This window comes from Paenibacillus sp. sgz302190 (assembly GCF_059820445.1).
Genome location: NZ_JBZYAO010000053.1, coordinates 1 through 44,901, shown reverse-complemented (window position 1 = coordinate 44,901; position 44,901 = coordinate 1). Strand labels below are relative to the sequence as shown.

The window sequence follows — 44,901 nt, the reverse complement described above, 5'->3', positions numbered from 1 at the left end:
AAGACTCGTTATTGGTGATGTGGCTAACACCTTTCCAAGCAGGGTTCCCACCTGCTACCTCACTCGACCTATGCTTGGTCGCTCCACTTTTGCAGGCTTTCTCCGCTTTGCCAAGTAGTTGCCCTTTCCTCACGCCAACAAAAAGCACGCCCCCTCCCTCCGGCTTCCCGGTTTGGCGAGGCGTGCTTTTAGCGCTTCAGCATGCTCTTTGCTCCTTGCCTTTTGCTTCAGAGTGCTCTTTGCTTCTGGCCTTTTGCTTCAGGCATGCGCTTTCTGCTTCTGCCGTTCCGGCTCGGGCTCCGGCTCCGGTTCGGCTCCTGCCTTCGATGCCGACTTCGGGCGGATTGCGAGAAGCGCGAGTACCGCCGCTGCCAGGCAAGTTCCGGAAATCGTGTAGAACATCACATTCGGCGATATTTTGATCAGCAGCGAAGCGGCCGGCGGGCCGGCGGCGACGCCGATGAAGCGCATCGAGCTGTAGATCGAAGTGATCGTCCCCCGTTCTTTTTTCTCGATGCCTTCGGTAATCATCGCATCCAGGCAGGGCAGCGCCGAGCCGATTCCGATGCCCGCCAGGCTGAGCAGGATGAGCAGCATACTGATGTGGTGCATCGTTCCGCACAGCCACACGCTTACGGATAAAAGCGCAATGCCCGAGAATGTAACCCATTTCATGCGCAGTTTATTTTGCCCGATCCATCTGCCTGCCGCAAAAGACGCTATGCAGAGCGCCGCCAGCGGGATCGCCAGCACGCAGCCTTTTAAGACTCCCAGCAAATGAAATTGTTCTTCGAGCAGTTCCGATAAGTAGAAAAGCGTGCCAAAAACAACGAACATGCAGATGCCGCCGATCGCAAAAATCGCATAAAGCCATCTTCCCTTTTGGCGGAAAGTCGACTTCACGGAGCTCCAAAAGCTGGAGAAGCCGGTTTTTTCGGCGTTGTCCTGATCCGAGTTTTTGGGCGTTTTAACCAAAAATCCGACGAGCAGCACGGAGATCAGGCAAAACACCGGGATGGCCAAAAATGGCAAGTACCATACAAGCACGGCGAGCGCCGAGCCTAGAATCGGACTCAATACTTTGCCAAGCGTGTTGGACGTTTCGATCATTCCCAGCCCGCTGCTTACATCGCTTTCTTTTTTAAACAGATCGCCTACCAGCGGAAACACGATCGGCGCAGCGCCGGCCGCGCCCACTCCCTGCATAAACCGTCCGATCAAAATCAGAAGATACGGCTGCTGCATCCACATTGCCGCCAGCCCGGATACCAATCCTCCGATGCCCGTTATGATCAAGCTCGGAATGATTACTTTTTTCCTACCGATTTTATCGGAAATATAGCCGGCAATCGGGATGAGAACAATCGCAATCGCCGAGTAAACGGTAATCATCAGGCTTACCTGCAGCGAAGTCACTCCAAGCTTGGCGCGTATAGCCGGAAGTACGGGGATCAGCATGGAATTCCCCAGCGTCATAATTAGCGGAATGGATGCAATCGAGATCAGGTCCCATTTTTTTCCTTCCTCCAAGAGCGCACACCCGTTCTGTTCCAATGTTGCTGCCCTAAGCCTCTCCGGCAGTCCGGTCGATTGGTCAGCATACCTACTATTCCCTTCGTTCAGGCAGGTCATTCCCGATCATCGGTCAGCGCTCAAACTGCTTGAAGTACAAGATTCGTTCGAGTATAGTCGGATGGGAGCCGCGGAACCACTGCACGAGCGGAGGCTGCGTAACCGGACTCAGGTTCTCTTTGGCGATTTTCTGAAAAGCGCGCACCGCGGCGGCGCCGGCGCCGGTCATCTTCATCGAGTACATGTCCGCCCTGTGTTCGATGACGCGCGAGAACGCATTTTGCGCCGGAGCCGATGCGAAATTCATAAAGGTTGCTATCAAAAGCAAAATCGGCAGCGCGGCAAGGTCGCGTTCTTCGCGGATTCCCCAAAGCGGGCCCCAGCGGCGGACCGCGAACCGAAAAGCATGAAAGGCGAGCCAAAACCCGATAAAGCTCAAAACGACGCCAAACAGAATGCCCCAATAAATGTGCTTCTCCGCATAATGCCCCATTTCATGAGCCATGACGGTCAAAATCTCGTCTTTTTGCAGTTTTTGCAAAATCGTATCCCACAGCACGATTCTTGCGTTGCCGCCGATGCCGTTCACATAAGCGTTGATCGCATTCGTGCGCTCCGACATGTTCACTTGATAAACTTGATGGGCCGGAATATCCGATTTGGCTGCCAGGTCCAAAATATCGCGCCTCAGTTCCTGATTTTGCAGCGGCTGAAAATCGTTGTACAGCGGGTCCAGCACAACGGGCTGGATAAAGGTCACAAACAGAATAAGCGGAATCGAAGCGAGCCAAAACCACAGCCACCAACGGTTCGGGCTGCGTCTTATGACCCAGCGGAACAGTCCGACGATGACGAGCGTGCCGAAAGTGTTAATAACAAAATCTTTGGCGTGGTCGCCCCAAAACATGCCGATCGTTTCGTTGGATATGCCGTACGCTTGGTCAACTTTGAGCAAGTAGTAATCGACCGGCACAAACAGCACGTCCATCAGCAGCAAGAACAGTGTCACATAGACGATCGTCTGCCAAAAAGGCTTGCGGAACCACCGCTCGGCCGCATTGCGAAAACGCACGGATACGCCCAGCAGCGCGAGCAGCAGCCCCATTTGCAGCGGAGAGGTTAAAAAATACGCCAGCGAATGGATGCGCGACAGCGATTCCGCTTTTGCGATCTCCTGCGCGGTCATAAACGTATGCGGGTCCGCTTCCGTAGCTGCGAGCCCGTTCGGAATGCCGAACAAGTCGCCTTTCAACAAATAGAGGCTTACCGCTAAAGCGTATACTCCGAAAACGATCACAAGCAGCGTGTACATGCGTTTCATAACAGTCCTCCTCCACAAACCGCTAATACTGCTAGTACTGCCTTTATACCGGTACGATTACCGGGCTTAGCACGGTCTCGCCCAGTTCAAGAATCCGCAGGTCCCCGGAGCCGGCCATTTTCCGGGACCATTCTTTCTCCAGCCGCTCCAACGCTTCTTTTGGCGTATCGTCAGCCAGCTTGAACGTTCCGTAATGCATAGGGATGAATACTTTGGCCTGCACATCGCAAAAAGCTTGTACGGCCTCCTCGGGCGTCATATGAGACACTTGCATGAACCATACGGGATCATATGCCCCGATAGGCATAATAGCGGTATGTATCCGATATCTGGAGCCAATTTCTTTAAAACCGCGGAAATAACCGCTGTCTCCGGCAAAATAAACGGCTTCTTCGCCTGCGCCTTCCTTCTTGATCACCCACCCTCCCCAATGGGAAGAGTTGGTATCCCAAAGCGTTCTGCGCGTCCAATGCTGCGCGGGAACGAAGTGAAACTCCAGGCTCCCGACCTGGGCAAATCCCCACCACGGCAGCTCTAACACCTGTTGGAAGCCTTTGCGTCTGATCATCGGACCGAGGCCCTCGGGTACGAGTACAGTCGGATTGCCCCTTAACGAGCGGAGAGATGGAATGTCCAAATGATCGTAGTGGGCGTGCGAAATCAGAATTACATCCGCCTGCGGCATATCCTGAACGGATAATCCGGGCTCGGTCAACCGTCTGGCGGCTCCCATTCTTTTTGCCCATACGGGGTCCGTGACGATGTTCATGCCTTCTTTTTGAATAAGAAACGTCGAATGTCCGATCCACGTAATCGTTTCTTCCGTACGGTTTTCCTGCAAAAAGCGGGGACTTTTATTCCGGTGCTGCGGAACCTGGTAATCGACGTTCTTCTTCGGCCTGTTCCGCATCCACTTCATCACATCGCGGAAAGAATGATCATTGCTTATATTGTCCATATTTGAAAATTTTCCAGCCATCCGGTTTTGCCTCCCTCTAAGGATATGCTTCTCCCGCCTACCCTAAGTACAACCAGTTTAGCACCATATTCTGCAAGCAGCAAAAAAACCCCCGGCATCGTAGGCGGAGGCCTTTACTTTTTTTCCGCCAGCTGCCGCAGGCGGTTTCGGATTTCAGCCGGAATGGCGGGGCTTTCGAGCTGATTGACTGCGCCGGGATCCGCTCCATGGATATCCAAATAGCGCCAGAGCCGCTCCGCCTTCAACGGGCGGTTCATCAGCTCGTAGGCGACGGCCCAAACTTCCGGCGAGCCGACGGCAATCCCTTTCCAGCGATGCGAAGCGACGGTCGGAATGCGGACGACGCCGTCTTTGGCGTGAATTTTGAAGCTGCCGATAATTTCGATCGCCTTGCCCTGCCTCTCCACTCTAATCAAATAATCGCTGGCGAAAGGAAAATCGCCGACACGCTGCGGCGCCGCCTTGAACGCCGTCAAGCTCGCGAGCACCTTATCCATGGGAGCGTCCGTCGTCAAGTCCCAGTCGTTCACGATTTCCGTCAAACCGAGACTATGCATCATCCCGCTCCCGCCTAACGCACAGTCGATCCCTGCGGACTCCAGGGCCGCCGTCACTTGCTTCAGTTCCTCCAATTCGCTTCAACCTTCCGTTTCATATAAATTAATGAGCAGCCAATCCGGGGTAAAATCCCGCGAAAGCAGCCACACTTCCGTAAAATGCCCACGGGGCAGCTTAAGCTTCTCTTTCCTGCGCAGCACGTCGGACATGCCGAAAAACAACGATAAATTGCGGATCAGCAGTGCGCACGGATAATCGTGCGAATAGTCCGCAAACTTCTCAACTTTGCTGCGCACTCTATCGTTGATCGATTGAATAAACCGGTCCGGCACTTCCGTTCCGGGAAGCGTAAGCTCCGAGCGCGCCATCATAAGCCTTGCTTCTTCGGTGTCATAAAAAAGATGCGTCACTTCGAGCCCCTTTTTGTTCAGGCTGGCGTCCTCCAGCAGTGCGTCTGGCTTTTCCTGCTGCTGCAGCAGCCTGAACGGAAGCCGATGATTGAGATTGTACAACTCCACAAATATGTCGATGGCCGTCCGCTCGAGCGCCTTCTTTTCTTCTTCGTGTTTGTTCATAGCTCTCCCTAAAGTTTTCAGGCTTCGTTCCCCGATTGCAGCTTTCCCTTTCTATATTCTATGTTACCACATCCGGTTTCCCCGGAAAATCCAAAGAAGTCCGCCGCTGCGCGAGCAGCTTCAGACTCCCACTTTATTTTTGCTTAAAAATCCGACCAAATCCCCGGCTGCAAGCGGTCTGCTTATATAATAGCCTTGAATCTCGTCGCATCCAAGCCCAGACAACATATCCCATTGGCCCTGCTCCTCTACGCCTTCGGCCACGACCCGCTTCCCGAGACTGTGCGACATCGCAATAATCGCGTTGATGATGGCGCGGTCATGTTCGCTTTCCAGCATATCTTTCACAAAGGAGCGGTCGATTTTGATGGAATGGACGGATAGCCGTTTGAGCAGCGATAAGGAAGAATATCCCGTGCCAAAGTCGTCAATGGACAGCTTCACGCCCAAATTCATAATCTCGCTGCAAATGTTCGTCACATTTTCGCTGTCGCTCATTGCCGTGTTCTCGGTAATCTCCAGGCAGAGCAGGCTCGGATCAATGCCCGTTCGATGCAGCGTATCCGTCAGCCGGCGCGAAAAGTTCGGGTCGAGGAACTGCCTGGCCGACAAATTGATGGACATCGAAAACGGCGCAATCCCCGCTTCCAGCCAGCGCTGAAGCTGAAGACATGCGGTATCGAGCACCCAATACCCGATCTCCACAATAATGCCCGACTCTTCGGCTAGCGGAATAAAATCGCCGGGCGGAACAAAACCGATGCCGGGACGATTCCAGCGGATCAGCGCCTCGACCCCCATAACCGCGCCTGTCCGCACGTCGATTTGGGGCTGGTAATGAAGCGAGAACTCGCCTTCCTCCAAACCTTGCCGCACCCCCGAATTGATCAAATATCGCCCCTGTTCCTCGTCATGCAGCTGCGGCTCGTACATCACGAACTGGTTTCTGCCCTGCCGTTTCGCCTGATACATCGCGATATCGGCGAATTGCAGCAGCTCGTCCGGATTCACGCCATGCTCAGGGGACCAGCAAATGCCCATGCTGGACGTAACGTAGAACGCTTTATCCTGATAAGCAAAAGGCATTTTGAAGCCTGCGAGTATTTGATTCGCCCAGCCGTGGATCTGCTCCTTGTCCTTCAATCCGGGAATAATGAGCGCAAATTCGTCCCCGCCCAATCGGAAGATCGTCGCCTGCGGAGGCGCGAGCAGCGACAACTGGTCGGCCACTTTTTTCAACAAATGATCCCCGACAACGTGCCCTTGAGTATCGTTAATTTGCTTAAATCCGTCCAAGTCCAGCAGCATAATGGCAATGGAAGAACGACTGCCCTCGGATAAATGCGATTCCAGCTCGTTGTTGAAATAAGCGCGGTTCATAAGGCCTGTCAGCGTATCGTGGTAAGCGAGATACACGGCCTGCTCTTCGGCCGCCTTGGCTTTCGTAACGTCGAGCAGCACCACATACTGCAGCAGATCGCCCTGCGCCTCAAAATATTTGCTCTCGGCCTTAACGTACTTTTTCGCCCCTTTGCGCGTGACGACGATATAGTCCCCCTGGATCGTTTCTTCCCCGAAACCCGGCTGGTCGAACGAACGCGAGGACTTGTGGGACTGGGGAAAAATGAACTCCTGCGCATGGCGAAGAAGCAATTCCTTCTGCGTGCATTCAAAAAGCAGCGCCGCTTGCGGATTCGCCTCTTTAATAATTCCGTCCTGGTCCGTAATGATCATCGTTAACGGCGACATTTCGTACAGAGCCTGATACTTCCGTTCCAGGGAAGGCAGGAAATCATATTTGATCATGGCATATCTGAGGAAAAAAGTGAAGATAATGAGCGCGAAACTGCTTAATGCCGGAAAATTGACGCCGCTTGGCATAACAGCCGGCATTTTAAAGAATATAAACGCTATCGCCCAAACAAACGAAAAAAGGAGGCCAAGCAAAACCGTGCGCATCTGCTTTCGCTTCAAGTTCAAATCGTATTGATTTACGAACCTGAACCCTGCGGTCACGATGACGATGCAAACAACGGCCGTATACAGCGTGCTGCCCAGCATCAATGCTGTTAGGCCTGCACCGGGTTCCTGGTATTTCCAAATGCCGTTCTGGACGAAATGAACCGTTATCCATGGAGGCGGAAAAAACACCAGCGAGGCCGGAACCAACGGGCTGTAGCAGATCGCCGTCATAACCGGCCGCGGAGTCGATTGAAATCCCTCCGTCAGCCTGAAGCAAAAATGCATCGTCAGACACATGATGATGCAAGCCGGAAAATAAAACAGCAGCAGCGCGATTCGGCCCGCGTATTGGATCGGGGCGATGCTGAACAGCAAATTCCCGATGAAAAACAGCATGGTGGCAAGGAAAAAACAGGCCGCGATTTTATTCAGCCCGTTGTACCGGTTTCGCTGATAAATTTCGATCATCATGTAGAGCAACAAGAGAATTGGTACTATGTACAGGAGTATGGACACTAAATAAGCGATCATGAAGCACACCTCATTATCTTGTTAGTCCGTCATAAACGACCAAAAAAAAAGAAACCTTGCTTTAAGGTTCCTTCTCAGCGGCCTAAAGCGGAAACTGGCTGGCATACGATGTGAATCCTTTTCGTGTAGCCCCTATAGCTTTGCGTCCTTGGCTTTCGCCAAGTTTGCCTTTATCTCTTTAAGAAATATTTAAATTGGTGAATGATAGGTCTAAGTTCCTAGTTATTTTATATCACGTATCACCAAATTTCGTCAATAAAATCCTTAATTATGAAATATCTGGTGCTATCGGCTCCTCGGATGGCTGCTTACTTTTCGGCCCCCCCGCCGACAATCCGCCAAAATCCGACAACGGAGGAGCTATGAACGCCCCCTTTTCGTTAAAGGAAAAAGAGGCCTTCCTTAGCCTATTGTCACAAGCTAATCAGAACCTCTTCTTCAAAGCGCCCTCGGCGCTGCAAGCCGGCAGTCAGACCCAGTCAGGCCTCTATTTTGCCGAATGGTCAGGCTTGCAGCTCGGCGGCGGGAACGGCTTCGGCCTCTTTTTTCGATAGCACTTCCTTCTTCAGAAACCAGCAGATAACAAAAGCCGCGATCATAAAGCCCAAAGCGATGATAAAAATGCTCTGGAACGAATTCACAAATACCGCTTGAATCTTCGTTACCAGATCGGCGGATATCCCCGCGGGAATTCCCCCTGTCGCGATATGATCCGCCATGCCCGGAGGAAGCTCGCCGGCCAACCCGGCAACGCCGGTTTTGATTTTGTTAGCGAGCAGGCTGCCGAAGACGCTTAATCCGATTGTCGCTCCAAGCGACTGGAACAGCTGAACGGTTCCGAGCGCTACGCCGCTGTTCTCCTTGGCGACGGATTCCTGAACGATCAGGTTATCTCCTCCGAATAAAGCCCCGATACCGAGTCCTAACAGGACAAAGGTAACAATGATGTACAGCGGCGTTGTCGCAGCATGAACCTGAGACAGCAAACCGACGCCGACGATCGGCAGCAAGAAGCAGACGATAAACAAGTTCCGGTACGGAATCCGGGTAATCAGAAATCCGTTCAGGATACTCGAAGGAATCGCCCCGGCCATAAACGCCAGCGTCAAATATCCGGCAGCGGTTGGACTTAGGCCCATCACGTTCTGAGAGAAAAACGGGAACGCCGCTATTCCGCCCATCAATCCAAGCATTACGATAAACACAAGCAGCGACAATACGACCACATTGCGGTTGCGGAACAACGACAGCGGTATAATCGGTTCCGCCGCTCTGGATTCAATCCTTATAAAGAGGGCGATAAACAGGGCCGAAAGCGCAAGCAGCCCTATGATCAGCGGAGATGACCAGGACAAGCCCCGATTGTCGATCAGCACCGGCGCAAGCAGAAGGGAAAGCAGCGCCAGCACGAGCGCAGACGCCCCCATCCAGTCGATGGACCGCTTCTCCTCCCCTTTGGATTCGCGCATTCCTATGAATATTACCGACGCTGCAAGTATCCCGACCGGGATGTTGATCAGGAACACCCAATGCCAATTAAGATGATCCACGAAATAACCGCCCAGCGTCGGTCCCAGCAGCTGTGGAATGATCATCATCGGCCCGAACAGGCTCTGAATTTTGGCGCGCTGCTCAAGCGGGTACGTATCGCCTATAATCACCAATGCCAACGGCATCAGCCCGCCGGCGCCTATTCCTTGGATTCCCCTGCCGATCAGCAGAACGGTCATGCTGTCCGCAAATCCGCAAATGATGGAACCGAGAGAAAACAAAGCCATGCAGCTTAAATAAACGCGTTTGCGCCCGTACAAATCCGCCAGCTTTCCTAAAATGGGCATAAATATGGTCACGGCAAGCATGTATACCCCCGCCACCCAGCCGTAAAGCGACAATCCTTGCAGCTCGCGGATGATCGTCGGCATAGCCGTCGATACGACCGTTTCGTCCAGCTCGGCAAAAATAAGCCCGAGAAGCAGGCCGATCAGCACGAGTGATCTGTTATTTTCCTTCATTGTTCAATACCTCTCTTCTATTCCTTAACTATTGCCATCATAAGCGCTTTTCAAGCTTGCTGAAACCGGCCGCGGATGCATCGCCGCCTCCATCCCGAGGCGGATTTACGGATAAAAAAACCGTGCTGCAGCCAACGGCGCGTGGATGCGCCGTGGACTGTAACACGGTTTGTATAGAATGCGGGCTTTCGTCAAAGCGGATCGACCTGCACCGCCGCCTGCTTGCCGCTGAGCTGGATGCCCGTCCGCGGGCGCCCGAGCGCTCGCAAATCTTGAAGCAGCGTTTCCAGCAGCGCTTTCGCAGCCGCTCCTTCCTTGCCCTGGATGCGCACGACGAACTGAACGGCATCGCCGGCCCCGAGAATGCGCTCCGCCTGCCGTTTTTTCGTCTCCAGGTCGTGATCCTCGATCTGCGGCGTGAGCCGGATTTCCTTCACCTTCGCCCCCTGCTCCTGTTTGCGCGCCTGCTGCTTTTCCCGCAGCACCTCCTGTTTCGCCTGGCCCGCTCCGGCCAGCTTGCACGGCGGAGGGCTGCTCATCAGCGACGTGCAGATCAGATCGACCTTCAGCTTCCTGGCCAGCGCGAGCGCTTCCGTTGTAGGGACCACACCCAGATCCTCTCCGTTAACGCCGGTGAGCCACACCTCGGAAGCTTTAATTTTTTCATTTTTGATCATTGTGAATGCCCCTGTTCTTTCGCTATAATGAACCCAGCTAACGTAAAAATCCAAGCCTATGCAAAAACTCTAAGGAGATGTCCAACCGCTATGAGCCAAAAAGAACTCGAACAACAAATTATCCGCAATTATCAGCGCGATGAGCAGATGATGATTCTCGTATTCGCCCAATGGTGTGTCAACCGCGGCCTTGACCCAGCCGAATTGTACCGTCAGGCCTACCCCGATCAAACGGACAACGTCCTGCTGCAGCAAGCTCTTGAGCTGACCGTCCCCAAGGAAGAAGCCGGCGAAGTGCCTGACGAAACGCTGCTCGGCGTGCTCTCGCTGTTCGGCAACGAAGAACTCGCCTTTGTCGTAACCGGCGAGATCGCCAAAAGGCCAAAAAAAGGCGGCCGCTAGGACAGTGCCCGACGAAACGCTCCTCGGCGTGCTCTCGCTGTTCGGCAACGAAGAACTCGCTTTTGTCGTAACCGGCGAGATCACCAAAAGGCCCAAAGAAGCAGCCGTTAGGACGGTGCCTGACGAAACGCTGCTCAGCGTGCTTATGCGAAATGACGGATTCTGTGCAGCTTGAGCGGCTATATGCAGTCATTATTCATTGAGTTTGCACAAAAGCAACTCCTTCGGACAAACTCCTGAGACTGACTCCCGAGACTGGACGCGGCATCGGCGCTCAGACCAACTGGAACGCTCTCGCCAGCAGCTCGCAAGTACGCAGCCTCGTTTCAAAGTGAAACCCTGCCGCCACGACCATCACTTCGTCCACCTGGTAGTCTGCCGCCAAAGCGAGCAGCCGATCCCGCACTTGCGCGGGGTTGCCGATGATCATGCGCTTGCGGTTGTCCCGAATCCGTGTCTGATCCCACTCGGAATACGGAAAAGCGGTCGCTTCCTCCGGCGTCGGGACGCCGTGGAACTGGCCCTTCTCCACGCGCAGTATTTGCAGGTTCAGCGACCGCGCCAGCCACTGCGCCTCCGCTTCCGTCTCGGCGCATACGACGTAGACGCCGACCATCGCCTGCGGCACAACATTCAGCGAGGACGGCCGGAATGCGCTGCGGTAGCTGCGCGTCACCTTCTGTCCGCCCGCTCCGTTGATGAAATGCGCAAAGCAGAACGCCGCGCCTGTCTGCGCCGCATAGATCCCGCTCTGCCCGCTGGAGCCGAGCAGCCACACCTGGGGCATCCGATCCACCAAAGGGGTGGCGCGGATGCCCTCAAAAGGATGCCCCGGTTCCACCGAATCGGTGAGGAACCGGACCAAATCCGCGACTTGACCCGGGAACCGGTCAAGTCCCTCGAACAGATTCGCGCTGCCGCCCCGCAGCGCGCTGGCCGTATGCGGCGTGCCTCCCGGCGCACGCCCGATCCCTAAGTCGATGCGTCCCGGATAAAGCGCCTCGAGCAAGCGAAAATTCTCAGCGACCTTGTAGGCGCTGTAGTGCGGCAGCAAAACGCCTCCGGAGCCAAGCCGGATGCGGTTCGTACGGGCAGCGAGCGTGGAGATGAACACTTCCGGCGAGGAGCCTGCCAGCCCTTGCGAATTATGGTGCTCCGACACCCAGAACCGGGTGTAGCCCAGCCGGTCGGCAGCCTCGGCAAGCCGAATCGTCTGGCGGATCGCTTCACTATGCGTAGTCCCCGTCGCAACCGGAGAGTGGTCCAATACACTAAGCTTGAGCATCTTGTACCCCCTACTTTTCCCATCGCCCCAAGGCGATACCTCGATTATACCAGCCGCACCCGCAAAAAGTTGCGCCCCTCCCTCACACGGAACGATGAAAGTGGCCGACCGACCGCCGTCATGCAGCGCAGCACCGCGCGCAAACTCATAAAAGGGTCTGCAGCAACAAAAGTTTCTGGCCCCCGCCGTTGTGCCTTCACAGCTGGCACTCCACCGCTGAGCCTCCATCGTTATTTGCATGGAAACCTCGTCTTCCAACGTTCCGACAAGCAGATTTCGTTCTGTAAGCCACGGTTACATGATGCTACCATAAGTTTAACTGCGGGCTAGTCGCCCGTTGGGTACTCCCTAAGACGACGCAGCGATCTGAGCAGCAGTGGTGCTGCCCCTTCCTTCATGGCGGTCCCCCTTCCAACTCCAAAACCTGCAAAAGTGCAGGCTTTTTCACCGGAAACGGGGCGTTTAGAGGAAAAACCTGCAATTGTGCAGGAATTTCCCATCAAACCAGGGCCAATCTCGATAATTAGCGAAAAAAACTGCAGATTTGCAGGAATTATTCCCAGCCAGAGCATCAACGAGCAAAAAGATGCACTTTTGCAGGTTTTCGGCGCGTGGCCGGTGATTTTTAGCGAGTAAGCTGTTCGGCGGTCAGCGGCAAGCAACGCCACGGCGGGCAGTTGTCGTCGACCACCGGACCGTACCGCCACGGCGGGCAGTTGTCGTCGACCACCGGACCGTACCGCCACGGCGGGCAGCTGTCGTCGACCACCGGACCGCAACGCCACGACGGGCAGCTGACGAAGTCCAGCGGCACGCAGCGCTACGACGGACAGTTAGCGACGACCACTGAGCCGCACCATCACGGACGGGCAGCTGTCGTCGACCACCATCCCGAACCGCCACGGCGCCTCCGCACCGCTTCCGCCGCTTCGGGGCGCCTTCAGCGCCGCAAAAAAAGACGCCTCATCCCCACTTGCATCGTGGTGTTGGAGGCGTCTTGTCGCATCGTCCGGGACCGGCTCACTTGCTGATACCTTTATGGAAACAGCCCGATAGGTCCCCCCGCTCTTATTTCAATTCGGTAATAAGCCGATCCACTTCGCCTGTCGGCGTGTCGATCGATTCATATACTTTGACACTGACATTGTTTTCATTTTGATCCGTCGTGATGTTCGTAAAGAACAGCTTCTGATCGCCGCTCACGAGGCGGCCGGTTCCTGTCAGCGGGAACGACTGCGTGCCCAGGCTGCTGCCGCTGCCGTCAACAAGCTCGAATTTCAGCTTGGAGAAGTCTTTGCCGACCAGCACGTTCGAATCTTGTTCGATGCCCAGCGACAGCCACAAGCGGTACGTGAATTTGTTCGCTGATCCGACGGCCCATGTTTGCGTTAAGGAAGAACCCTTGATATCCACAGTATATGGATACAGACCGATTTTATGACTGTCCTCGTTGCCTTGCGCCGTAACTTTGTAAGACGCGATCGTCGATTTGTAAGTCGGCGCAGTGCCGCCGTCGGCAGCTCCTGTAACCACGTCCTGCAGCTTCATCGCGAACGTGTCGCTCGTCTCTGAAGCCGGGAGCACGAAAGCATAGCTGACGACGACGGAGCTTCCGGGCGCTACGCTTTGCTGCGCATCTTTTTGTCTCTCACCTGCGTAATCGTAGCCGGTCGGGCTCGTAATTTCGGTTTGGAAAGCGGGAACCGGAACAGGACTTTGCCCTTTGTTGTTTAATTTAAACTTGGCGATAGCAAGCTTGTTGCCCTGATCATGGTTATCCGCCACATGAAGCTCAACCAGCGAAACGTTAAGATCTTGATTGATGACGGAGTTCCACTTTTCAAAAGCAATCGGATCGCCGTATTTGTAGCTGGCAGCCGCCGGCTTGCCGCCTGGCAGTTGAATGTTCAGCTTGCCTACGCTAAAGCTCGACGTTGTCGTTTTGCCTGAAGCGTCTGCTTGCGTAAAAGTTTCCGGGGTCAGCACGTTGAGGCTTTCCAGCACGGTATCCATCTCCGCATTGATGGCGAAGTGGATATATTTTTTCTCGCCCGGCTCCAATGTTACACCGCTTGCTTCTACTTGCTTGCCTGTGTATACGTTCGTTTTGCTTTTGCCGTCCAGTTGCAAGGCAGGTACCGTTTCCGTCTGCTCGGACGGATTCTCCACCAACAGCTTGACCAAATAAGCGGCCCCTTGATTGGTGTTGCTTCTGCTGATGTCGACAGGCTTGTATGTCAAAGCCGATTCAAGAGTAGGAATGGTAAAAGTATCTCCCCATGCCTTGATCAAGGCTGTATCCTGAAACGTAGAGCGGCTGCCGTTCCAGGACGTTGCGCCTACTGGTACAGTGAACAGCGTCGTCTCCTGCTTCGGATACACGTCGTAGTTGACGTCAACCAGTGACAAATCGGTCAGGCTGACTTCCGTTTGGCGGTTGATGACCTTCATATAGGTCAATTCCACCTCGGAGTTCGGCTGCACGCCATGAGCGTTGCCGCTGCTCGGACGCAGCGTATACACAGTGCCGTCGCTCGTTGCAAGGCGCAGCTCGTGGTCGGGAATACGCACGGTTTGATCGCTCGTATTGTTGACGCGGATTACCGCGCCAAGGCGCACGCCCGAGGATGTTTTTTCGTTGAAAACTCCTTCTACGGAAACATGCAGGCTGCTGTTCAAATCATATGCGGCTAATGGCGCTGCGACTGCTGCGGAAGCCGTACCGTCAGCTAGGGCGGGCAGCCCGGATATGAGCAGGGAGGAGGACAAAAGTACAGTCATCGCAACTTGTTTGAATTGGATTTTCATCGGTAAGATTCCTTCCTTCTTTAAGCTGTTTTACATTTCGACCATAACATGATGTTGAGCTTCAGAGCCTTCTTGCTGCGCCGCCTTCTCCTTTTTCTTCTGTCTCAGGAACAGGACCAGCACGATGGAAAGAAAGGCAGGAATGGCAGATATGACAAGCGTATCGGTAATCGCTCTGGTCAGAGCTTCTTTGGACACCAGGGAATACAGGACGCCGATCACGCCGCTGGTTGCAGAGCCCGTATCGGTGCCAAGCTCCAAGTAACGGTGCACGACATTGCTTTGGAAATCCGCGTATGCCGGTGAATTGGAAGAAATAAGTTCATTGAATTTTGTCCCGTACTGTGTGGATTTGTTGCTCATAATGCTTGTTAGCACCGCGATGCCGAGTGATGCCATAACGTTCCGAACGACGTTGGAGACGGAAGACGCTCTGCCGATCATATGGTTCGGCAATGTATTCATCCCTGCGGAAGACAACGGCATCATGCATAAGCCGATTCCGATACCGCGAATAATTAGCAGGCCGCTGATCCAGTGCATGGACGTTTGCTGGGAAAGCACGTGCAGTTCCAGCGTACTGAACCCGATAATCGCCAGCCCGACTACGCCGAGCGGAACGATGCCGTACTTGGTCACCAATCTGCCGGCAATCGGCATCATGAACGCCATCGCAATCGATTGCGGCATCATGACGAGCCCTGTCTGCATCGGCGTCAGACCCGATACGCTTTGCATGAAAATCGGCATCAAATAAATGCCGCCCTGCATCGAAATCATGACGAAGCTGGACGCTGCCGTACTAAGGGAAAAAACGGAGTTTTTGAACAGCCGGAAATCCATGATCGGATTTTCTTTGCCCAGCTCCACCCAGATGAGCAGCACAAAACTGAAAAACGAAATAAAGAACAAGCCGACAATATAAAAGGAAGTCCATCCGTCCGTCTGGCCGTCGGTTAAAGCGAGCAGCAGCGTACCGAAGACGATCATCGATAAAATACTGCCCGTAAAATCAAACTTGAGCCCTGTCCGTCTCGGCGTCTCCTGTAAAATAATAAAACCCAGAGCCACCGCCAGAATGCCGATCGGAACGTTGATGTAAAACAAGTAGCGCCAGCTGAAGTTGTCGACCAAATATCCGCTGAGCGTAGGCCCCATCGCGGGCGCCGCCATGGCGGCGATTCCCCAGATGCCCATCGCTACCTGGATTTTGCTGCGGGGCATGATCTGATACAGCATCGCCATCCCGACTGGCATGATGAAGCCTCCGCCCAAGCCTTGAATGATCCTGAAAATGATGAGGCTCGTATCGCTCCAGGCCACACCGCATAAAATAGATCCGATAATAAAGGCAACGACCGTCGACAAAAACGTCGTCTTATAGCCGAACCGGTCGGATAAAAAACCGCCCATCGGCACGACGACCGCCGAGGCCAGCATGTACCCGGTAACGACCCATTCGATGTCCGTCTGCGAGGAGCCGAATACGGCCATCAGCTTGGGCAATGCAACGTTCATCAAACTGTTGTCGAGAATGGCAAGGAACGTGCCCAAAATCAATACCATCAAGGCAAGCCACTGGTATCCCGTGATCTTATCTTCCACTTGCCCTTCAGTTGCAGGGGTCGCTGTTGCTGACATGCTCGTATCCCCCTTTACTCGGCGCGCACCTTGGCGCCGTCCGCGAGCTTATCGCCTGGATTTACGACGATTTTATCATTTGCTTTCAGGCTCGCGTCCCCTTTGAGATAGACCCAATCCTGATTTTTATCTTCCGTCTGCAGTTCGACCGGATGAACCGTATCACCGCTCAATTTGTAAACGACCGACTTGCCGTTCTTTTGAACGACGGCCGCCTTCGGAATTTCCAAACGGCTCTCGCCGCCGCTTCCGCCAAACGCAACGCTGGCGACGGCTCCCGCATGCAGCGCTCCGTCCGCGTTGCCGACGGTCAGCTTAACCGGGAACGTATTGTTGTTCGTATCGGATACGGGGCTCACGAAAGTGACCGTTCCTTCGAACGTTTTGCCCGGAATGCTCGGCACGAGCACCGTCGCTTTGGTTCCCTGCTTGACGGAGCCTACCATATCCTCAGGCACGCTGACTTCGACTTTCACCTGATCCATGCTCACCACCGTCAGCAGAGGCGACCCTGCTTGCGCCATTTCGCCGGCATTGACGTTTTTCTTGACGATAACGCCGTCGATCGGCGAGACGACAGCCGCATTGTTCACTGCGTTTTGCGCCAGATTGAGCGACGCTTGCGTGCGGGTCACATCCGCTTTGAGAGCGTCCAGCGTATTGGACGTCGCGCCTTCTTTCAGCAAGCTTAGCTTCGCCTGCGCTCCGGACAGCTGCGCACTCGCGGCCTGCTGCTGCGAAACCGCAGAATCATAGGCCGATTTGGCCTTTTGATAGTCCAAAGTCACTTTATCCAGATCATCCTGGGTGACATCGCCCTGATCGAAAAAGTTTTTCGCATGGTTATAGTTTTTCGTAACCAGATCATATGCCGCTTGCGCTTGCGCTACGCCGGCAGCCGCTTGGCTTGACGCCGCTTTGGCCTGCTCGACGGCCGCTTGCGCCGCCTGGATGTCCTGGGAGCGCGCCCCGGCTTCCGTATCCGCCAGCTTCGCTTGCGAAGCGGTCAGCCCGGCCTGCGCCTGGTCCAGCTGCTGCGTCAGATCGTCCGTATCGAGCTGCACGAGCACGTCGCCCTTTTTCACTTTGGCGCCTTCCTCGACAGCTACGCTGGCGATTTTGCCGCTGATTTTGGATACGACCTGCACCGTCTGGTCGGCAGCGAGCTTCCCGCTTGCTCCGGCTGCAGCCGTGCTTCCGAGAGTGATCACTTTGACGCTCGGCACGTCAGAGGAAGCGGCGTTCGTCGGTGCGCTTCCGCAGCCGCTGACCATCATCATGGCTCCGGCAAGTACGCTTATCGATAACATAACATTCAAATGTTTTTTCATGGGTGCTCACCTTACTCCCCTTTGATATGGATTTTAATTGCAGCATTCATGCCGGGAGCCAGATCGAGTCCCTGATGATCGTCGATGGATATCTTTACGTTCATGCGTTGAGTAACTTTTGTAAAATTGCCGCTTGTCGTTGTGGAAGGCAGCAATGAGAACGTGGACGCCGTAGCCTGGCCGATTTCATACACTTTGCCTTGGAATTCCTTTCCGGCATATGTATCCAGAGTAAACGTTACCGGCTGGCCGACCTTGATCTTCTTGATTTTCGTTTCTTCGATATCGGCCGAAACATATAGCGCATTTTTATCTACGATCATGGCAACGGACTGTCCCGGCGAAACGACTTCGCCGACTTTGGCGGCAGTTTGAATGATCGTACCGCCGATAGGAGCGCGCAGCGCCGCCTGATCGAGCAGGCTGTTCGATAAATTCGTAATATCCTGTTGACCGACGATTTGATCGGCTACAACCGTATCGCCCACTTTGACGCCGAGCGTATTGATTTTACCCGAAATACGAGGCATCACCCGGTAAATGTCTCCGGCAATGCGGGCATCGTCCGTAGTGACGAAATTCGCACCTTGATACCAGTAGTAGCCTCCGATACCCCCGCCGCTCAACACCATAATGACGAGAATAACGATCAATATGATTTTTCTATTCATTCCGTTCCCTCCAGCTTTTTCTCTAAATGTTCCATCATCTTTGTTAACACATCTTTGCACATATCGATTTGCTCCGGTGTAAATGCGGCTTCAATACCGGCATATAACTCGCCGTTAATCGTTTCCAGACGATCCTTTTTGAAACTTTGGCAAAAGTTCGTCGTCCGAATCCAGACGATGCGGCGATCCTGCTCATCTCTTTGCCGTTCGATCAGGCCGTTCCGTTCCAGACGATCCGCGATCCCCGATACCGTGCTGTTGCTTAAACCTACCGACTTCGCAAGGTCGCTCAGCTTGCGGGGCTCATTTAAAAATAATTCCCTCAATATAAACAGCTGTGGTCCCGTCAATTCTATATCCTTCAATTCCCGAAGCAGCAAAGCCATGCGCAATTTATGAAGTTTCATAATAATTGTCGCAAGCTCTCTCACTGAATCCAATTCATTCCCCCCTTATGTTGCCATTAATATATTTCGCACTCTAATATTTCGTACACGAAATATTTTGCTGTTACATATCATAGCACGCGAATCCTATCTTGTGAATATGTTTTGTGTAAAAAAATTATGAAAAAAGTCACTCGGGTTTCGAGTGACTTTGAATGTTCGATATTCAGCTTGTTCAGGTCTTGGCCTAGCTTGGAAGCCTGCGCAAAAAGTTGCCGGAGGCAAAGCCGCATTCTACATTGTCTCATATAAAAAATTTTTAAATTTTTAATAATTGGAATTTTTCCCTAATATGTAAATTAATCCTTTGATCCCATGTGTATATTCCCTAAATATGGTACTATTTCATATGCTGGCCAGCAAAAATAATTCATTGAGGAGAGCAACCTAACCATGAAATTTAACAGACTAACTAAATCTATTGCTATTGCAGTATTAACTGTAACAATTCTGCCTACAAGTATCTTTGCTCAAAAACAGTCGGATGCTCCCAGAGAGGCATTAACTCAATATCTTGATGCCGGAAAAAAAGGGAATATAAGAGAAGTCATTGCTAATGTAATAGACACAAGAGTGGACCAAGCGTTAATAGAAAAAGAATATAAAGAGGACCTTGCATATAAACGAAATCAAATTGAATCTTATAAAATAATTAGTAATACGGAAAAATCAGTTGACACTGAGTATTTCCTAACACAAGTAAAATTTAAAGATGGCAGCGAATATAATATTCCTTACACAGTTGTAAATATGAATAATCAGTGGAAAGTTAAGGTAACTGAAGATGGTTTCAAAGATATCAATTATACAAAGACTAAAGAGGCTACTATCAAAGAAGATGTTGTAGCTAACTATTCTATTCAAGGAAACTCCAATAAGCTGGCTGCTAATCAACTTTGTAGCTGGACTATGTCAGATGTGTTAGGCGGAGGCGAAAAGTATTCTAATTGTACATTCGATATTACAAATAGAACAAATAGTAAAGTATTAATTAACATACAACAATCCCCAGATCTATCAGCAGCACCTGATGCAGTCATAAAGTATGAAATAGTTCAAAAACATATTTTTACTGCTGATGATGTCTGGGGAAGCATTACTGTAAATGGGAATTTCACATCGGCTACTCAGTATGACATTTATGGCAAAAGCACATCATATACTGGTTCAAAAATGAAATTCAGCCTACTTTCTCCAACTAATTGGAGATATAATTTCTTTGGTGAAGCATATTAAAACATTTCTAGAGCAAAAGAGAAGAACCAGTGAGTTCCTCTCTTTTGTTCGTCCACAAATTAAATGTGAATTAAATGGTTTTGCGAAGTATTGCCCGCTTTTTTATTTACGTAGTAAAACAGTACAAAACCTAAAATATTCAAAAGTAAAATCAAAATAATCCATTTGAAGCTATTATAACCCAGATCATAATATATGTTCATCAATGCCCATACCGTGAATAAAGACCAATATATCAGTATTAAAATAGACCCTATTAAATAAAATAGCGTATTAAATTTCCAAGTGACAATTTGTGCATCAAACATTTCCCCTGTTCCCGGAACACCGAAGGAAGTTCCTTCGAAAACATCATAAACAAACAATGATTTTTTTAATTCAAAATCTGTAATGGGTACATCGTTTGGGACGCCTTTATTAAAGTTCTTAGGAGGCGCTGATTCTTTGTCTCTAATTTGATACCAGCCTTGCTTCCAACCGTTCGTACCGATAATCAGGTTATTAAAAGCTTCTGACAATTGGGGTTCTTTTACGCTGTTTTCTTTAAAATGATAAAGCATTTTGTGATAAAATTGATTATCTTTTTCTATTGATAATGTGGTATTCCATAAGTTAAATGAAAATATCATTAAAATGCCTATGACTAGAGAAACTAGAGAAAAGCCGAATATTTTTGTTTTAATAAATTTTCTTGTTTTATAGATGCCTTTCAGCCCATTTAAAAAGTCGCGTGGGGAACCCAACTTTTCAAGTGTTAAAGATAGTGCTTCTTTTGGAGAATAGCCTTCTTGTATAAGCTCAATTGTGCTTAGCATAATATTATTTTTTATTTCTTCCTTGATTTCATTCACAATAGATGGTTTCTCGTTCATTTTTAGGCAGATTGAATTAACAACTTTGTCGATTTTCCCACTTGTTTCCTTATCTAATTCATTCAAAACGTTCAATATTATATACCTCCCAAAAATTGATCTATGAATCGTTTGGCTTTTGACCACTCCGTTTTTAAATAATAAAAACGCTTTTCCCCTTGAACGGTTATTTTATAATACTTTCTTCGTCCACCTCCGCTAGTAACATCTTCCCAATATGAATTTGCAAATCCGTTTTTTTCAAGCCGTTTCAAAGCAAGGTAAATCGTTGCTTCTTTAATTTCAAATTGGTTCTCTGTAAGCCGATGTATCTGTTTGAAAATTTCGTAGCCGTAAATAGGTTCTTTATGAAGAATGTTAAGTAAAATCCCTTCGACGTAGCCCTTGAGCATCTCTTTATTAATATCCAATCAAACACCTCCCAAGGAATATAATAACAAATAGTACCTTATTATACAATGTATTATTTAATAACTAATAGTTAACCCACTATTTTCGTTAAAGTACAGCGAGTATTCCTCCGACACAAAAAAGCCACACGGTATTCAAGTGACTTTGAAGGTTTTGCGGGGTTAGGACATACGCCGCGTAGCACCGCAGCGCTTCACTTGTTCAAATGTGTTAATAAACTCCGGTAAGTAGACGACCTGCACCGTTCCGCCTTTGACGAACAGCGTTTTGGCCTGCTCGTCCGACAAGCTGTGGGGATGATCACAATACCGCCCTCGTGTTGGAGTGGCTTGTGATCGGATAATCGGCGATCTCGATTACGTCCCAGAACCCCCGTTCGTTCAGATGGCTGACATCGGACAAAATATTGTGTTTATTGTTGAAATGAATGATGTCTTTGCCAAACTTGGTCAGTCCCGCTTTTAGCATTTCCAGTGCGCCGTCGGCGGCCATGTTGGCATAATTCCTGATCAAGCCGACAAGCCGGAAACCCGGACATCCTGCACAAAATGAATGATGCGCTGCGATGCAACGAGATTATCCCTTGTATTCACACTATATCACTTGCAATTCCCTCAGAAGCGCGCGTGTTAATAGGATTTTTCTATTCAGAAATCGAAAAATTGTATAAAAAAAGAGGCCGTGTCCGCAGCAGATTTCTCTACTTTGAGAAGACGGTCTCTTTTGCTGTCCATGCGCAGAAAACCCGCTAAAGTTCAGGTCTTAGCTCGTTGACGCGCTGGCAAGTTTCACCCAGCGAATGGGCTCAGGTTCATTTTCGTCGAGAATTCCTGCACTTTTACAGGCTTTCTCCCCGGGCCGGCTTGGGCCCGCGAACCTCCCGCGGCCATCCGGTCATTTTTTCGTATCGACGTCCAGGATGTCCAGCAAAAAGACGAAAATCGGAATGCCCAGGATCAGGCCCCATATCCCGATGTAGTGCTCGGAGAACAGCAGGACGATCAGCGTGTAGAACATCGGGAGATTCGTTTTGGACGACATCAGCTTCGGATTCAGCAGGTAGCCTTCCAGAACGTGCAGCACGGCGATCATGATCAGCACGTAGATGACCATCGTCAGCCCGCCTATGTTGTATCCGATAATGCTCAGCGGGATCAGCGAAATGATGAAGCCCGCCACCGGAATCAGACTTAGCAGAAAGATCATGATCGAAAGCGCGAACAGGTAAGGAAACCCGAAAATCCACAAGACAATGATCGTAAAACCGGTATTGAACAGCGCGATCAAAATTTGCGCCTCGATCACTTTGCCGAAGGAGAGCATGAACTTTTTGCCGAAAAACTCCAGCTCGTTATACAGCCAGGCGATCTTGCTCGTTTTCAGGCGGGAGGTAAACCCGACGATTCTCGTTTTTTCCAAAATAAAGACGAGGCTCAGCACCATCGCGAGCAGAAAAGTCGTGCTCCAGTTGCTGATTCGCAAAATGTATTCGAACCCGTGCTTGACATAGGACTGAATGTCCAAATCCTTCACCGTTTTGTACAAATACCGCAAAAACTCGTCTTCAGGCGCGGGCAAACTCGTTAATCCCGTTAATATATCTTTCAATTGCTTGATTTGGTGCAGCACTTTCGGCAAGTAAGTCGCGATCGCGAACACAAGTCCGGTGACTACGGCCGCGTACAGCAAAATGATGATGACCTTGCTGTTGATCACCATATACTTGCTTAAAAATTTGGAAAGCGATCTTTGAAGACTGTTCATGATGTAGGCGATCAAAAAAGTCAGAAGAACCAAATTCATCATATCCCTGATGCTGAACAGCAGCAAGCATATAATGCCAAGAATCAGAAACCTTCGCACCGTTAAATTCGCAAGAAACTGCTTCAAGCCTTCCATTTCACCCACTCATCTCCATTCATGTCTCCGCACCTGCCAATCCCGAAGCAGACCGCACCGGCGTAAGCCAAGGCGGTTTGCGAGCCAGCCGCGCGGCGCACCTCTCATCGCTGTTATTATCTGTATTTCATCTTACACAAAATGGCTGGACTATCGCAACATGACGGGCCGCAAAACAACAAAAAGCGCCCGGCCAAGGCAATGCCGCCTTAAGCCAAGCGCTTACTCGATAAATGTTTATGCCCCAAGCCATCCGTTAACTTTGCGCGAAAAGTTCAGCAGCATTTCCTCGGACGGGAATTGCGAGCTGAAATCCTCGATGCCGAGGTAGCCGTCGTAGCCCACTGCTTTAAGGTCGTCGAGCAGCAGCTTCCAGTTGACGATCCCTTCATCCAGCGGCGCCCAATCGCTATGCCACAGCTCTACGCCGTCCCGGCGCTCGCCGCTCGGCAGCCACTTGGCGTTCTTGACATGCACGTGAGCCAAATACGGCCCAAGCAGCTCAAGGCCCATGCGGAAATTTTCAAAACCTTCGTGCACCATGTTGCCCGCATCATGCAGCACCCCGATCGCGTCCGGATGAAAGCCGGAGACGAGGCGGTGAGCCAGTCCCGCGCTTGGCGCTATCGTTTTGTGGTGAATCTCGATGAGCCCTTTGACCCCGTACTGCCGGGAGAGCTCCTGCACATGATGCAAATAATTCACGGCTTCGCTGAATAAGTCGTTGTAGTTACGGCTGCCGTCGTATCCCGGAACGCCGACGCGGATAAAGCCCGCGCCCAGACGCTTGGCGACCTGCATGACCCGCTCGGTACCCGCGACATCCCCGCAGGTCAAGTACGGCGTAACGCTTAAATTGACAAGCCCGTGCTCGGCAGCCGCCAGACGAAAGCGCTCAAGCTCCTCATCCGAAGATGCGGGGTCGATGGAGCACAAATTATTTCTCCAGAAAGAAGGCTTTTCTTCCGCCGCGCCGGCCGGCACTTCCTTGTAGCGCCACTCGATGCCGTCGATACCCGCAGCTTTTGCGGCTTTAGCCAGTTGCTCCGGCGTTAAATCCGGTACGGAAACCGTGAATACAGAAAGTTTCATCCTTATGAATGCCCCCCTTATTTTGGAAACCCATATGAAAGTCGTAATTCAGTATCGCTTACCCTTATTTTGCAGTATAATAAAACCGTATTCTTTGCAATAATTGGGCATTAACTTGCTTTTTTTGACTTCACATTTTTTTGGAGGACAGCGCCGATGCAAGAGCTTTACCGTAATTTGCAGCAGTCGATCAATTTCAGGCATTCCGTTACGTATGACCCGACTCCTTTCGAATTCCATATGCATCAGGATTTGTACGAAATCTACTTTTTCCTGACAGGCCAAGTCCATTATTTTATAGAAAAACAGGTGTATCCGCTGCAATACGGCGATCTGCTCATCATGAACAGCAGCGAGCTGCACAGGGCGAATTTTCAGACCAAAAGGCAGCGGTACGAGGTGATCGTCATCCACTTCAATCCGAAGCTGATCGGGCAGTTCAGTTCCCCGGGCTTTGAGCTGCTTGACTGCTTTGCGAACCGGCCTTCCGGCGAACGGAACCGCATGCGGCTGACGCCCCAGCAGATCGATACCATTATGAAGCTGTACGAACGCATGGAAACGTTAAGCCGTCCGAATGCCCCCGCAGGCTCGGATATTTTGTACGTATCCGCTTTCATCGAGCTGCTCGTTTTCATCAACCGCGTCTTCCAGGGCCAGGACAAGCAGGACGAGCAGACGATGATGCCCGACAAATTGATCTCGCTCCTCGCCTACATCGACGAGAATTTGGAGCAGGATCTGTCCCTGGAACAACTGGAACACGTCGTGTTCATGAACCGCTCTTACTTGTGCCGGCTGTTCAAGAAGCATACGGGCAGTACGATTCACGAGCACATCTTGTTCAAGCGCATCGCCAGAGCCAAGCTGCTGCTCCGCAAGGGCTGCACCGTGACCGACACCTGCCAGCAGGCGGGCTTCAACGACTATTCGAACTTCATCCGCACGTTCAAAAAGATCGTCGGCCTTCCGCCAAGGCAGTATCAGGCGCTGCAGCGGCGGAGCTAAGAGACTGCCGGATGAACTCGGCAGGGGCTCCGCCGGACAGACTCCCGATCCCCAGGCCGGACCGGGCCGGGCCGCTCCGCGGGCTTCACCATTTTTCCTGGCGCTCCGTTATTTTCCGCTTCAGCTCGTCCAGCCAGCCCTGGACATCAAGGTGCCGGACGCTATCGACGTATTCGCTCCACAGCTTTTCAAATTCGTCCTGCGAGCCGGCGACGACCATTTGCGGCGGATATTTTTTGTTGATATCTTTCAGCTTTTGCTCGAAAACTTTGCCTTTGGCGGAAAGCTCGATGCTCCAGGCCGGAAAATATTTGCGCCTCGCATCAGGCGGGTTGAACAGCTCCTCGTAGGACGAAACGCCGTACGCCTTCAGCAGCTTTTTGTCCGCGTTGCTGTAATCGGCCGCTTTTTCCTCCGGCTGGGTTTGCGGATCGTAGCTGTTGCCGTCCGGCATCGTGCCCGACGATCCCGGCCAAAAGTACAGAATGTCGCCGCTCCAGCTGTTCCGGTTCTCCTTGCTTTTGAAGAAAGCCCGCTGCTCTTCCGTACGGTAAAAGCGCCCCTGTGCGTTTACCATGTAATCCTCGCCTTGCACGCCCCAGCGCCGCATCACCTGCGACTGCTCGCCGGCCATGAAATCGGCAAACTCGATGGCGCGGACCGGATCGGCACAGTTGATTGAGATGCCGAAGCCGAAGCCGTAATTCATCATCGGCGTATCCAAATAATCCGCCCTCACGCCCTCATCGAAGGTGAGCTGCAGCGGCGCGTACATCTCGTCCCATTTCCCCTGCTGCTTCAGCACCATTTGCGCATCCTGAAACTGCCAGTATTGATCGAACATCCCGAGCACCCGGCCGCTGGACAGCTTGGCCAAATATTGATCATAGTTCATCACGAACGCTTCCTTATCGATCAATCCCTCGTTAAACATTTCGTTTAGCTTGGCGTAGTAGCGTTTGGTGATGTTTTCGTCCGTTTGGTAAAAATTCAGCTCGTTCGTCCCGGGATTTATCATCGCGCGCGAATCGTTGGGACCGCCCGCCAAAAACTGCATCGCCGTCGTGAGCGTGAAATTGCGGGAATCGTAGGTCAATATTTCAAAAGGAATCGTTGCCGCTCCATCCTCGGTCCGGGGGTGCCGCTTGGCGTAATGTTTAAGCAGCTCCGCATATTGGTCGAACGTCTTGATTGACGGATAGCCGGCCTCTTTCAATACTTTCTTCTGCACCCAAAAAGCCGCATTGATCGTCCGGCTCGGCTGACCGGCCGGCACGCCGAAAGGGAGCGCGTAAATGTGCCCGTCCGCGGCCTTGATGCGGTCCCAGTACGGACCGTAAATCTTTTTGATGTTCGGCGCATGGGCTTCAATCAAGTCTTCCAGAGGAATCAGCGCTTTCGCGTCGATCAAAATAAACATTTTATCGCCGCCGTAGATGAGGTCCGGATAATCGCCGCTGGCGATCATGACGCCGAGCTTTTGCTCGATTTCGCCGACGATGCGCTCATAGGCGACGGTCACGCCCGTTTTTGCCGTAAATAGCTCCCCCAGCTTGGTATGCTCAGGCACGGGATCTCCCGGGGCGTTGAGAAAATAAGTGAAGGTGACGGGCGCTTGTTTCCCGGGCCCGACGGGAGCCGCTTCCTGACCGCATGCGCTTAGAAAAAACACCGGCAACGATAGAGCCAACCATGCTGAAAGCGCTCTTTTTTTCATATTTGCTCCCCCTGCCCTTGGCCGCCGCGCTCGCTCAGCCGATGCCGATCCGGTATTGGGAAGGCGTGCAGCCCGTCGCTTTTTTGAACTGCTGGACGAAATAGTCGGTGTCGCTGTAGCCGACCTGCAGCGCGATTTCGAACACTTTTTTCGTCGTTGAGTGGAGCAGCCGCTGCGCCTCTTCGATCCGGGTTTGATGGACGAAGTCGTTGAAATAGACGCCCGTCTTCTTTTTAAACAACTGGCCCAAATAAATGGGGTGCATATACAGTTTGCCGGCGATCTCCTTGATCGTAATGTGGCTGCTGTACTTGTCGCGGACGTACGAGATGACTTCGTCTACCGCCCCGCTGGCGGAGGCCGGTGAAACGGGAGCAGGAGACAGGAGCGCTTCCCGGTCAAGCCGCTGTCTGGCCCGCGTCAGCGCCTCGACAAGCTGATCTTCGTCGAGCGGCTTCAGCAAATAATCGATCGCCCCGTAGCGAAGGGCCACCTTGACATAATCGAATTCGCTGAACCCCGAGATGAAAATGAACTGGCAGTCGATGCGGCCGGATACCTCCATCATCAGCTCCAGCCCGTTCAAAACCGGCATGCGCACATCGGTAATGACCAAATCTGGCTTCTCCTGCTCGATAAAAGCAAGCGCCTCGCGCCCGTTCTCTACATCGCCGCACAAGTCAAAGCCATGCTCCTGCCAGGGAACGATGCGTTTCAAGCCCTCTCTCATCTTGCGTTCGTCTTCTACAAGAAGCGTTCTATACATGCAAATTCCTCCTTACGGGTGCGGATTCCTCATGACCGGCCGGGCGGCGGACCGGAAACCGCAGCTTCACCGTAGTTCCCATGCCCGGCTCCGACGCAAATGTCAAGCTGAAGTCTTCGTCGTAATAAAGCTTAAGCCGGTCATACACATTTTTTAATCCTATGTGGTCGCCTGAATCCGCATCGCCTCTGATCGATCCGAGAAGCGCCTCCACCCTCTCCGCATCCATGCCGGCGCCGTTGTCGGACACTTCGAAGCGGACGCAGCCGTCCTGGCAGCGGGCGGCGACCCGGATCAGCCCGGCCTTTTCCAGATTTTCAATGCCGTGAATGCATGCGTTCTCGACGATAGGCAGTATGCTCATCTTCGGCACGCATACGGACAGCACCCCATCGTCGATATCCAGCTCGTAGGACAGCCGGTGCTCGAAACGGAATTTCTGAATTTCCAGAAAGTCCAGAATGAATTCCATCTCCTCGCGGATCGGGATCGAATCGTTGCCCCATGTCAGCGACCGGCGGAAGCTGCGGGCCAGCCGCTTGATGACGGCCGCTGTCTCCGGCTCGTTTTTGACGATGCTGTTCATGCGGATCGTTTCCAGCGTATTGAACAGAAAGTGCGGGTTGATCTGGCTCTGCAGCGCGTTCAGCTGCGCCTGCCTGCGGTCCAGCTCCGCCACGTACACGTCCCGGATCAGTTCGCTGATCTGCACGGTCATGCGGTTGAATTCTTCGGTCAACTGACCGATTTCATCGTTGGCCTGTTCCACGCGGACCGGGTTGAAGTTCTGATTTTTCACGAGCTTCATCTGCTTCCACAACAGCACGATGCGCGAGTTAAGCGAACGGGAGAGGAACATAATGATCAAGCTGGGCACGAGCAGGTTAGCACATGTCAAGTACACGAAGGACAAGCGCGATTGCTGCAGCGCTCCCACCAACTGCCCCTGCGGATAAATCCCGATCATCTGCCAGCCTTTCAAATAGTTCACGTTGTCGAAAGAGCTCGCGATGACCAGGCTTTCCTTATCCTTCATCTGCCGCTCCAACGGGACATCGCTCTCGCTCGAAGCGTAAACGACAGTCCCCTCTCCGTTCACCAAAAATATTTTGCCCTGAAAGGAGCTGTCCTGCAGCGTATCTTTGACGAATTGCGGGAGGATATCGATTTTCAGCAGCTTGGTGTACGACTCGCTTCCGCGGAAAAAATCCAGCTTCCGAATGACGCTGAGATACGGCTGCCCCGGTTTGATCGCATCCTGCGGGGAAACAGCGCTTTCATACTTGTTCGTGTAAATTTGTAACTCTCCAATGACCGGACTCGCCTGCAAGCGCCTCAACCATTCCTCGTTCTCCGTCCGCTTGTCGATAAACCTGAGCACGCCGGAGCTGATCAGCGTCTCGTTATTCGTGTACAAATATGCGTTGTAAAACTGTTTATTGATCGGAACATACCGGTTCAACGAGTTGTTCATAATTGAGTTGTAGGCGGTGAGCATCTCGTTCGTGTTTGCATAACGCTTATCTAGCGCGTCGCTAAGCACACTGTCCGTGTACAACACCGAGGTGATCCCGATAATACCGTCCATGACTTTGCGGAAGCTGTCCCTGTTTTTTTCCAGCGCACGCTGCAAATCGGACACTTTTTGCGCTTTCACATTCTCGGCCGTAATCCCGTAAAAAGCCGCATTCGTAAAAATGACGGGGACAAACACGGCGACAAAATACAAAATCAAAAGCTTGTTCCGCAAGCGGATGTTATTCCATCTAAGCATCAACGACCGTCTGATCACGCAACCCCACGCCTTCTGAATCCGCTTTCAAATATTCAATAATAATTCATGTATGAATTATTGCATTATGCTAATTTTAGCATAACGATGTGCTGAATAACACTGTTTTCTGCTGTTAACTATTCGGCAGGATCGACAGGATAAAAACGCCGTGCGCTGACCGCCGTCATGCGATGCTTCTGCGTGCGCTGGGATCTGTGCATTCGCAGGCTTTTGCCCCCCAAGTCAAAGGCAATAGCCGGAATCTGGTTGGCTGCACAAAGAAAACCTGCAAAAATACAGGAATTTCTGTCCTTGAACGCTGGCCACGAACAATTCCTGCAAAAGTGCAGGCTTTTCACCGAATATATGGACTCAGATTCACTTTCAGCGGAAATTCCTGTACTTTCGCAGGTTTTTAGCCAGAACGGGCCGTTTCCATCGAAAAAGCCTGCACTTTTGCAGGCTTTGCGGGCGGCCAAGCTACTTCGCAGGCGGCTTTACCGCCTTCGGACGGATAACTGATTGCCGAGTTTCCCGGGCAGCCCGGGTAGCCCGGCCAGCTTTATGCCATTTTTGCACTACTGTTCCTTTTGCTCATCGAAAACGAAACGGCGGCAATCGCAAGTCCCAGCGCTATCGTGAAACCGGCGGCCCAGGGATGGTATAAAACCGTGGAAGCGGAATCGGCCAGCAGTCCTCCCGCCCCCGCTCCGCTCGCCAGACCGAGATGAATGACCGACGTATTCAGGCTGAGCACGAAATTGGACGACTGCGGAGCCTGTTGAATAAAATAGGTTTGAATCGCTGGCCCGGTCACAAACATGGCGGTCATCATAACGGTTATCAAAAAGAGTCCGACGGCCTGCGACGCCGCAAACACAGGCAGCAAAGCGAGGGCTGCGACATGAACGGCTAGACCGCAAGAGATTACCCGAACGGCCCCCCACTTATCGACTCCATACCCGCCAAGCCGCGAGCCGATCGCGCCGACAATGCCCAAAGTCAGCATCAACAGGCCAATGCCGGACATTTTCATGTGGAAGACAGTTTGCAAAAACGGAGTTAAATACGTAAACATGACCGAGCCCCCCGTTTCCCTGAAAAAGACGAAAAGCAGCCCGCTGACGATAACGGAATTTCCCAGTATGGCAAATTGCTGCTTGAACGATACCGGAGCATCCCCTTCAATCTCGGGAAGCAGGCGGACGATTCCGATCAGAACGAGCAAGCTGGCAGCACCCAGGATAACGAAAATGACCTGCCAATTCATCCAGTTGGCAATAGCGATGCCCAGCGGTACGCCCAACACCATGGCGCTGCTGAAGCCAAGAACAACCGTGCCGATTGCGCCGCCGATTTTTTCGGGAGGAACCAATTTGGCAACCGAGCCGAACGTCACAACGAGGTACATGCCCGAGCTCAAGCCAAGAATGATTCGGGAAATCATCAGGATCAAATAGTGCGAGCTTGCGAAAGAAACCAGGCACCCGGCGATAAAAATAATCAGGGCGCTTGCCAGCACTCTTTTGCGCCCCATCCGTGCTGTGAGAGTAACGAGAATAGGGGTGCCTATCGCAAACGCCAGCGAATATGCGGTTACGAATTGCCCGGCTTGGGCGATGGAAATGCGCATATCGGCGGCAATGACACCCAGAATTCCGGCCACGACCAACTCTGAAGTCGCTGTCAAAAACACACCTAACGTAAGAAGATAAATGTACATCCGATTCATGGTTATCAGTCCTCTCCGCCAATACTTTTGGTATGGCTCCGCTTTTATTGACATTATAATAATGCCGCTATCATAATGTAAGAAGGCAAAGTATTTGGATATAGTCCTGATATTTTGACTAACTAACTTTTTGTACGGGGATGATCACTTGAACGAGTTGATGGAGGAACCTGCGGAAAGCACCCCAATCTGCGACGTACTGCGAATACTTGGCGCCAAATGGGCATTCATGATCATCGATGAGCTATGCAAAGGCCCGGCACGCTTTAAACAGCTGCAGCGAAAAGTAGCCGTCATCAAAACCCAGTCTCTGACGGATGCACTGCGCCACCTGGAACATAACGGTATCGTCCGGCGGGAAGTGTTCCCAACCGTACCTGTAACCGTAGAATACTCTCTCACGGAAAAAGGAAGGGACTTCCAATCGGCATTAAAAGAAATGGAAAAGTGGGCATTAAAATGGGGAAATGCAGGAAAAACAGAAAATGCCGGCCGCCCTTAAAAATAAGAACAGCAGGCAGATAGCCCGAGAAAGTGACGGCGTTCCAACATGGTTTGAGGAGCTGGAGAGGGTGCGCAGACGTGCTCCCCAACCCCGCGCCTGTCCCAGCAAGTAGTTTGTGCTGTACAGTGGGGGAGGGGGGGCTTGAGGTTGCTTGGCAAAGGAAAAGCCTGCGAAAGTGCAGGCTTTTTCTGAAAAAATGGTTCATTTTGGCGAAAAGCCTGCGAAAGTACAGGAATTTTCGATGAAAATGAATCTGAGGCCCTGCGCTCGGCAAAAAGCCTGCACAATTGCAGGAATTGTCTCGCGACCGCTGTAGCGCCGACAAAAAGATGTATTTTCGCAGGTTTTCTTTGCACCGCACCGCCCGGCCAGGCGGACTATTCGCACCGCGCGCAGCTCCCAGCGCGCGGTGTTGCACTGCATGACGGCGGTCGGTCGACCACAGGCTCTGGCCTGTGGGCCCGTCAACAACCAGCCGGCCGCTCTTAAGCGGCTTCTTCCATCTAGGAGTCTGTCCGACGGAGTTACTTTTGTACCTTAACCTTCTACGTGGGTCATCGGACAGACTCCCTGGAGTCTGTCCGACGGAGTTACTTTTGTACCTTAACCTTCTACGTGGGTCATCGGACAGACTCCAGGGAGTCTGTCCGATGACCCACGTAGAAGGTTAATGCACAAAAGTAACTCCGTCGGACAGAATCCCCGGAGTCTGTCCGATGACCCACGTAGAAGGTTAATGCACAAAAGTAACTCCGTCGGACAGAATCCCCGGAGTCTGTCCGATGACCCACGTAGAAGGTTAATGCACAAAAGTAACTCCGTCGGACAGAATCCCCGGAGTCTGTCCGATGACCCACGTAGAAGGTTAAGGTACAAAAGTAACTCCGTCGGACAGACTCCAGGGAGTCTGTCCGACGGAGTTACTTTTGTGCATTAACCTTCTACGTGGGTCATCGGACAGACTCCAGGGAGTCTGTCCGACGGAGTTACTTTTGTGCATTAACCTTCTACGTGGGTCATCGGACAGACTCCTAGCCGCGCTCCATCGTCCGCATCCATGCGTCCGCGATCAGCGCGTGCCCGGCCAAAGTCGGATGGACGCCGTCCTCCGCCCAGTATGCGGGCGCTGTCTTGGCGCAGGCTGCGGCGAACAGGCCGTCCAGCGGAACGTAGCTGGTGCGGAACTCCCTAGCCAATTCGCGGACCGCTTGAATTTTGGGATCGAGGTCCTCCCTCCACTGTTTGCGGTCCTCCGGATGCGGCAGTACGAACGGCTCCATAAGGACGATTTCGGCGTCCGTATGCTCTTTGGCGCGGGCCAGCAGCCTCCGGTAGCCCTCGTAATAAGCTTCGGCAGCAGTCGGCTCCTGCCTGTCGTATCGTCTCCACGTATCGTTGATGCCGATCAATACGGATATCCACGAAGGATTGAGGCGCAGGCAATCCGCTTCCCACCGCTTCTCCAGATCGACGACGCGATCCCCTCCGATTCCCCGGTTCAGAATCGATATCTGCTTGTCCGGGTATTTCCTGCGGAACTCGGCGGCTGCCAAATACGCATAGCCATGACCCAAGCTCGCCCCGTCGCTGCGGTCCCTGCCGCAGTCCGTAATGCTGTCCCCCTGAAAGAGGACGGTACCGTTATTTTTCATTTGCAGCATATGCCAACCTCTCCTTTTCTACTCTTTTACCCCGCCAAGCGTGAGCCCCTTGACAAAATATTTTTGCAAAAACGGATACACGACGAGAATCGGCACCGTCGCAAGCATCGTAATGGCGGCGCGGACCGAAGTCGGCGTCACCATGTTGGCGGAGGCGTTTTTGCTGTTGGCGAACGCGGACGTCGCCGACCCGCCGATGCTCAGATTCGCGGACTGCAGCTTTTTCATCAGCTCGTACTGCAGCGTGGACAGGTTGATTTTGGACGAATTGTACAAAAACGTATCGAACCAGCTGTTCCACTGCCCGACCGCGACGAACAGGGCGACGGTAGCGATAGCCGGCATACTGAGCGGAAGGATGATGCGGATGAACACCGTGAAGTCGTTCGCTCCGTCCATTTTGGCCGACTCGACCAGGCTTTCCGGCAGCCCTTCGATAAACGAGCGGATGACGATCAGGTTGAAGGCTCCGACGAGCCCCGGCACGATGTACACCCAGAACGAATTGGTCAGCTGCAAATTTTTCATCAGCATGTAGACTGGAATCAGACCGCCGCTGAAATACATCGTGAACACAAAAATCATGGAAATCGCCCGGCGCAGCACAAAATCTTTGCGGCTGATCGTATACGCGAGCATCGCCGTACAAAAGACGCTTGTAACCGTTCCGATTACGGTGCGCAGCACGGAGATGAGAAAGGCGTGGTAGATCGTATTATCTTTAAAAATCGACTCGTAATTGTAAAGCGTAAATTTGCGCGGCCACAAGAACGTGCTGCCGAGCGTCGTATCCGTCGCCTGATTGAGCGACACCGCAGCCGTATTGACGAACGGATACAAAGTGACTACCAGAATGCAGAGCAGAAGCAGCGCATTCACCATATCGAAGAGGATGTCTCCGAATCCTCTTTTTTTCAGGCTTGCCATCGCTGGATTCATAGTCGCACCTCTCCACAAAAATTAATAAAGCCTCTCCTGGCCCAACCGCTTTGCGGCCTGGTTCGCGGCCATCAGCAGAACGATGCTGATCACGGTTTTGAAAATCCCCGCCGCTGTAGCGAACGAATAACGGGATAAATTAATGCCGTATTTCAGGACGAAAATATCGATCGTTTCCGCGTAATCCGTCACCATGCTGTTTTGCATCAAGTACTGCTGCTCGAACCCGGCATCCAGAATGTGCCCGATGCTCATAATCAGCAAAATGACGATAATCGGCCGGATCCCGGGCAGCGTAATGCTCCACATTTTGCGGAAACGGCCGGCCCCGTCCATGCTCGCAGCCTCGTACAGCGCCGGATCGATCATGGACATCGCAGCCAAATAAATGATGGCGCTCCAGCCCACTTCCTTCCATACGTTGGAAGCCCCGATGATCCACCAGAACGCGTGCGGCTGGGACAGCAGCAGAATCGGCTCCCGAATGATATGCAGCTTCAGCAGAAGCCCATTGACGATGCCGTCCAGAGAAAGCATGGTAGTGATCAGGTTCGCCGCAACGACCCACGAAATAAAATGCGGAAGATAGCTGACCGTCTGCACGATCCTCTTGAAAAAAGCTTGCCGCACCTCGTTCAGCATAAGAGCCAGCGCGATCGAGCTGACGAACCCGAATACGAGATTAATGACGCTCATCGCCAGCGTATTGCGGATAATGCGGAAGAAGGCCTCATCCTGAAACAATTCCCGGAAATGATCCAGCCCCGTCCACTCGTTGTGCAAAATAGAGCTGCCCAGCTTGTAATTCTGGAACGCCATCAGCCATCCCCAGATCGGCACATAGTTGAACAGGATGACGTAGGCGACAAAAGGCACGGACATCAGCAGCAGCAATTTTTGCTGCTTTATTCTTTTCCAGACCGTTCCGGCCTTGCCGGCTTTGTCCGCCTTGGGCTTGCCTGCAGTGTGTTCGGTAACTACATCCATGTGTTCCCTTCCCCTCCTGACAAAATGCGAATCGGCGCAGGGATGCCCCGAGCGGCCTGGCCCTGCGCCGAACTTTTCAATCCCTTATTTCCACTTTTCCTGGCGATCCTTCACCTTTTGCGTCAATTCGTCCATCCAACCCTTGACATCCAGCTTGTTCACCGTGCCTACGTAGTCGCTCCAGCTTTTGTCAAAATCGGCCTTGGACTTGGCGACGACCATTTGCGGCGGAAATTTTTTGTTAATGTCGTTTAATTTTTGATCAAACACCTTGGCCTTGTCGGAAAGCTCGATGCTCCAAATCGGGAAATATTTCCGCTTCAAATTCGGCGGATTGAACAGGTCCGCATACGTCTGAACGCCGTAGGATTTGAGAATCGCCTTATCCGTATCCGTATAATCCGCAGCGATCTCCTCCGGCTGAAAGCCCGGATCGTAGTTGTTGCCGTCCGGCAGCGTGCCCGATGAGCCCGGCCAGAAATACAGCACCTCTCCGCTCCAGTTCTTGAAGTTTTCTTTGACCTTGAAGAAATCGCGCTGCTCCTGGGTCCGGTAAAAGCGGCCTTTGTCGTTGACTTTGTAGTCCTCGTCTTTTACGCCCCAGTTTTTAAGCGTTTGCATCTCGTCGCTGGCCATGAAGTCGGCAAACTCGATGGCGCGGACAGGGTCTTTGCAGTTGATCGAAATCCCGAAGCCGAAGCCGTAGTTCATCGTCGGCGTATCGAGATAGTCGCCTTTGATGCTGTCGTCGAACGTCAGCTGCAGCGGAGCGTACATGCGGTCCAGCTTGCCCTGCTGCTTCAGAGCGGCCGTCGCATCCTGGAACTGCCACGACTGGTCGAACATCCCGAGCACGCGCCCGCTCGACAGTTTGGCCAAATATTGGTCGTAGTTCATCACGAACGCTTCTTTATCGACCAAGCCTTCGTTGTACATATCGTTAAGTTTTGAATAATATTTCTTCGTGATGTTCTCGTCCGTCTGGTAGAACGTCAGCCCGTTCGTATCCGGGTTCACCATCGCCCGTGAATCGTTCGGCCCTCCGGCCAGGAACTGCATCGCGGTCGTGAGCGTGAAATTGCGGAAATCGTAGGTCAAAATTTCAAACGGAATCGTGTCCGCTCCGTCGATTTTCGGATACTTTTTAGCGTAATTGCGCAGCAGGTCCACATACTGGTCGAACGTGGTGATTTTCGGATAGCCCGCATCCTTGAGCACTTCCTTCTGCACCCAGAACGCCGCGTTCACCCATTTGTTCGGCTTGCCGGTCGGGGCGGCGTAAGGCAGCGCATAAATGTGGCCGTCCGCCGCTTTGATGCGTTCCCAGTAAGGGCCGTAAATCTTTTTGATGTTCGGGGCGTGCTTCTCGATCAGATCCTCCAGCGGGATCAGCGCTTTCGCATCGATCAGCTTGAACATTTTATCGCCGGCGTAGATCAAATCCGGATAATCGCCCCCGGCGATCATCACCCCGAGCTTCTGCTCGATCTCGCCGACAAGACGCTCGTATTTGATCGTTACGCCCGTTTTCTCCGTAATCATATCGCCCAGCTTCGTATGCTCCGGCACGTTATCCCCGGGAGCGTTAAGAAAATAAGTAAACGTTACCGGGTCTTTTTTGCCGGCTGCCGACTGCGCGGTCTGCTTGCCGTCCGTTGAATTGGGCTGCGTCGCCGCCGGTTCCGGCTGGCTCCCGCACGCGCTGAGCATAGTGAGCGACAAGGAAGCCGCTACGATCGTTGTAAGCGCTTTTCTCTTTTTCAAATCAATACCTCCCTTTTGTTATGGCTACTTAAGTATAAAGGGGGGTGCGCGAACCAAAAACCCGACAATGCTAAGAACAATACCGGAGAGATCTAATGGATTTCCTCTTGACTTTTCCGCATGCATTCATTTATAGTTTTGAATCAAGCAACATATAAGGCCAAGACCAAAGACACGATTTCCTTCACGGACCGCCCAGAGAGAGAAGCATTCGCTGCGAGCTTCTTCGGAGACCGGATCGGAATTACCCCTTTGCAGCTGTGGCGCCGAACCCGCTTCTCCGTGCTGCGGCAGTAGGCGACACCGATTGATCCCCGTTACCGGATTCCAAATGAGGACCTTGCACCCCGCATGCTGTGGCGAACCGCCCGGCGATGCCGCGGCTACAGGTCGAATTAGGGTGGAACCACGAGCTGAACGCACTCGTCCCTTCCGGGATAGAGGCGTTTTTTTGCGTTCGATTTGATATGAGATAAACCTCTATCGAGGTCTTTCGAAGATGAGCGACCGCGTTCAGAGGTAGGTTTATTCGCCAATAAGAATGCTGTTCTACGCGCTTTAGCTCTGTAAAGAACTTAAACATTCTTATGTGGTAAAAAATGAGGGAAATGGAGGCGTTTTTCATGGAAATCAAGGCAGTATTGGCAGACGGAACAATTCGGAGGTATGCAGCGGGAACCACCGTCCGGCAAGTGGCGGCATCGATCGGCTCTGGCTTGATGAAAAACGCCATAGCCGGCAAGGTAGACGGAAAGCTCGTCGACTTGAGCGAACCCATTCTCAGCGACAGCCAGGTTGAGATCGTGACTCTCGATAGCCCGGACGGGCGGTACATTTACCGGCACAGCACAGCCCATTTGCTGGCTCAAGCCCTAAAGCGGCTTTACGGCCAAGCGTCGGTGAAGCTTGGTATCGGCCCCGTCATCGAAGACGGCTTTTACTACGATGTCGATCTTCCCGAGCCGATTTCGGTTGACGACTTGGCCGCTATCGAAAAGCAAATGCAAGCCATCGTCCAGGAAGACTTGCCTATCGTCCGCCGCGTGGTCAGCCGCTCCGAGGCGCAAGCCGTGTTCGAGGCGCTTGACGATCCTCTGAAGCTGGAGCTGATTCGCGACCTGCCGGAGGAATCGGTGATCAGCCTGTACGAGCAAGGCGAATTCGTCGATTTGTGCCGCGGCCCGCACCTGCCGTCGACGGGCCGAATCAAAGCTTTCAAGCTGCTGAGCGTAGCCGGCGCTTACTGGCGCGGAGATTCCGGCAACAAGATGCTGCAGCGCATTTACGGCACGGCTTTTTTGAAAAAGTCGGAACTGGACAATCACCTGCACATGCTGGAGGAAGCCCGCAAACGCGATCACCGGAAGCTGGGCAAAGAGCTTGACCTGTTCATGTTCTCCGAGGAAGCGCCGGGAATGCCGTTCTATTTGCCCAAAGGCATGGTCGTCCGCACGGAGCTGGAAAACTTTTCGCGCGAACTGCTCAGGCAGCACGGCTACGATGAAGTCCGCACGCCGCTCATGATGAACAACCGGATGTGGGAGCAATCCGGTCACTGGGACCACTACAAAGAGAACATGTATTTCACCGATGTCGATGAGTCGCGGTTCGCGCTGAAGCCGATGAACTGTCCCGGACATATGCTCATTTTCAAAAACGGCCTGCGCTCCTACCGGGAGCTGCCGATCCGCATGGCCGAATTCGGTCAAGTGCACAGGCATGAATTTTCCGGGGCGCTGAACGGCATGATGCGGGTCCGTACTTTTTGCCAGGATGACGCCCATCTGTTTGTCCGCCCCGACCAGATCGAAGACGAGATCGGCGCGGTCATCGCGCTCATCGATCAGGCGTATCGAGTGTTCGGCTTCGATTACACAATCGAGCTTTCGACAAGACCCGAAGACTCCATGGGCTCCGAGGAACTGTGGGCGCAGGCGGAGCAGTCCCTGCAAAATGTGCTGGACCGCCGCGGCATCGCCTACCGCATCAATGAAGGCGACGGGGCCTTCTACGGGCCGAAAATCGATTTTCACATTCTCGACGCGCTCAAGCGGAGCTGGCAGTGCGGCACGATTCAGCTGGATTTCCAAATGCCGGAGAAATTCGATCTCACATACGTCGGCGATAATAATCAAAAGCACCGCCCGGTCGTAATTCACCGCGCCGTGTACGGCTCCATCGACCGGTTCATGGGCATTATTACGGAGCATTTTGCCGGGGCGTTTCCGCTGTGGCTGGCTCCGGTTCAGGCCAAGCTGGTGCCCGTATCCGAGAATGATTGGGACTATGCCAACCATGTCAAGGAACAGTTCCAGGCTGCGGGTATTCGGATCGAGGTCGACGGCCGCAGCGAGAAGCTCGGCTACAAAATCCGCCAGGCGCAGCTGGAAAAAGTGCCTTATATGCTCGTCGTCGGCGAGAACGAGAAACAATCCGGCCAAGTTTCCGTAAGAAAACGGAACGAAGGCGACCTTGGCAGCCACAGCATCGATGAAATCGTAGGGCTAATGATCGAAGAGATTCGCATGCGGAAATAATTCGGGATACTCCGGGGGCCGCTGGCGAACGTCGGGCAAATGGGCAGCCGCCCTTTTGCCTGGGGCGAGGAGCGTAGGGGGGGCGACCGCCGCCATGCTGCGCGCCCCCGCGGGTTCGCGCGCGGTGGTTGGGGGCCGCTGGGGCTGGCTGGGACCGTTAAGGCCTTGGGCCACTCTGGGCCCAAGCATGTCCGCTGTGGACGCCGTGCACGCTGGGACCTCTGCGACGGCCTGAGCACGCTGAGCCAATTGGGGACGTTGAGGCTGACTGAGCCAGTTGGGCAGCGGCTGGGACGTTTGGCCGCGGAACGGCTGGGCCTACTGTGCCCGTCATGCAAGCTAGTGTCGCATTGCACACTGAGCCGCGCTGGGAACCCCTGGGCCTACTGTGTATACTGGGCTTGCCGGAGCTGCTGTGCCCGTCGTGCCCGCTAGTGTAGCTTTGCACACCGGTCAGCGCTGGAACTCCTGGCCAACTATACATGCTGGGCCCGCCGGAGCCGCTTGGCCAGTTGGGCATCTTACCAGTTGGGTCGACTGGGCCTACGCCGGGGCCAGGTAGCCCTGCCAATGCGCAGAGTGCAAAAAGCCTGCAAAAATACATCTTTTTGCGCCGTAATGCGCATGCTTCGAAAAATGCCTGCAAAAGTGCAGGTTTTCCGGCCGAATGGGGCCTCAAACCCATCATCGGCGGGAAATTCCTGCACATTTGCAGGCTTTTCCTTGAAACGGGCCGGTTCCGTCCAAAAAGCCTGCACTTTTGCAGGTTTTACAAGCTGCCGAGCCATCCCGAACCACTCCGAGCCGCCCCAGACCGCCTTTCGAATGGTCGTGCTGTCAAAGGCCTTTAAGGTCCTTCGAAGTCTAGTCCCCCAAACGACAAAAAGGGGTTGTCCCAAAAAGGAGCTGCCCCAGAAAAGGGTTGTTCCAAAAATCAATTGATGATTTTCTATGTCCTACTTTGCTTTGACCTAAAGAAAGGACCTCACTCTCCACCCGGTAGTGGAATTTGAGGTCCTTTTGCTCGATTTTTGCGCTGTTCCCGTACTATTCGAACGCTTTTGGGACAGTCTCTTTACCGCATTTGAGTTTATTTTAAGACGCCTTGCACTACTGGCTGCCAGCTGTCTTATTTCAAATTCTCGGGGTTCAATTGCAGCAGCTCCGGCAGCACGAAAACGCCGTCCTTGCGGATCAACACGTCGTCGAACCAGATTTCGCCGCCGCCGTATTCGGGGCGCTGGATGCACACGATGTCCCAATGCAGCGAGGACTTGTTGCCGTTGTAAGCATCGTCATAGCAGTTCCCCGGCGTGAAGTGGAAGCTGCCGTCGATTTTCTCGTCGAACAGCGTATCCTTCATAGGGTGCTGGATGTACGGGTTGACGCCGATGGCGAACTCGCCGACATACCGCGCGCCCTCGTCGATGTCCAGAACTTCGTTGATGCGGACGGTATCGTTCGACGTCGCCTTCACGATTTTGCCGTTCTCGAACTCAAAGCGGATGTTCTCGAACGTAAAGCCGTCATGCGGGGTCGGCGTATTGTACGAGATCACGCCGTTCACCGACTCGCGCACGGGCGCCGAATACACTTCGCCGTCCGGGATGTTCAGCCCGCCGTCGCATTTGACCGCGCCGATCCCTTTGATCGAGAACGTAAGATCCGTACCCGGGCCGACGAGACGAACCTTGTCCGTGCGGTCCATCAAATTTTTGAGCGCGTCCATCGCCTTGGACATTTTGCCGTAGTCCATCGTGCACACGTCGAAGTAGAAGTTCTCAAACGCCTCCGTACTCATCCCGGCAAGCTGTGCCATCGAAGGAGTCGGATAGCGCAGTACGACCCATCTCGTATCCTTCACCCGGATATCGAAATGCACCCGCTGATAATAAATCGAGTTGTACAGCTTCATCCGGTCAGCCGGAATGCCGGGGGACATTTCGTACATGTTGGCGCCGCCGCGCACCCCGATGTAGCCCTGCATCTGCTTCATTTGAAAAGCGTCCGCTTCCGCCCATTGCGCCATCTGCGCTTCCGTGCTGTCCATAATCAGCTGCCGCATCACGGTATGGTCCCGCAGGTTGACATAAGGATGCGCGCCCGCTTCGTGAACCTTTTTCACCAGTTCTTTTACAAATATGGCGTCTATCCCGTAAGCCTCAATCAAAACGTTTTCGCCGGGCTGCGCTTTAACCGAATAATTCACCAACACATCCGCAAGCCTTGTTAGTCTGGGATCCAGCATCTCTATTTCTCCTTTTCCTCTTGGGGCTCAATTTCAAAAGACGGCTCGTTGATCTGGAAACCGACCGTCGTCAAATAAAACCACTCGCCGTTCTCTTCCTGATGCTGATCAAGCTCATAGATCATAGAACGGAATTTGCTCAGCCACGCGGCGAACTTTTCCTTGCTCATCTTCACCTCAAGCTGAGTCGCCATTCGCGGCCATTGCTTGCGGTCGGGCGAAGGAATCTGGAACGCCTCCTCCGGCGCCTGGATCGCTCTCAGCCTTGCGCGGCCAAGGACGCCAAGCGTCGCTTCGCGGTAGTAGTTCTCCACTTCGGAGACGTACGGAAGCAGCTCTTCACTAGGTACAAAGCCCCGGGCGACGGCGCGGTAAAACTTTTGCACGATGCCGTTTTTGAGCTCTGTCCGGACGACGGAAATAAAACCGTGCTTCTCCAGTTCGTTCAAATGATAATGCACCTTCGCGCGCGCCATCCCGAGCAGCTTGGCAAGCTGCTGCCCCGTGTAGGCTTTCTCGATCAAAAACAGCAGCACTTTCGCGCGCAGCGGATCGCTCACTGTTTTTAATTGTTCAAGATCTTCAATAATATAAATCGGCAGCATGTGTGATTCGACCCCTCTCTATCTTCTGAAAATCATTTATTAGACAACGGTCAAATCTTTTTAACCGTATCATAATGCGCAGCAAAAGCATTGTCAATCGACGAAAAGGCCTATAAATCAAAAATAGTTTGGAAGCGCTTCACCAAATTCATGGAGTCAAGTTTCTTTCTTTATGGTAGCAAAAAGGGACGTTTCTGTCATCCATGACACGAACGTCCCTTCTCCTTATGCCATTATCCGGCCCTTCATATCGGCTGAAACAACGTGTCCGCGATCTGCGGCTAACCGTATATCCGGCTCCCGGCTTCGCGGAATTGCTGCGCTTTTTCCTCCATGCCGCTGCTGAGCGCCGTCTCCTCTTCAAGGCCCCTGGCATGGGCGTACGAGCGAATATCCTGGGTAATTTTCATGCTGCAAAATTTCGGGCCGCACATAGAGCAAAAATGCGCGGTCTTCGCGCCCTCGGCGGGGAGCGTCTCGTCGTGGTACTCGGCCGCGCGTTCGGGATCGAGCGACAGGCCGAACTGGTCACGCCAGCGAAATTCAAAGCGCGCCTTCGACAGCGCGTTGTCGCGATCCTGCGCACCCGGATGGCCTTTGGCCAGATCTGCGGCGTGCGCGGCGATTTTGTACGCGATGACGCCTTCGCGCACATCGTTCTTGTTCGGCAGGCCGAGGTGCTCTTTCGGCGTCACATAGCACAGCATCGCGGTGCCGAACCAGCCGATCATCGCCGCCCCGATGGCGGAGGTGATGTGGTCGTAGCCCGGCGCGATGTCCGTCGTCAGCGGCCCCAGCGTGTAGAACGGCGCTTCCTTGCACACTTCAAGCTGGCGGTCCATGTTCTCTTTGATCTGGTGCATCGGCACGTGCCCCGGTCCTTCGATCATCACCTGGACGTCATGCTTCCAGGCGATCTCCGTCAGCTCGCCCAGCGTCTCGAGCTCGGCAAACTGCGCCTGGTCGTTCGCGTCGGCGATCGAGCCGGGACGCAGGCCGTCGCCCAGCGAGAATGCGACGTCGTAAGCTTTCATAATTTCGCAAATGTCCTCGAAATGCGTATACAGGAAGTTTTCCTTGTGGTGGGCCAGACACCAGGCGGCCATAATCGATCCGCCGCGCGAGACGATCCCGGTCACGCGCTTTGCCGTCATCGGAATGCAGCGCAGCAGCACCCCTGCGTGGATCGTAAAATAGCTGACGCCCTGCTCCGCCTGCTCGATCAGCGTGTCGCGGTACACTTCCCACGTCAGGTCTTCGGCCTTGCCGTTGACTTTTTCCAGCGCCTGGTACAGCGGCACCGTGCCTACGGGAACCGGCGAGTTGCGGATGATCCATTCGCGGGTCGTATGAATATTTTTGCCGGTGGACAAATCCATGATCGTGTCGGCGCCCCACCTTGTCGCCCAAGTCATTTTCTCCACTTCTTCTTCAATGGAGGACGCGACCGCAGAGTTTCCGATGTTAGCATTAATTTTCACTAAAAAATTGCGCCCGATAATCATCGGCTCGCTCTCCGGATGATTGATATTGGAAGGAATGATCGCCCGGCCCCTGGCCACTTCGTCGCGGACGAATTCCGGCTTGACGTTTTCGCGGATAGCGATGTACTCCATCTCCGGCGTTATGATGCCTTTGCGGGCGTAGTGCATCTGGGTCACATTGCAGCCGGATTTGGCCCGCAGCGGCCTGCGGTGCAGGCCCGGAAACACTTCCGCCGCTCCCTTCGCATTCTCCGCGGAAAGGCCGTTGTCTTCAGGCTTGACCTCACGGCCGATGTAAGCTTCCACGTCTCTGCGCTCTTCGATCCAGGACAGACGACCCGCCGGCAGCCCCCGGCGAATGTCGATCTGCTGCTCGGCATCGGTATACGGACCGCTCGTATCGTAGACGCGGACCGGCTCGTTCGCCTCTGCTTCCCCGAACATGTTCGTGGAAGCTCCGAGCGCGATTTCCCTCATCGGCACCCGGATATCGGGTCTTGAGCCCTGCACGTATACTTTACTGCTGCCCGGAAAAGCAGATATTTGAATAGTTTTGGTTCCGTTTGCCGTCATGGCCGATCCCTCCAGTTTTTGATTGCCGCAAGCAGCTCTGCGGCCGCTTCCTTGGGCGAGTGCGCCTGGGTGATCGCGCTCACGACCGCGACGCCGTCCGCGCCTCCGCGGAAGACGGCCGCGGCGCCTGCGGCATCGATCCCGCCGATGCCGACAAGCGGCAGCCGGATGCCGCCCTCGCGCATCCGCACCAGCTCTGCGGGCCCCATGACCGCACGCGCATCGAGCTTCGTGCGCGTGGCGTACATGGGCCCGACGCCCAAATAGTCGGCGCCTGCGGCCAGCGCCGACTGCGCCTCGGCAAGATTGTGGGCTGAGAT

At 53.1% G+C, this 44,901-nt stretch carries 40 protein-coding genes and 1 riboswitch; of the genes, 8 read left to right on the top strand and 32 right to left on the bottom strand.

The features are described 5' to 3' along the window. Positions 1-258 precede the first annotated feature (258 nt). The 8 genes from bcbE to infC form a co-directional block, all read right to left on the bottom strand. A complete protein-coding gene (gene bcbE / locus AC6RNO_RS33900; protein WP_497108140.1) occupies positions 259-1,530 on the bottom strand; it encodes a bacillibactin exporter BcbE in 1,272 nt (423 codons plus the stop codon). Between the two features lie 115 nt (positions 1,531-1,645). Further along, positions 1,646-2,893: a M48 family metalloprotease gene (locus AC6RNO_RS33895; RefSeq protein ID WP_497108139.1), complete on the bottom strand. Its 1,248-nt coding sequence runs from the start codon at positions 2,891-2,893 to the stop codon at positions 1,646-1,648. A 43-nt stretch (positions 2,894-2,936) separates the two neighbouring features. Then, positions 2,937-3,872, bottom strand: a complete 936-nt coding sequence (locus AC6RNO_RS33890; RefSeq protein ID WP_497108138.1) for an MBL fold metallo-hydrolase — start codon at positions 3,870-3,872, stop codon at positions 2,937-2,939. A gap of 113 nt (positions 3,873-3,985) precedes the next feature. Next, complete coding sequence (locus tag AC6RNO_RS33885; protein ID WP_497108137.1) at positions 3,986-4,504, bottom strand: hypothetical protein; 519 nt, start codon at positions 4,502-4,504, stop codon at positions 3,986-3,988. Between the two features lie 6 nt (positions 4,505-4,510). Further along, complete coding sequence (locus tag AC6RNO_RS33880) at positions 4,511-5,005, bottom strand: hypothetical protein (protein ID WP_474682027.1); 495 nt, start codon at positions 5,003-5,005, stop codon at positions 4,511-4,513. A 120-nt stretch (positions 5,006-5,125) separates the two neighbouring features. Beyond that, positions 5,126-7,498 (bottom strand): EAL domain-containing protein, encoded by a 2,373-nt coding sequence (locus AC6RNO_RS33875; RefSeq protein WP_497108136.1) that lies wholly within the window; start codon positions 7,496-7,498, stop codon positions 5,126-5,128. Positions 7,499-7,584: 86 nt separating this feature from the next. After that, positions 7,585-7,677, bottom strand: a riboswitch (cyclic di-GMP riboswitch). 324 nt (positions 7,678-8,001) lie between these two features. After that, complete coding sequence (locus tag AC6RNO_RS33870; protein WP_497108135.1) at positions 8,002-9,510, bottom strand: DHA2 family efflux MFS transporter permease subunit; 1,509 nt, start codon at positions 9,508-9,510, stop codon at positions 8,002-8,004. Between the two features lie 191 nt (positions 9,511-9,701). Next, entirely contained in the window at positions 9,702-10,187 is a 486-nt protein-coding gene (gene infC / locus AC6RNO_RS33865; protein WP_497108134.1) for a translation initiation factor IF-3, read from the bottom strand. A gap of 90 nt (positions 10,188-10,277) precedes the next feature. On the opposite strand from infC, the gene yxiS (AC6RNO_RS33860) reads away from it, so the two are divergent. Beyond that, on the top strand, positions 10,278-10,589 hold the full coding sequence (gene yxiS, locus AC6RNO_RS33860; protein ID WP_474682023.1) for a protein YxiS: 312 nt from the start codon (positions 10,278-10,280) through the stop codon (positions 10,587-10,589). Positions 10,590-10,593: 4 nt separating this feature from the next. Next, positions 10,594-10,764, top strand: coding sequence for a protein YxiS (gene yxiS, locus AC6RNO_RS33855; RefSeq protein ID WP_497108133.1), 171 nt, complete (start codon positions 10,594-10,596; stop codon positions 10,762-10,764). 99 nt (positions 10,765-10,863) lie between these two features. Here yxiS (AC6RNO_RS33855) and AC6RNO_RS33850 read toward each other — a convergent pair whose 3' ends face one another. After that, positions 10,864-11,874, bottom strand: coding sequence for an MsnO8 family LLM class oxidoreductase (locus tag AC6RNO_RS33850; protein ID WP_497108132.1), 1,011 nt, complete (start codon positions 11,872-11,874; stop codon positions 10,864-10,866). A 396-nt stretch (positions 11,875-12,270) separates the two neighbouring features. Here AC6RNO_RS33850 and AC6RNO_RS33845 point away from each other — a divergent pair, with 396 nt between their 5' ends. Further along, the gene (locus AC6RNO_RS33845; protein WP_497108131.1) at positions 12,271-12,510 is read left to right on the top strand and encodes a hypothetical protein; all 240 of its coding nucleotides are present in this window, start codon (positions 12,271-12,273) and stop codon (positions 12,508-12,510) included. Positions 12,511-12,942: 432 nt separating this feature from the next. On the opposite strand, the gene AC6RNO_RS33840 is transcribed toward AC6RNO_RS33845, so the two are convergent. The 5 genes from AC6RNO_RS33840 to AC6RNO_RS33820 are packed head-to-tail and all read right to left on the bottom strand — an operon-like array spanning position 12,943 to position 18,756. Then, a complete protein-coding gene (locus AC6RNO_RS33840; RefSeq protein WP_497108130.1) occupies positions 12,943-14,682 on the bottom strand; it encodes a hypothetical protein in 1,740 nt (579 codons plus the stop codon). Between the two features lie 30 nt (positions 14,683-14,712). Further along, the gene (locus AC6RNO_RS33835; protein ID WP_488434096.1) at positions 14,713-16,323 is read right to left on the bottom strand and encodes a DHA2 family efflux MFS transporter permease subunit; all 1,611 of its coding nucleotides are present in this window, start codon (positions 16,321-16,323) and stop codon (positions 14,713-14,715) included. A 14-nt stretch (positions 16,324-16,337) separates the two neighbouring features. Then, on the bottom strand, positions 16,338-17,654 hold the full coding sequence (locus tag AC6RNO_RS33830; protein ID WP_497108129.1) for an efflux RND transporter periplasmic adaptor subunit: 1,317 nt from the start codon (positions 17,652-17,654) through the stop codon (positions 16,338-16,340). 11 nt (positions 17,655-17,665) lie between these two features. Continuing rightward, positions 17,666-18,325, bottom strand: coding sequence for an HlyD family secretion protein (locus tag AC6RNO_RS33825; protein ID WP_474682016.1), 660 nt, complete (start codon positions 18,323-18,325; stop codon positions 17,666-17,668). Beyond that, positions 18,322-18,756 (bottom strand): MarR family winged helix-turn-helix transcriptional regulator, encoded by a 435-nt coding sequence (locus tag AC6RNO_RS33820; RefSeq protein WP_474682268.1) that lies wholly within the window; start codon positions 18,754-18,756, stop codon positions 18,322-18,324. Before AC6RNO_RS33820 ends, AC6RNO_RS33825 begins: the two co-directional genes overlap by 4 nt. A 408-nt stretch (positions 18,757-19,164) precedes the next feature. Here AC6RNO_RS33820 and AC6RNO_RS33815 point away from each other — a divergent pair, with 408 nt between their 5' ends. Next, positions 19,165-20,007, top strand: a complete 843-nt coding sequence (locus AC6RNO_RS33815; protein ID WP_497108128.1) for a hypothetical protein — start codon at positions 19,165-19,167, stop codon at positions 20,005-20,007. Positions 20,008-20,066: 59 nt separating this feature from the next. Here AC6RNO_RS33815 and AC6RNO_RS33810 read toward each other — a convergent pair whose 3' ends face one another. From AC6RNO_RS33810 to AC6RNO_RS33790, 5 genes are all read right to left on the bottom strand, one after another. After that, a complete protein-coding gene (locus AC6RNO_RS33810; RefSeq protein ID WP_497108127.1) occupies positions 20,067-20,954 on the bottom strand; it encodes a hypothetical protein in 888 nt (295 codons plus the stop codon). A 2-nt stretch (positions 20,955-20,956) separates the two neighbouring features. Further along, positions 20,957-21,289, bottom strand: coding sequence for a helix-turn-helix transcriptional regulator (locus AC6RNO_RS33805; protein ID WP_497108126.1), 333 nt, complete (start codon positions 21,287-21,289; stop codon positions 20,957-20,959). A 301-nt stretch (positions 21,290-21,590) separates the two neighbouring features. Beyond that, entirely contained in the window at positions 21,591-21,782 is a 192-nt protein-coding gene (locus AC6RNO_RS33800) for a membrane dipeptidase (RefSeq protein WP_497108125.1), read from the bottom strand. Between the two features lie 402 nt (positions 21,783-22,184). Then, on the bottom strand, positions 22,185-23,189 hold the full coding sequence (locus tag AC6RNO_RS33795; protein WP_474682013.1) for an AI-2E family transporter: 1,005 nt from the start codon (positions 23,187-23,189) through the stop codon (positions 22,185-22,187). A 237-nt stretch (positions 23,190-23,426) separates the two neighbouring features. Further along, positions 23,427-24,281, bottom strand: coding sequence for a sugar phosphate isomerase/epimerase family protein (locus AC6RNO_RS33790; protein WP_474682012.1), 855 nt, complete (start codon positions 24,279-24,281; stop codon positions 23,427-23,429). A 156-nt stretch (positions 24,282-24,437) separates the two neighbouring features. Between AC6RNO_RS33790 and AC6RNO_RS33785 the strand changes: the two genes are divergently transcribed. Next, positions 24,438-25,289 carry a helix-turn-helix domain-containing protein gene (locus tag AC6RNO_RS33785; RefSeq protein ID WP_474682011.1) on the top strand — a complete coding sequence of 284 codons (852 nt, stop codon included), beginning with the start codon at positions 24,438-24,440 and terminating at the stop codon, positions 25,287-25,289. An 85-nt stretch (positions 25,290-25,374) separates the two neighbouring features. On the opposite strand, the gene AC6RNO_RS33780 is transcribed toward AC6RNO_RS33785, so the two are convergent. The 4 genes from AC6RNO_RS33780 to AC6RNO_RS33765 all read right to left on the bottom strand — a co-directional run bounded on the left by AC6RNO_RS33780 (position 25,375) and on the right by AC6RNO_RS33765 (position 31,278). Further along, the gene (locus AC6RNO_RS33780) at positions 25,375-27,006 is read right to left on the bottom strand and encodes an extracellular solute-binding protein (RefSeq protein ID WP_497108124.1); all 1,632 of its coding nucleotides are present in this window, start codon (positions 27,004-27,006) and stop codon (positions 25,375-25,377) included. Between the two features lie 34 nt (positions 27,007-27,040). Then, positions 27,041-27,772 (bottom strand): response regulator transcription factor, encoded by a 732-nt coding sequence (locus AC6RNO_RS33775; protein WP_474682009.1) that lies wholly within the window; start codon positions 27,770-27,772, stop codon positions 27,041-27,043. Continuing rightward, a complete protein-coding gene (locus AC6RNO_RS33770; RefSeq protein WP_497108123.1) occupies positions 27,765-29,564 on the bottom strand; it encodes a histidine kinase in 1,800 nt (599 codons plus the stop codon). The genes AC6RNO_RS33775 and AC6RNO_RS33770 overlap by 8 nt, the downstream gene beginning before the upstream one ends. Positions 29,565-30,108: 544 nt before the next feature. Beyond that, on the bottom strand, positions 30,109-31,278 hold the full coding sequence (locus AC6RNO_RS33765) for an MFS transporter (RefSeq protein ID WP_497108122.1): 1,170 nt from the start codon (positions 31,276-31,278) through the stop codon (positions 30,109-30,111). Between the two features lie 160 nt (positions 31,279-31,438). Between AC6RNO_RS33765 and AC6RNO_RS33760 the strand changes: the two genes are divergently transcribed. Continuing rightward, on the top strand, positions 31,439-31,780 hold the full coding sequence (locus tag AC6RNO_RS33760; protein WP_488434418.1) for a winged helix-turn-helix transcriptional regulator: 342 nt from the start codon (positions 31,439-31,441) through the stop codon (positions 31,778-31,780). A gap of 154 nt (positions 31,781-31,934) precedes the next feature. After that, complete coding sequence (locus tag AC6RNO_RS33755; protein WP_497108121.1) at positions 31,935-32,099, top strand: hypothetical protein; 165 nt, start codon at positions 31,935-31,937, stop codon at positions 32,097-32,099. Between the two features lie 715 nt (positions 32,100-32,814). Here AC6RNO_RS33755 and AC6RNO_RS33750 read toward each other — a convergent pair. The 4 genes from AC6RNO_RS33750 to AC6RNO_RS33735 form a co-directional block, all read right to left on the bottom strand. After that, complete coding sequence (locus AC6RNO_RS33750) at positions 32,815-33,444, bottom strand: GDSL-type esterase/lipase family protein (RefSeq protein WP_497108120.1); 630 nt, start codon at positions 33,442-33,444, stop codon at positions 32,815-32,817. Positions 33,445-33,462: 18 nt separating this feature from the next. Further along, the gene (locus AC6RNO_RS33745; protein ID WP_474682005.1) at positions 33,463-34,383 is read right to left on the bottom strand and encodes a carbohydrate ABC transporter permease; all 921 of its coding nucleotides are present in this window, start codon (positions 34,381-34,383) and stop codon (positions 33,463-33,465) included. 21 nt (positions 34,384-34,404) lie between these two features. Continuing rightward, entirely contained in the window at positions 34,405-35,370 is a 966-nt protein-coding gene (locus AC6RNO_RS33740) for an ABC transporter permease subunit (RefSeq protein WP_497108119.1), read from the bottom strand. Positions 35,371-35,454: 84 nt separating this feature from the next. Beyond that, entirely contained in the window at positions 35,455-37,134 is a 1,680-nt protein-coding gene (locus AC6RNO_RS33735) for a type 2 periplasmic-binding domain-containing protein (protein ID WP_474682003.1), read from the bottom strand. A gap of 623 nt (positions 37,135-37,757) precedes the next feature. On the opposite strand from AC6RNO_RS33735, the gene thrS reads away from it, so the two are divergent. Continuing rightward, complete coding sequence (gene thrS / locus AC6RNO_RS33730) at positions 37,758-39,671, top strand: threonine--tRNA ligase (protein ID WP_497108118.1); 1,914 nt, start codon at positions 37,758-37,760, stop codon at positions 39,669-39,671. Between the two features lie 521 nt (positions 39,672-40,192). Here thrS and AC6RNO_RS33725 read toward each other — a convergent pair. The 5 genes from AC6RNO_RS33725 to AC6RNO_RS33705 form a co-directional block, all read right to left on the bottom strand. Then, a complete protein-coding gene (locus AC6RNO_RS33725; RefSeq protein WP_497108117.1) occupies positions 40,193-40,459 on the bottom strand; it encodes a hypothetical protein in 267 nt (88 codons plus the stop codon). A 341-nt stretch (positions 40,460-40,800) separates the two neighbouring features. Then, a complete protein-coding gene (locus AC6RNO_RS33720) occupies positions 40,801-41,919 on the bottom strand; it encodes an aminopeptidase (RefSeq protein ID WP_497108116.1) in 1,119 nt (372 codons plus the stop codon). A gap of 2 nt (positions 41,920-41,921) precedes the next feature. Then, positions 41,922-42,524: an ArsR/SmtB family transcription factor gene (locus AC6RNO_RS33715; protein WP_488434083.1), complete on the bottom strand. Its 603-nt coding sequence runs from the start codon at positions 42,522-42,524 to the stop codon at positions 41,922-41,924. 281 nt (positions 42,525-42,805) lie between these two features. Continuing rightward, on the bottom strand, positions 42,806-44,581 hold the full coding sequence (gene thiC / locus AC6RNO_RS33710; RefSeq protein ID WP_497108115.1) for a phosphomethylpyrimidine synthase ThiC: 1,776 nt from the start codon (positions 44,579-44,581) through the stop codon (positions 42,806-42,808). Further along, positions 44,578-44,901, bottom strand: a 324-nt coding sequence (locus AC6RNO_RS33705) for a thiamine phosphate synthase (RefSeq protein WP_497108114.1), incomplete at its 5' end; no start/stop codon positions are given. The genes AC6RNO_RS33705 and thiC, both read right to left, overlap by 4 nt.

What these genes read in the sequence shown, in the direction of transcription:
- AC6RNO_RS33895 (WP_497108139.1), bottom strand. Translation starts at nt 2,893, where the DNA reads ATGAAACGCATGTACACGCTGCTTGTGATCGTTTTCGGAGTATACGCT.
- AC6RNO_RS33890 (WP_497108138.1), bottom strand. Translation starts at nt 3,872, where the DNA reads ATGGCTGGAAAATTTTCAAATATGGACAATATAAGCAATGATCATTCT.
- AC6RNO_RS33880 (WP_474682027.1), bottom strand. Translation starts at nt 5,005, where the DNA reads ATGAACAAACACGAAGAAGAAAAGAAGGCGCTCGAGCGGACGGCCATC.
- AC6RNO_RS33875 (WP_497108136.1), bottom strand. Translation starts at nt 7,498, where the DNA reads ATGATCGCTTATTTAGTGTCCATACTCCTGTACATAGTACCAATTCTC.
- AC6RNO_RS33870 (WP_497108135.1), bottom strand. Translation starts at nt 9,510, where the DNA reads ATGAAGGAAAATAACAGATCACTCGTGCTGATCGGCCTGCTTCTCGGG.
- infC (WP_497108134.1), bottom strand. Translation starts at nt 10,187, where the DNA reads ATGATCAAAAATGAAAAAATTAAAGCTTCCGAGGTGTGGCTCACCGGC.
- yxiS (WP_474682023.1), top strand. Translation starts at nt 10,278, where the DNA reads ATGAGCCAAAAAGAACTCGAACAACAAATTATCCGCAATTATCAGCGC.
- AC6RNO_RS33850 (WP_497108132.1), bottom strand. Translation starts at nt 11,874, where the DNA reads ATGCTCAAGCTTAGTGTATTGGACCACTCTCCGGTTGCGACGGGGACT.
- AC6RNO_RS33845 (WP_497108131.1), top strand. Translation starts at nt 12,271, where the DNA reads ATGGCGGTCCCCCTTCCAACTCCAAAACCTGCAAAAGTGCAGGCTTTT.
- AC6RNO_RS33840 (WP_497108130.1), bottom strand. Translation starts at nt 14,682, where the DNA reads ATGAAAATCCAATTCAAACAAGTTGCGATGACTGTACTTTTGTCCTCC.
- AC6RNO_RS33835 (WP_488434096.1), bottom strand. Translation starts at nt 16,323, where the DNA reads ATGTCAGCAACAGCGACCCCTGCAACTGAAGGGCAAGTGGAAGATAAG.
- AC6RNO_RS33830 (WP_497108129.1), bottom strand. Translation starts at nt 17,654, where the DNA reads ATGAAAAAACATTTGAATGTTATGTTATCGATAAGCGTACTTGCCGGA.
- AC6RNO_RS33825 (WP_474682016.1), bottom strand. Translation starts at nt 18,325, where the DNA reads ATGAATAGAAAAATCATATTGATCGTTATTCTCGTCATTATGGTGTTG.
- AC6RNO_RS33815 (WP_497108128.1), top strand. Translation starts at nt 19,165, where the DNA reads ATGAAATTTAACAGACTAACTAAATCTATTGCTATTGCAGTATTAACT.
- AC6RNO_RS33800 (WP_497108125.1), bottom strand. Translation starts at nt 21,782, where the DNA reads ATGGCCGCCGACGGCGCACTGGAAATGCTAAAAGCGGGACTGACCAAG.
- AC6RNO_RS33795 (WP_474682013.1), bottom strand. Translation starts at nt 23,189, where the DNA reads ATGGAAGGCTTGAAGCAGTTTCTTGCGAATTTAACGGTGCGAAGGTTT.
- AC6RNO_RS33790 (WP_474682012.1), bottom strand. Translation starts at nt 24,281, where the DNA reads ATGAAACTTTCTGTATTCACGGTTTCCGTACCGGATTTAACGCCGGAG.
- AC6RNO_RS33785 (WP_474682011.1), top strand. Translation starts at nt 24,438, where the DNA reads ATGCAAGAGCTTTACCGTAATTTGCAGCAGTCGATCAATTTCAGGCAT.
- AC6RNO_RS33780 (WP_497108124.1), bottom strand. Translation starts at nt 27,006, where the DNA reads ATGAAAAAAAGAGCGCTTTCAGCATGGTTGGCTCTATCGTTGCCGGTG.
- AC6RNO_RS33775 (WP_474682009.1), bottom strand. Translation starts at nt 27,772, where the DNA reads ATGTATAGAACGCTTCTTGTAGAAGACGAACGCAAGATGAGAGAGGGC.
- AC6RNO_RS33765 (WP_497108122.1), bottom strand. Translation starts at nt 31,278, where the DNA reads ATGAATCGGATGTACATTTATCTTCTTACGTTAGGTGTGTTTTTGACA.
- AC6RNO_RS33760 (WP_488434418.1), top strand. Translation starts at nt 31,439, where the DNA reads ATGGAGGAACCTGCGGAAAGCACCCCAATCTGCGACGTACTGCGAATA.
- AC6RNO_RS33750 (WP_497108120.1), bottom strand. Translation starts at nt 33,444, where the DNA reads ATGCTGCAAATGAAAAATAACGGTACCGTCCTCTTTCAGGGGGACAGC.
- AC6RNO_RS33745 (WP_474682005.1), bottom strand. Translation starts at nt 34,383, where the DNA reads ATGAATCCAGCGATGGCAAGCCTGAAAAAAAGAGGATTCGGAGACATC.
- AC6RNO_RS33740 (WP_497108119.1), bottom strand. Translation starts at nt 35,370, where the DNA reads ATGGATGTAGTTACCGAACACACTGCAGGCAAGCCCAAGGCGGACAAA.
- thrS (WP_497108118.1), top strand. Translation starts at nt 37,758, where the DNA reads ATGGAAATCAAGGCAGTATTGGCAGACGGAACAATTCGGAGGTATGCA.
- AC6RNO_RS33725 (WP_497108117.1), bottom strand. Translation starts at nt 40,459, where the DNA reads ATGGCTCGGCAGCTTGTAAAACCTGCAAAAGTGCAGGCTTTTTGGACG.
- AC6RNO_RS33720 (WP_497108116.1), bottom strand. Translation starts at nt 41,919, where the DNA reads ATGCTGGATCCCAGACTAACAAGGCTTGCGGATGTGTTGGTGAATTAT.
- AC6RNO_RS33715 (WP_488434083.1), bottom strand. Translation starts at nt 42,524, where the DNA reads ATGCTGCCGATTTATATTATTGAAGATCTTGAACAATTAAAAACAGTG.
- thiC (WP_497108115.1), bottom strand. Translation starts at nt 44,581, where the DNA reads ATGACGGCAAACGGAACCAAAACTATTCAAATATCTGCTTTTCCGGGC.